The sequence below is a fragment of the Mesorhizobium sp. M0768 genome (assembly GCF_040320195.1).
Lineage (GTDB): Bacteria > Pseudomonadota > Alphaproteobacteria > Rhizobiales > Rhizobiaceae > Mesorhizobium.
Window position 1 is genome coordinate 1 of record NZ_JAMYPD010000031.1, and the last position, 54,296, is coordinate 54,296.

General features: G+C 61.7%; 60 protein-coding genes, 1 tRNA gene and 2 pseudogenes (1 of these 63 running past the window's edge). 35 read left to right on the forward strand and 28 right to left on the reverse strand.

From position 1 onward, the window contains the following. The 4 genes from NKI08_RS27690 to rimO all read left to right on the forward strand — a co-directional run. Window positions 1–257: hypothetical protein (locus NKI08_RS27690; protein ID WP_352774081.1), on the forward strand; the 257-nt coding region annotated here is incomplete at its 5' end. 119 nt (window positions 258–376) lie between these two features. Then, entirely contained in the window at window positions 377–784 is a 408-nt protein-coding gene (locus NKI08_RS27695) for a DUF930 domain-containing protein (protein WP_036238130.1), read from the forward strand. A gap of 190 nt (window positions 785–974) precedes the next feature. Continuing rightward, the gene (locus NKI08_RS27700; RefSeq protein WP_023675054.1) at window positions 975–1,634 is read left to right on the forward strand and encodes a TerC family protein; all 660 of its coding nucleotides are present in this window, start codon (window positions 975–977) and stop codon (window positions 1,632–1,634) included. 152 nt (window positions 1,635–1,786) lie between these two features. After that, entirely contained in the window at window positions 1,787–3,100 is a 1,314-nt protein-coding gene (rimO, locus tag NKI08_RS27705; protein ID WP_352448918.1) for a 30S ribosomal protein S12 methylthiotransferase RimO, read from the forward strand. A gap of 64 nt (window positions 3,101–3,164) precedes the next feature. Here the strand turns inward: rimO and NKI08_RS27710 are convergent, their stop codons facing one another. The 8 genes from NKI08_RS27710 to NKI08_RS27745 form a co-directional block, all read right to left on the reverse strand. Beyond that, complete coding sequence (locus NKI08_RS27710) at window positions 3,165–4,232, reverse strand: BMP family ABC transporter substrate-binding protein (protein ID WP_352774084.1); 1,068 nt, start codon at window positions 4,230–4,232, stop codon at window positions 3,165–3,167. A gap of 47 nt (window positions 4,233–4,279) precedes the next feature. Further along, entirely contained in the window at window positions 4,280–5,254 is a 975-nt protein-coding gene (locus NKI08_RS27715; RefSeq protein ID WP_352448916.1) for an ABC transporter permease, read from the reverse strand. Continuing rightward, complete coding sequence (locus NKI08_RS27720) at window positions 5,254–6,366, reverse strand: ABC transporter permease (RefSeq protein WP_352636755.1); 1,113 nt, start codon at window positions 6,364–6,366, stop codon at window positions 5,254–5,256. The genes NKI08_RS27715 and NKI08_RS27720 overlap by 1 nt, the downstream gene beginning before the upstream one ends. After that, on the reverse strand, window positions 6,363–7,955 hold the full coding sequence (locus NKI08_RS27725; RefSeq protein ID WP_502893792.1) for an ABC transporter ATP-binding protein: 1,593 nt from the start codon (window positions 7,953–7,955) through the stop codon (window positions 6,363–6,365). Before NKI08_RS27725 ends, NKI08_RS27720 begins: the two co-directional genes overlap by 4 nt. A gap of 152 nt (window positions 7,956–8,107) precedes the next feature. After that, a complete protein-coding gene (locus NKI08_RS27730; protein WP_352774085.1) occupies window positions 8,108–9,085 on the reverse strand; it encodes a quinone oxidoreductase family protein in 978 nt (325 codons plus the stop codon). Between the two features lie 18 nt (window positions 9,086–9,103). Further along, window positions 9,104–9,880 carry a phosphatidylcholine synthase gene (gene pcsA / locus NKI08_RS27735; RefSeq protein ID WP_502893794.1) on the reverse strand — a complete coding sequence of 259 codons (777 nt, stop codon included), beginning with the start codon at window positions 9,878–9,880 and terminating at the stop codon, window positions 9,104–9,106. Window positions 9,881–9,915: 35 nt separating this feature from the next. Next, window positions 9,916–10,530: a DUF1326 domain-containing protein gene (locus NKI08_RS27740; protein ID WP_352502444.1), complete on the reverse strand. Its 615-nt coding sequence runs from the start codon at window positions 10,528–10,530 to the stop codon at window positions 9,916–9,918. A gap of 14 nt (window positions 10,531–10,544) precedes the next feature. Then, complete coding sequence (locus tag NKI08_RS27745) at window positions 10,545–11,441, reverse strand: DUF2182 domain-containing protein (RefSeq protein ID WP_352471872.1); 897 nt, start codon at window positions 11,439–11,441, stop codon at window positions 10,545–10,547. A gap of 103 nt (window positions 11,442–11,544) precedes the next feature. Here NKI08_RS27745 and NKI08_RS27750 point away from each other — a divergent pair, with 103 nt between their 5' ends. Continuing rightward, window positions 11,545–12,753, forward strand: coding sequence for a UbiH/UbiF family hydroxylase (locus tag NKI08_RS27750; protein ID WP_352502442.1), 1,209 nt, complete (start codon window positions 11,545–11,547; stop codon window positions 12,751–12,753). 221 nt (window positions 12,754–12,974) lie between these two features. Beyond that, window positions 12,975–13,298 carry a heat shock protein HspQ gene (hspQ, locus tag NKI08_RS27755; RefSeq protein ID WP_023675043.1) on the forward strand — a complete coding sequence of 108 codons (324 nt, stop codon included), beginning with the start codon at window positions 12,975–12,977 and terminating at the stop codon, window positions 13,296–13,298. A 126-nt stretch (window positions 13,299–13,424) separates the two neighbouring features. Here the strand turns inward: hspQ and NKI08_RS27760 are convergent, their stop codons facing one another. After that, entirely contained in the window at window positions 13,425–14,054 is a 630-nt protein-coding gene (locus NKI08_RS27760) for an invasion associated locus B family protein (RefSeq protein WP_352448908.1), read from the reverse strand. A 231-nt stretch (window positions 14,055–14,285) separates the two neighbouring features. Here NKI08_RS27760 and NKI08_RS27765 point away from each other — a divergent pair, with 231 nt between their 5' ends. After that, on the forward strand, window positions 14,286–16,106 hold the full coding sequence (locus NKI08_RS27765) for an extracellular solute-binding protein (RefSeq protein ID WP_352774088.1): 1,821 nt from the start codon (window positions 14,286–14,288) through the stop codon (window positions 16,104–16,106). 23 nt (window positions 16,107–16,129) lie between these two features. Continuing rightward, window positions 16,130–16,807: a DsbA family oxidoreductase gene (locus tag NKI08_RS27770; RefSeq protein ID WP_352471875.1), complete on the forward strand. Its 678-nt coding sequence runs from the start codon at window positions 16,130–16,132 to the stop codon at window positions 16,805–16,807. Window positions 16,808–16,813: 6 nt separating this feature from the next. On the opposite strand, the gene NKI08_RS27775 is transcribed toward NKI08_RS27770, so the two are convergent. Beyond that, entirely contained in the window at window positions 16,814–17,248 is a 435-nt protein-coding gene (locus NKI08_RS27775; RefSeq protein WP_352774090.1) for a hypothetical protein, read from the reverse strand. Between the two features lie 630 nt (window positions 17,249–17,878). Between NKI08_RS27775 and NKI08_RS27780 the strand changes: the two genes are divergently transcribed. Together NKI08_RS27780 and mgtE are read left to right on the forward strand one after the other, a co-directional pair. Continuing rightward, window positions 17,879–19,768 (forward strand): ABC transporter ATP-binding protein/permease, encoded by a 1,890-nt coding sequence (locus NKI08_RS27780; RefSeq protein WP_352774092.1) that lies wholly within the window; start codon window positions 17,879–17,881, stop codon window positions 19,766–19,768. A 272-nt stretch (window positions 19,769–20,040) separates the two neighbouring features. Beyond that, window positions 20,041–21,405 carry a magnesium transporter gene (mgtE, locus tag NKI08_RS27785; RefSeq protein ID WP_352774094.1) on the forward strand — a complete coding sequence of 455 codons (1,365 nt, stop codon included), beginning with the start codon at window positions 20,041–20,043 and terminating at the stop codon, window positions 21,403–21,405. A gap of 57 nt (window positions 21,406–21,462) precedes the next feature. On the opposite strand, the gene gor is transcribed toward mgtE, so the two are convergent. The 3 genes from gor to rpiA form a co-directional block, all read right to left on the reverse strand. Continuing rightward, complete coding sequence (gene gor, locus NKI08_RS27790) at window positions 21,463–22,851, reverse strand: glutathione-disulfide reductase (protein ID WP_352774096.1); 1,389 nt, start codon at window positions 22,849–22,851, stop codon at window positions 21,463–21,465. 117 nt (window positions 22,852–22,968) lie between these two features. Then, window positions 22,969–23,547 carry a DUF2059 domain-containing protein gene (locus NKI08_RS27795; protein ID WP_352542027.1) on the reverse strand — a complete coding sequence of 193 codons (579 nt, stop codon included), beginning with the start codon at window positions 23,545–23,547 and terminating at the stop codon, window positions 22,969–22,971. Continuing rightward, window positions 23,534–24,265, reverse strand: a complete 732-nt coding sequence (gene rpiA, locus NKI08_RS27800) for a ribose-5-phosphate isomerase RpiA (RefSeq protein ID WP_352456755.1) — start codon at window positions 24,263–24,265, stop codon at window positions 23,534–23,536. The genes NKI08_RS27795 and rpiA overlap by 14 nt, the downstream gene beginning before the upstream one ends. A 144-nt stretch (window positions 24,266–24,409) precedes the next feature. Between rpiA and NKI08_RS27805 the strand changes: the two genes are divergently transcribed. Both NKI08_RS27805 and NKI08_RS27810 read left to right on the forward strand, forming a co-directional pair. Then, the gene (locus NKI08_RS27805; RefSeq protein WP_352682754.1) at window positions 24,410–25,093 is read left to right on the forward strand and encodes a phosphoglycolate phosphatase; all 684 of its coding nucleotides are present in this window, start codon (window positions 24,410–24,412) and stop codon (window positions 25,091–25,093) included. 103 nt (window positions 25,094–25,196) lie between these two features. Further along, window positions 25,197–25,271 (forward strand) — tRNA-Val (locus tag NKI08_RS27810). Window positions 25,272–25,305: 34 nt separating this feature from the next. Here the strand turns inward: NKI08_RS27810 and NKI08_RS27815 are convergent. Next, complete coding sequence (locus NKI08_RS27815; protein WP_352774098.1) at window positions 25,306–25,518, reverse strand: hypothetical protein; 213 nt, start codon at window positions 25,516–25,518, stop codon at window positions 25,306–25,308. Window positions 25,519–25,776: 258 nt separating this feature from the next. On the opposite strand from NKI08_RS27815, the gene NKI08_RS27820 reads away from it, so the two are divergent. Continuing rightward, on the forward strand, window positions 25,777–26,028 hold the full coding sequence (locus NKI08_RS27820; RefSeq protein WP_023675031.1) for a PepSY domain-containing protein: 252 nt from the start codon (window positions 25,777–25,779) through the stop codon (window positions 26,026–26,028). 127 nt (window positions 26,029–26,155) lie between these two features. Next, entirely contained in the window at window positions 26,156–26,632 is a 477-nt protein-coding gene (locus NKI08_RS27825) for a hypothetical protein (RefSeq protein WP_352774143.1), read from the forward strand. 11 nt (window positions 26,633–26,643) lie between these two features. On the opposite strand, the gene NKI08_RS27830 is transcribed toward NKI08_RS27825, so the two are convergent. Together NKI08_RS27830 and NKI08_RS27835 are read right to left on the reverse strand one after the other, a co-directional pair. Then, window positions 26,644–28,536 carry a L,D-transpeptidase family protein gene (locus NKI08_RS27830; RefSeq protein WP_352774101.1) on the reverse strand — a complete coding sequence of 631 codons (1,893 nt, stop codon included), beginning with the start codon at window positions 28,534–28,536 and terminating at the stop codon, window positions 26,644–26,646. Window positions 28,537–28,755: 219 nt separating this feature from the next. Beyond that, window positions 28,756–29,502 carry a 3-oxoacyl-ACP reductase family protein gene (locus NKI08_RS27835; protein WP_352774103.1) on the reverse strand — a complete coding sequence of 249 codons (747 nt, stop codon included), beginning with the start codon at window positions 29,500–29,502 and terminating at the stop codon, window positions 28,756–28,758. Between the two features lie 98 nt (window positions 29,503–29,600). On the opposite strand from NKI08_RS27835, the gene NKI08_RS27840 reads away from it, so the two are divergent. Then, entirely contained in the window at window positions 29,601–30,215 is a 615-nt protein-coding gene (locus NKI08_RS27840; protein WP_352471884.1) for a TetR/AcrR family transcriptional regulator, read from the forward strand. Between the two features lie 33 nt (window positions 30,216–30,248). Here the strand turns inward: NKI08_RS27840 and NKI08_RS27845 are convergent, their stop codons facing one another. Next, on the reverse strand, window positions 30,249–31,148 hold the full coding sequence (locus NKI08_RS27845; protein WP_352774105.1) for an alpha/beta hydrolase: 900 nt from the start codon (window positions 31,146–31,148) through the stop codon (window positions 30,249–30,251). 47 nt (window positions 31,149–31,195) lie between these two features. Here NKI08_RS27845 and NKI08_RS27850 point away from each other — a divergent pair, with 47 nt between their 5' ends. After that, on the forward strand, window positions 31,196–31,648 hold the full coding sequence (locus NKI08_RS27850; RefSeq protein WP_254817243.1) for a MarR family winged helix-turn-helix transcriptional regulator: 453 nt from the start codon (window positions 31,196–31,198) through the stop codon (window positions 31,646–31,648). A gap of 27 nt (window positions 31,649–31,675) precedes the next feature. Here NKI08_RS27850 and NKI08_RS27855 read toward each other — a convergent pair whose 3' ends face one another. Beyond that, the gene (locus NKI08_RS27855) at window positions 31,676–32,287 is read right to left on the reverse strand and encodes a pyridoxamine 5'-phosphate oxidase family protein (RefSeq protein WP_352774107.1); all 612 of its coding nucleotides are present in this window, start codon (window positions 32,285–32,287) and stop codon (window positions 31,676–31,678) included. Between the two features lie 159 nt (window positions 32,288–32,446). Between NKI08_RS27855 and NKI08_RS27860 the strand changes: the two genes are divergently transcribed. Beyond that, complete coding sequence (locus NKI08_RS27860; protein WP_352774109.1) at window positions 32,447–32,875, forward strand: nuclear transport factor 2 family protein; 429 nt, start codon at window positions 32,447–32,449, stop codon at window positions 32,873–32,875. 23 nt (window positions 32,876–32,898) lie between these two features. Here the strand turns inward: NKI08_RS27860 and NKI08_RS27865 are convergent, their stop codons facing one another. Next, window positions 32,899–33,252, reverse strand: coding sequence for a gamma-butyrobetaine hydroxylase family protein (locus NKI08_RS27865; RefSeq protein WP_023717628.1), 354 nt, complete (start codon window positions 33,250–33,252; stop codon window positions 32,899–32,901). A gap of 198 nt (window positions 33,253–33,450) precedes the next feature. Between NKI08_RS27865 and moaA the strand changes: the two genes are divergently transcribed. Further along, complete coding sequence (gene moaA, locus NKI08_RS27870; RefSeq protein ID WP_352774111.1) at window positions 33,451–34,446, forward strand: GTP 3',8-cyclase MoaA; 996 nt, start codon at window positions 33,451–33,453, stop codon at window positions 34,444–34,446. A gap of 107 nt (window positions 34,447–34,553) precedes the next feature. Beyond that, entirely contained in the window at window positions 34,554–34,976 is a 423-nt protein-coding gene (locus NKI08_RS27875) for a hypothetical protein (protein ID WP_352774113.1), read from the forward strand. 51 nt (window positions 34,977–35,027) lie between these two features. Here NKI08_RS27875 and NKI08_RS27880 read toward each other — a convergent pair whose 3' ends face one another. Together NKI08_RS27880 and NKI08_RS27885 are read right to left on the reverse strand one after the other, a co-directional pair. Continuing rightward, window positions 35,028–35,330 carry a hypothetical protein gene (locus NKI08_RS27880; protein WP_352774115.1) on the reverse strand — a complete coding sequence of 101 codons (303 nt, stop codon included), beginning with the start codon at window positions 35,328–35,330 and terminating at the stop codon, window positions 35,028–35,030. After that, complete coding sequence (locus tag NKI08_RS27885) at window positions 35,327–35,593, reverse strand: hypothetical protein (RefSeq protein ID WP_352774117.1); 267 nt, start codon at window positions 35,591–35,593, stop codon at window positions 35,327–35,329. The genes NKI08_RS27880 and NKI08_RS27885 overlap by 4 nt, the downstream gene beginning before the upstream one ends. A gap of 356 nt (window positions 35,594–35,949) precedes the next feature. Between NKI08_RS27885 and NKI08_RS27890 the strand changes: the two genes are divergently transcribed. The 11 genes and pseudogenes from NKI08_RS27890 to NKI08_RS27940 all read left to right on the forward strand — a co-directional run bounded on the left by NKI08_RS27890 (window position 35,950) and on the right by NKI08_RS27940 (window position 44,017). Then, on the forward strand, window positions 35,950–36,306 hold the full coding sequence (locus NKI08_RS27890; protein ID WP_352448884.1) for a hypothetical protein: 357 nt from the start codon (window positions 35,950–35,952) through the stop codon (window positions 36,304–36,306). Between the two features lie 121 nt (window positions 36,307–36,427). Continuing rightward, window positions 36,428–37,348, forward strand: a complete 921-nt coding sequence (locus NKI08_RS27895; RefSeq protein WP_352540518.1) for a DMT family transporter — start codon at window positions 36,428–36,430, stop codon at window positions 37,346–37,348. Between the two features lie 58 nt (window positions 37,349–37,406). Continuing rightward, complete coding sequence (mobA, locus tag NKI08_RS27900; protein ID WP_352774119.1) at window positions 37,407–38,036, forward strand: molybdenum cofactor guanylyltransferase MobA; 630 nt, start codon at window positions 37,407–37,409, stop codon at window positions 38,034–38,036. Beyond that, window positions 38,033–38,542 (forward strand): molybdopterin-guanine dinucleotide biosynthesis protein B, encoded by a 510-nt coding sequence (gene mobB, locus NKI08_RS27905; protein ID WP_352774121.1) that lies wholly within the window; start codon window positions 38,033–38,035, stop codon window positions 38,540–38,542. The genes mobA and mobB overlap by 4 nt, the downstream gene beginning before the upstream one ends. Before the next feature lie 212 nt (window positions 38,543–38,754). Then, on the forward strand, window positions 38,755–39,537 hold the full coding sequence (locus NKI08_RS27910; RefSeq protein WP_352471894.1) for an ABC transporter substrate-binding protein: 783 nt from the start codon (window positions 38,755–38,757) through the stop codon (window positions 39,535–39,537). Window positions 39,538–39,655: 118 nt separating this feature from the next. Continuing rightward, the gene (locus NKI08_RS27915; protein WP_023675013.1) at window positions 39,656–40,369 is read left to right on the forward strand and encodes an ABC transporter permease; all 714 of its coding nucleotides are present in this window, start codon (window positions 39,656–39,658) and stop codon (window positions 40,367–40,369) included. Beyond that, window positions 40,366–41,193 (forward strand): ABC transporter permease, encoded by an 828-nt coding sequence (locus NKI08_RS27920; RefSeq protein ID WP_352774123.1) that lies wholly within the window; start codon window positions 40,366–40,368, stop codon window positions 41,191–41,193. The genes NKI08_RS27915 and NKI08_RS27920 overlap by 4 nt, the downstream gene beginning before the upstream one ends. Window positions 41,194–41,251: 58 nt before the next feature. Next, a pseudogene (locus tag NKI08_RS27925) lies at window positions 41,252–42,127 on the forward strand (NAD(P)-dependent oxidoreductase); the annotation flags it as partial. 9 nt (window positions 42,128–42,136) lie between these two features. Further along, a complete protein-coding gene (locus NKI08_RS27930; protein ID WP_352613662.1) occupies window positions 42,137–42,841 on the forward strand; it encodes a DNA alkylation repair protein in 705 nt (234 codons plus the stop codon). Then, window positions 42,801–43,382, forward strand: coding sequence for a GNAT family N-acetyltransferase (locus NKI08_RS27935; RefSeq protein ID WP_352540522.1), 582 nt, complete (start codon window positions 42,801–42,803; stop codon window positions 43,380–43,382). Before NKI08_RS27930 ends, NKI08_RS27935 begins: the two co-directional genes overlap by 41 nt. A 62-nt stretch (window positions 43,383–43,444) precedes the next feature. Then, entirely contained in the window at window positions 43,445–44,017 is a 573-nt protein-coding gene (locus tag NKI08_RS27940) for a DUF3299 domain-containing protein (protein WP_352471902.1), read from the forward strand. Between the two features lie 11 nt (window positions 44,018–44,028). Here NKI08_RS27940 and NKI08_RS27945 read toward each other — a convergent pair whose 3' ends face one another. From NKI08_RS27945 to NKI08_RS27960, 4 genes and pseudogenes are all read right to left on the reverse strand, one after another. Further along, window positions 44,029–44,520, reverse strand: a complete 492-nt coding sequence (locus NKI08_RS27945) for an Lrp/AsnC family transcriptional regulator (RefSeq protein ID WP_023675006.1) — start codon at window positions 44,518–44,520, stop codon at window positions 44,029–44,031. Window positions 44,521–44,721: 201 nt separating this feature from the next. Then, window positions 44,722–45,339: pseudogene (locus NKI08_RS27950) on the reverse strand (uracil-DNA glycosylase family protein); the annotation flags it as partial. Between the two features lie 13 nt (window positions 45,340–45,352). Beyond that, complete coding sequence (locus NKI08_RS27955) at window positions 45,353–45,964, reverse strand: glutathione S-transferase (protein ID WP_352540524.1); 612 nt, start codon at window positions 45,962–45,964, stop codon at window positions 45,353–45,355. Window positions 45,965–46,005: 41 nt separating this feature from the next. Then, window positions 46,006–46,629 (reverse strand): thermonuclease family protein, encoded by a 624-nt coding sequence (locus tag NKI08_RS27960; protein ID WP_352774125.1) that lies wholly within the window; start codon window positions 46,627–46,629, stop codon window positions 46,006–46,008. Window positions 46,630–46,704: 75 nt separating this feature from the next. On the opposite strand from NKI08_RS27960, the gene NKI08_RS27965 reads away from it, so the two are divergent. Next, window positions 46,705–48,219 (forward strand): sensor histidine kinase, encoded by a 1,515-nt coding sequence (locus NKI08_RS27965; RefSeq protein ID WP_352774127.1) that lies wholly within the window; start codon window positions 46,705–46,707, stop codon window positions 48,217–48,219. A gap of 4 nt (window positions 48,220–48,223) precedes the next feature. Here the strand turns inward: NKI08_RS27965 and NKI08_RS27970 are convergent, their stop codons facing one another. Further along, complete coding sequence (locus NKI08_RS27970; protein ID WP_352774145.1) at window positions 48,224–49,222, reverse strand: nicotinate-nucleotide--dimethylbenzimidazole phosphoribosyltransferase; 999 nt, start codon at window positions 49,220–49,222, stop codon at window positions 48,224–48,226. 198 nt (window positions 49,223–49,420) lie between these two features. Here NKI08_RS27970 and NKI08_RS27975 point away from each other — a divergent pair, with 198 nt between their 5' ends. Both NKI08_RS27975 and NKI08_RS27980 read left to right on the forward strand, forming a co-directional pair. After that, the gene (locus tag NKI08_RS27975; protein ID WP_352766569.1) at window positions 49,421–49,654 is read left to right on the forward strand and encodes a DUF1289 domain-containing protein; all 234 of its coding nucleotides are present in this window, start codon (window positions 49,421–49,423) and stop codon (window positions 49,652–49,654) included. Between the two features lie 13 nt (window positions 49,655–49,667). Further along, window positions 49,668–50,372, forward strand: coding sequence for a TIGR02281 family clan AA aspartic protease (locus NKI08_RS27980; protein WP_352774129.1), 705 nt, complete (start codon window positions 49,668–49,670; stop codon window positions 50,370–50,372). Between the two features lie 8 nt (window positions 50,373–50,380). On the opposite strand, the gene dusA is transcribed toward NKI08_RS27980, so the two are convergent. Together dusA and NKI08_RS27990 are read right to left on the reverse strand one after the other, a co-directional pair. Next, window positions 50,381–51,373: a tRNA dihydrouridine(20/20a) synthase DusA gene (dusA, locus tag NKI08_RS27985; RefSeq protein ID WP_352774131.1), complete on the reverse strand. Its 993-nt coding sequence runs from the start codon at window positions 51,371–51,373 to the stop codon at window positions 50,381–50,383. Between the two features lie 163 nt (window positions 51,374–51,536). Further along, on the reverse strand, window positions 51,537–52,208 hold the full coding sequence (locus tag NKI08_RS27990; RefSeq protein WP_023674997.1) for a GntR family transcriptional regulator: 672 nt from the start codon (window positions 52,206–52,208) through the stop codon (window positions 51,537–51,539). Window positions 52,209–52,348: 140 nt separating this feature from the next. On the opposite strand from NKI08_RS27990, the gene NKI08_RS27995 reads away from it, so the two are divergent. Beyond that, the gene (locus tag NKI08_RS27995; protein WP_352766565.1) at window positions 52,349–52,936 is read left to right on the forward strand and encodes an amino acid synthesis family protein; all 588 of its coding nucleotides are present in this window, start codon (window positions 52,349–52,351) and stop codon (window positions 52,934–52,936) included. Then, on the forward strand, window positions 52,929–54,296 hold the 5' portion of the coding sequence (locus tag NKI08_RS28000) for an alpha/beta fold hydrolase (protein WP_352774134.1). 432 nt of this gene lie beyond the right edge of the window; 1,368 of the gene's 1,800 nt are visible here — the first part of the coding sequence; it begins with the start codon at window positions 52,929–52,931; its stop codon lies beyond the right edge, outside the window. Before NKI08_RS27995 ends, NKI08_RS28000 begins: the two co-directional genes overlap by 8 nt.

Sequence of the window (54,296 nt, forward strand, 5' to 3'; positions counted from 1 at the left end):
TCACCGAACACTCTCTCCACGGCATCAACACCTCCGGCCAAAAGCCAAAAGTGTTACCCATGTGTCCGGTACAAAACGTCACCTATGTCTCAGGCCGCGCATCCAATTTCTTCAATCTTGCAGGCATGACGTCGAGTTTCCGCTCGTCGGATTCTCGACTGCCTGGGTTTAACAGGCCGGTCCGCTTCGGGGAGAACCGCCGCTCTGCCCCATGCAGCGCACCACCTCTCGCGTCGCTGAAATGCGACAAGTGCTGATCATGGCAACGATACCAAAGTACCGGTGATACTATTGCGTAATCAACAACCTGCCACAAAGCGAAGACTGTCACCCGCCGCGCAGCCGCGCTTCGTCGGGTTGATTTCTCCGCCCGAATATGATGCTTCTCCCGCCCATGAATAAACTATTTTCTGCGGTCCTCGCATGGACGATAGTGGCTTGGCCGGCCAGCGCAATGGACAGCGCATTGCGCGCCGGCCTGCTGAAACTCGATCCGCAAACCCGGCTGGAGCAGCGATGCGACGCCGAAATTCTCGACCGGATTACCCGCGACGACCACAAATACAAAGCCGATCGTGTCGTCGCCTACGCTTTTGCGACGCCCGAAATGGGCGCCGATGCGATCAAGAGCCCGGGTGCTGCGTTTCGCAGCAAGGGACAGTGGTACCGGCTGAAATTCAAATGCGAAACAGCGCCGGACCATATGGAAGTCCTGCAGCTCCGCTATCGGATCGGTGATGAAATTCCGGAAAGCGACTGGCCCAAATACAATCTCTATAACTAGGCATTCGCGACCTGTGGCCGCATTTTGCCGGTGTTCGGGCCGATCGTCGCAAACTCTGTATATTGCCGCAATAACGGGCGGTTTGCCGACCTTGTTCCAACCAGTCCCTTGACGCGCAGGAACCATACACGTTAGGCCCTCCAGGCATTCGACGCGAACGGTCGGCCAACCAGCAAGGGACTTCCAGTCGATGGAAATTTTCACTGCCGCGGGCTTCTCTGCCCTGCTCCAGGTCATCGCCATCGACCTCGTGCTTGCAGGCGATAACGCCATCGTCATCGGCTTGGCCGCGGCGGGCTTGCCGGTCGAGCAGCGCAAGAGAGCGATTCTCATCGGCGTGGTGGCGGCGACGGTGCTGCGTATCGGTTTTGCTGCGATCACCGTCACCCTGTTACAGATTGTCGGCCTGCTGCTGGCCGGCGGCATCTTGCTGCTGTGGGTGTGCTGGAAAATGTATCGCGAGCTGCGCACGTCGTATGCCGACGAGGTGGAGGCGACCGAAGCGCTGTCCAATTCCGATATCAACAGCGATGATATGGTGGCCGGCAAGGCGCGCAAGAAGACCTTGGGTCAGGCGGCATTGCAGATCGTCATCGCCGACGTGTCGATGTCGCTCGACAACGTACTGGCGGTCGCCGGCGCGGCGCGCGATCACTTCCAGGTGCTGGTGATAGGCCTCGTCCTGTCGATCGCGCTGATGGGCCTTGCCGCGAGCTTCATCGCCAAGCTGCTGCACCGCCATCGCTGGATCGCCTATATCGGCCTTTTGATCATCTTTTATGTCGCACTCGATATGATCTACCGGGGCGCGGTGGAAGTCTTGCCGCATGTCAGCAGTGCGGTGAGCTGACACGCCGACTCGAATTCTCATCGGCCGGCCTTTCAGCTTCGGCGAGCCTTCGGCGACGCTGGCGGTTGCGTTTCGCCGCAGCCGCTGCCCATACCAATGCCGCGACAAGTGTGATACTGCGCCGCCAATCCTGAAAATCCGGAAAAGCTTAGATGTCCGCCCCTCGCGTCAGTTTCGTCAGCCTTGGATGCCCGAAAGCCCTTGTGGATTCCGAGCGCATTATCACCCGCCTGCGCGCCGAAGGCTACGAGATCGCCCGCAAGCACGACGGCGCCGACCTGGTCGTCGTCAACACCTGTGGCTTCCTCGATTCGGCTCGCGACGAATCGCTCAACGCCATCGGCTCCGCACTTTCGGAGAATGGCAAAGTTATCGTCACCGGCTGCCTCGGCGCCGAGCCGGACGTCATCCGTGAAAGACATCCGAACGTCCTCGCCATCACCGGACCACAAGCTTATGAAAGCGTGATGGCGGCGGTGCATGAGGCTGCCCCCCCGAGCCATGATCCCCACATCGACCTTTTGCCGCCGCAAGGGGTCAAGCTCACGCCGCGCCACTATGCGTATCTCAAGATTTCGGAAGGCTGCAACAACCGCTGCACCTTCTGCATCATTCCGGCGCTGCGTGGCGACCTGGTATCGCGGCCGGCCGCCGACGTGTTGCGCGAAGCCGAGAAGCTGGCCAAGGCCGGGGTCAAGGAGATCCTCGTCATCTCGCAGGACACCAGCGCCTACGGCATCGACATCAAATACCAGACCAGCATGTTCGGCGATCGCGAAGTGCGGGCGAAATTCCTCGATCTATCGGAAGAACTGGGTAAGCTCGGTGTCTGGGTGCGCATGCACTATGTCTATCCCTACCCGCATGTCGCGGACGTCATTCCACTGATGGCCGAGGGCAAGATTCTTCCCTATCTCGATATCCCATTCCAGCACGCCTCGCCGCAGGTGCTGAAGAACATGCGCCGGCCCGCTCATGGCGAAAAGACGCTCGAGCGCATTCGCGGCTGGCGCGACGTCTGCCCGGACCTTGCCATCCGCTCCACCTTCATCGTCGGCTTCCCCGGCGAGACGGACGACGATTTCGAGATGCTGCTCGACTGGCTGGACGAGGCCAAGATCGACCGCGCCGGCTGTTTCAAATACGAGCCGGTCAGAGGCGCCCGCTCCAACGAGCTCGGCCTCGAGCAAGTGCCGCAGGAGATCAAGGAAGCCCGCTGGCACCGCTTCATGCAGCGCCAACAGAAGATTTCGGCAACGCAGCTAACCAAGAAAATTGGCAAGCGCCTGCCGGTCCTGATCGACGAGGCGCATGGCAATTCGGCCAAGGGCCGGACCAAATACGACGCGCCCGAAATCGACGGCTCGGTCCATATCCAGTCGCGGCGGCCACTGCGCGCCGGCGACATCGTCACGGTCAAGATCGAGCGCGCCGACGCTTACGACCTTTACGGCTCAGCAGTCTGATATTCCGTCCAAAATGAAAAAGGGCGCCACGTGGCGCCCTTTCGTTCGATATGTTTCCGACCACCTACTGCGGCAGCTTGTCGTCGACGCCCTTCACGTAGAAATTCATGCCGAGCAACGTGGCGTCGTCGGCGACCTCGCCCTCCTTCAGCCAAGGTGTGCCGTCCTGCTTGGCGATCGGCCCGGTGAAGGGGTTCCAGCCGTCGGCGATCTTCTTAGTGGTGGCTTCGGCCATCGCCTTGACGTCGTCGGGCATGTTGGTGAACGGCGCCAGCTTGACGGCGCCGTCCTTAATGCCGAGCCAGACATTGTCTGGCTTCCAGGTGCCGTCGAGCGCCGCCTGGACGCGGCTGATGTAGTAGGGACCCCACTCGTCGGTCAGCGCGGTCAGCTGCGCGTGCGGCGCGAACTTGATCATGTCGGAGGACTGCCCGAAGCCGTGCAGCTTGCGCTCCTCCGCCACCTGCAAGGCAGCGGTCGAGTCGGTGTGCTGGACGACGATATCGGCGCCCTGGTCGAACAATGCCTTGGCAGCATCGGCCTCCTTGCCCGGATCGAACCAGGAGTTCACCCACACGATCTTCGCCTTGAAGTTCGGGTTGATCGACTGTGCGCCGAGCATAAAGGAATTTATGCCCATCACCACTTCCGGGATCGGGAAGGAAACGATGTAGCCGGCGACGCCCGACTTCGATTGCTTGGCGGCGATCTGGCCAAGCACGTAGCGGCCTTCGTAGAAACGCGCATTGTAGATGCCGAGATTTTCGGCCGTCTTGTAGCCGGTGGCGTGCTCGAACATCACCTTGGGGAATTTCTTGGCGATCTTCACTTCCGGGTCCATGAAGCCGAAGGACGTGCCGAAAATGATCTTGCATCCCTCGCGCGCCAGGCGCTCGAAGGCGCGGTCGGCATCGGGGCCTTCGGAGACGTTTTCGAGATAGGCGGTCTCGACCTTGTCGCCGAGTGCCTTTTCCACCTCGAGGCGGCCTTGGTCGTGCTGGTAGGAGTAGCCGAAATCGCCGATCGGGCCGGTGTAGACCCAGCACGCCTTCAGCTTGTCCGCCGCCTGGGCTGATGCCGCCAGCGACAATGCGGCCGTCGTCGCCATCAGGGCAATAAGCAGGTTTTTCATTGTGTTACCTCTCTGAGTTAAGCCTTGGAGCTTCCGTCTTTTTGTTGTCAACGATCCGGAACGAATGGCTGGCCCAAGGAGGCCGGCGTGTTCATCATCGTCAAACGCTTGTTGCGCGAGATTAGAACGAGAACCACGACGGTTGCCAGATAGGGCAGCGAAGAAAGCAGTTGCGAGGGAAACGATTTTAAGAACGCAATTAACTTGTAGAGCAACCAGGGCGCGTCGACGAAGTCCTGCAGATTTATGGCTTGGACGTGAAGCTGGCCAACCCAGATCGCGCCGAAAATATAGGCGCCGGCCAGCACCCGCCATGGCCGCCAGGAGGCGAAGACGACCAGAGCCAGCGCGATCCAGCCGCGGCCGGCGGTCATGTTCTCCACCCATTGCGGTGTGTAGACCAGCGATAGGTGACCGCCGGCGAGGCCGGCACAAGCGCCGCCGAAAATCACTGAGAGATAGCGGTAGCGGATGACGTGGATGCCAAGCGCATGGGCGGATGCATGGCTGTCGCCGATCGAGCGCAGCGTGAGCCCGGTGCGGGTCTTGAACAGGAACCACATGACGGCGGCGGTCAGCGCGATCGAGATGTAGAAGATTGGATCCTGGCCGAACAGCAGCCTGCCGACGACGGGGATTGCGGTCAGGCCGGGAATATCGAGGTTTGGCAGCCTTTCGCCAGGCTGGCCGACAAAATTCGTTCCCATCATGCCGGAAAGGCCGAGGCCGAGCAGTGTCAGCGATAGGCCGGTGGCCACCTGATTGGTGGCCAGCGACAGCGTCATGACGGCAAACAGAAGCGAGAACACTGCCCCCATGGTGATTGCCGCCAACAGCCCTATCCAAGGCGAGCCGGTGAGATAGCCGGCGCCGAAACCGCCGACGGCACCCATGATCATCATTCCTTCGACGCCGAGATTGAGCACACCCGAACGTTCGACCACCAGTTCGCCGATCGCCGCGATCAGAAGCGGCGTCGCCGCCGTCGCGATGGTCAAGAGGATGTTGACGGTGATGTCCATCAGCGGGCTTCCTCCAACTTCGGCGCTGCCTCGAGCTTCGGCGCGGAAAAGCCGGTCAGGCGAATGCGGTAATGGATGAGCGTGTCACAGCCGAGCACGAAGAACAAAAGCATGCCCTGGAACACGCGCGCCACCTTGTCGGAGATGCCGAGCGCGCTTTGCACTGCCTCGCCGCCCAGATAGGTCAGCGCCAGCACAAGGCCTGCGGCGACGATGCCGAGCGGATTGAGCCGGCCGAGAAATGCCACGATGATAGCGGTAAATCCGTAGCCGGGCGAGATCACCGGCTGCAATTGTCCGATGGCTCCCGAGACCTCCGAAATCCCTGCAAGTCCGGCCAGTGCGCCCGACAGCAGGAAGGCAAAGAAGACCATGCGGTTAAGGCCAAACCCGGCGAAGCGCCCTGCCCTCGGGCTTGAGCCGAGCACGCGGACCTCGAAGCCTTTCAACATACGGCTCATGAGGATCCAGATCAGTATCGCCGCGATCAGCGCGAAGACAAATCCCCAGTTTGCCCGGCCGGATTCCGGGAGGAGTTCCGGCAGTATGGCCGAGTCGTTGAACTGGATGGTCTGCGGGAAACCGTGGCCCTGCGGATCGCGCCACGGCCCGCGTACGAGCCAATCGAGGAAGAGCTGGGCGACATAGACCAGCATCAGGCTGGTCAGGATCTCGTTGGTGTTGAAGCGCGTCTTCAGCAGTGCCGGGATTGCAGCATAGGCGGCCCCACCGACCATGCCGAGCAGGAGCATCAGCGGCAGCACCAATGGGCCTTCGAACTGCGGAAACAGCACGGGGATGATCGAGCCGACAATGCCGCCCAGGATGAACTGGCCTTCGGCGCCGATGTTCCAGATGTTGGCCTTGTAGCAGACCGACAGTCCGACCGCGATCAGGATCAGGGGGGCGGCCTTGATCGCCAGCTCATGCAACTGCCACACCTGGCTGATCGGTTCGATGAAGTAGATGCGGAACGCGGTCAACGGGTTGACGCCGAGCAGCGCGAACATGATGGCACCGGCAATGATCGTCAAAACGAAAGCGATGAAAGGCGAGAGTGCCGAAAACAGCATCGAGCGCTGCGGGCGTTTTACAAGTTCGAGGCGCATCAGGCCGTCTCCAGCGTATGTTCGGCATGACCGGGTTCGGCGCCGCCCATCAGCAGCCCGATTTTCTCGAACGTCGCTTCAGCTATCGGCAGCGGCTTCGACAGTTCGCCATTGTGCATGACCGTGATCGCATCGGAAATCTCGAACAGCTCGTCGAGGTCCTGGCTGATCACCAGCACCGCCGAGCCGCTGCGCGCCAGTTCGATCAGCGCCTGGCGGATGTGGGCCGCCGCACCCGCGTCGACCCCCCAGGTCGGCTGATTGACCACCAAGACGCTCGGCCGGCGGTCGAGTTCGCGGCCGACGATGAATTTCTGCAGATTGCCGCCCGAAAGAGCCGCAGCCTCCGGATCCGGCGCGCTCTTGCGCACGTCCATTGCCTTTATGATGCGCTGGGCAGCGGTATGGATCGCATCGCCCTTGACCATTCCACCGGCGCCGACAAACATCTTGCCATCGGTGGCGTGGCGCGACAGAAGCAGGTTCTCCGAAAGCTTCATGCGCGGTGCTGCGCCATGGCCGAGCCGCTCTTCCGGGACGAAGGCAGCGCCCATCAGACGCCTGCCGGTGATGGTGAGGCCGCCGGCATCCTTGCCGCGGATGCGGACCGAGCCGGCATCCTGCTGCAGCACCTCGCCGGAAACGGATTCGAAGAATTCGCCCTGGCCGTTGCCGGCGACACCGGCAATGCCGATCACCTCGCCGGCGCGGACCTCGAGATTGATGTTCCTGAGCGGGATCGAGAACGGGGTCGCCGGCTTGCGGGTGAGTTCGCGGATTTGAAGCAGCACCGGCGCGGTCTCGATACCCTCGGCCGGCGCCCGCACCACGGCCAGCACTTCGTTGCCGACCATCATCCGCGCCAACGAAGACGCGGTTTCCTGGCGCGGATTGCAATGGCCGACCACCTTGCCGTGACGCAGCACGGTGGCGCGGTCGCAGATCCGTTTGACCTCTTCCAGCCGGTGCGAAATGTAGAGGATGGACTTTCCTTCCGAACGCAGCCGTTCGAGCGTCTCGAACAACTTATCGGCCTCCTGCGGCGTCAGCACCGAAGTTGGTTCGTCGAGGATGATAAGTTGCGGCGTCTGCAGCAGGCAGCGGATGATTTCGATGCGCTGACGCTCGCCGACCGACAGATCACCGACCAGCGATAGCGGATCGAGAGGCAGGCCGTAACTGTAGGAGAGCGCCCTCGCCTTGGCCGCGATCGTACTGATCGGCGAGCCGTCATCCAGCGACAGCGCGATGTTCTCCGCCGCCGTCAGCGCTTCGAACAGGGAAAAATGCTGGAAAACCATGCCGATGCCGAGCTTTTTTGCGGTGCCGGGGCTGGTGATCCTGACCGCCTGGCCGTTCCAGAAAATCTCGCCGGAATTCGGTTCCAGCGATCCAAACAGCATTTTCACCAGGGTCGACTTGCCAGCGCCGTTCTCGCCAAGCAACGCATGGATCTCGCCCTTGGCGATGTTGAGATCGACATGGTCGCACGCCGTCAACGTGCCGAATATCTTTGTGAGGCCGCGAACCTCAAGCAGGTTTGCGCCGTCCTGATCTGCACTCACGGTGCCTCCATCTGGTTTGCCAGACATGTTCTGTGTTCCCGCAAGCATCGTATGCGCGGGCTGCTCTCTACGGTAAGCGCCTCACGACTTGAAAGAGCTTCAAGAATTTCAGCGGAAACTCAAGCGGTAAAGAGCAGTTCGCAAGAACGCCGGCGTCGGCGGCCCGAAACGGCGGGCACCTAAGGGATAAGTATTGTTGTCCCGGTGGTCCGGCGCCCTTCGAGATCGGAATGCGCTTTGCCGGCCTCGCTGAGCGCGTAACGCTGGTTGATCTTGATCTTGACGGCGCCGCTGAGCACCACGTCGAACAAGGCGGTGGCGGAAGCCTCGAGGTCTTCGCGCCTGGCATTATAGACGAACAGCGTCGGCCGCGTTGCGAACAGCGAGCCCTTCTGCGCCAGCAACGAGATGCTGAAGGGCGGGATCGGCCCAGACGATTGACCGAAGCTGACGAAAGTGCCGAGCGGCCGCAGGCAATCGAGCGAGGCTGGAAATGTGTCGTTGCCGACTGAATCGTAGACAACGTCGCATTTCTTGCCACCGGTGATAGCGGCAACGCCGGCCACGAAATCCTGTTCGCGATAGTTGATCACGTGGTCGAAGCCATGCGCCTTGGCGAGCTCGATCTTGTCGGTGGAACTCGCCGTGCCGATCACTGTCGCGCCAAGATGCTTGGCCCATTGGCCGAGGATCAGCCCGACACCGCCCGCCGCCGCATGAAACAGGATCGTGTCGCCGGCTTTCACCTTGAATGTACGGCGCAACAGATATTCGGCGGTCATGCCCTTTAGCATCATGGCTGCGGCCTGTTCGTCACTGATGCCGTCCGGCACCTTCACCACGCGGTCGGCGGCGATCACGCGCTGCCCGGCATAGGCGCCGGTCGTCACGGCGTAGGCGATGCGATCGCCGGATTTGAGCCAGTTGACATCCGAGCCGACATCCAAGACCACGCCGGCCGCCTCGCCGCCGGGGATCAGCGGAAATCCGCCCTGCGGCGGATAAAGGCCAGAGCGATAATAGACGTCGATGAAATTGAGACCGATCGCGGTATGCTTGACCAGGATCTGTCCCGAGCCCGGCTGCCCGGGATCGGCATCCTCATAGGTCAGGACCTCCGGGCCGCCATGGGCATGGATGCGGATCGCTTTGGACATTTTCTGGCTCTCTTGGGATCAGGCTTTCTTATCCGGCTTGGCGCCGAGATTTGGGAAGAACTGCATGATAGCGCCGATGCAAGCGAGGTAAAGCCCGGTGACCGTAATCCCGATCTTGATGAAATCGCTGACCTGCTCGCCCAGCACGCCGATCTGGTCGTAGAAGGAGGCAAGTGCGGCCTGCGCCAGCGCCAGCGCGCCGAAAGCGCACCAAAGCAGCGTCATGCCGAGATTGATTGGCCGCAGCCGCTTCACCCGCACCGGATGGATGAAATTGATCGGCACGAAGGTGAGAATGCCGGCCACCACGACCACGGCGAAAGAAACCCATTGTCCGGGCTCGATGACGAACAGCGTGAACACCACCATGTTCCAGACGACCGGAAAGCCTTTGAAGAAATTTTCCTTCGTCTTCATGCCGGTATCGGCATAGTAGATTGCGCTCGACACCACGATGATCGCCGCCGACAGGAACGACAGGCGCTCGCCCATGAAGCCGCGCTGATAGAGCGCGAAGGCCGGAATCAACACGTAGGTCACGTAGTCGATGATGTTGTCGAGCAGTTCGCCCGACCAAGTCGGCAGGATTTCCTTGACATCGAGCTTCCTGGCGATCGGCCCGTCGATGCCGTCGACGAAAAGCGCCAGCCCCAGCCACCAGAACATCGCCGTCCAGCGCTGCTCGCTTGCTGCCACCAGCGACAGAAACGCCAGGAATGAGCCCGACGCGGTCAAGAGATGGACCGAGAACGCCCGCGCCTGAGGCCATGTGACTTTCTTCTTCGGCCGCGGAATCCGGTCGGCGATTTTCCTGGCCGTCGTCTTCTTGCTCACGGGCCCCGCCAGTCCAGCTTGCAGATTTCGGCCGAACGGCCAGCAAAGTTCCAGTTGCGGCCAAAGGCCCGCATTTTGCTCTTGTCGGATTTGGCGACGATGATTTCCGGCGCAATCCAGTATTCCGAATTGCTGATGACCGTATCCTTGTCGCGATCCTTGCCGGTGATTGGCGTCACCGCACCATCGATGATCTTCGGTATCTGAAAGATGCGTGTTTTCTCACGCGTCTCGTAGGTGATCGGCACCTGCTCGGCACCGAGGAACTGTCCGACCAGGATGGAGAGCAGCGATGTGGTTCCACCGGCCTTGCCGGTGAATATCTTCGTCAGTCCCTTCATAGCGTAAACCGAGGCGCGCTTGTCGATGAACAGACCCGCCGTCCAGTTGCCGCGGCTCATATAACCGGGGATTTCCATGACCAGCCCAAGATTGAGGCCGGACAGGTCGACCTCGCCGAAATGGCCGGCATCGATCCGGAACCCCGCCCAGGTTTGGCAATAGCCTTCCGTAGGCGGATGATTGCCGAGCGACAGAACGCAAGGGCAAAAAACCGTGCAATTGCAGGAAAGGATGAGCTCTCCCTTCATTGCCCAGTTTTGATCTGTCATCGAATTCTCCCCCCTCATGCCGAGACTACTAGTAGCGCGGCTGCCCAGACAAGCAGTATCGCACCGCCCAACCGCGTCGGCAGATTGCCTGCCGTCTGTTTTTCGACCAGGCTAAACAAGCCGACCAGCGCCATCCAGAACACGTTCATCACACCGACGGCAAACATTACCAGCATCAGCGCCCAGCAGCATCCAAGGCACCACAGGCCCTGCTCTATACCGAGCCGGAAAATGCGAACGGGCCTGGCGCTCCAGTTGGCGAACAGGACCGAGAACGGATTTCTGCACTTCTCCAGACAGGCTTCCTTCAGCCAGCTGAACTGATAGAGACCAGCGATCGACAGCGCGGCTGCTCCGGCAATTCCAAGCAGCGGATCGAGCATCTGCCCGGATGACACGAATGCATGGACTGCGAGCGTCAGGGCAGCGAATATTGCCGAGGCGGCAAGCCAGACGCTCAAATATCCAGCGACCAGGATCAGCGGATGGGCAACGGGTTCCCCCTTGATCCGGGCGGTATCTGCGATCTCGCAATAGGTGCGGATCATCGGCGCCGCGGAGGGCAGCATGGTCGCGATGGCCATCAACAGCCACATCGCGGTGAGTGCCCCGCCTTGCGCGCCTACGCTTGCGCGAAGCGGCGCCGGCGCAAGGCAAAGGGCGAAGAAACGCGCAAGGAAATCCGGCAGCGGCAGTTGCGGCAGGTATTCCAGCACGGCGTCGCCGGGTACATCGGCGCCCGGGAGCCGGCTCACCGCCCCCCGAACTGCCATTGCGCCGAGAAGGAGCCAGGCAAGGGCGATGCCCATGCCGGCAACGACGCCCACCGTCAGTCGAGGGCTGCATGCAACGCTCGCCATCGCGCGGCCGGTGCCGTCGAGGTGGCTGAAATCGTCTTGTTGGCCGGTCATGGCAACCGAATGGGCCGAATCGCCGCGTTGATCAAGCCGCATCACCTGACCTATATGGACCAGCAGGTCGGACGGGCCTCACCTCGCAATCCGGAAGCCGAATTTGAACCATCGGGAAACAGCACGGATACTGGTCGCCGGCAGCGGCCCTGCGGGGCTGATCGCGGCGCTTGGCTTTGCCGAGGCGGGTTTTCCCGTGACGCTCGTCGGACCCGACGCCGCCGGCCCCGACGGCCGGACGACAGCCTTGATGAACCCTGCCCTGAAGATGTTCGAACGGCTAGGGATCTTCGACGGAATCAGGCCGCACGCAGCGCCGCTCAAGGTGATGCGTATCGTTGACGCAACCAACCGGCTGATCCGCAGCCCGACAGTGACCTTTCGCGCCAGCGAGATCAACGAAGAGCAATTCGGGCTGAACTTGCCCAACAGCGTTCTCAACCGCATGCTAGCCGAGGCTGTCGCGCATTCGGGCATCGAATGGCGAAAGTCGATGGTGGAGGCATGGCGCCTCGATGCCGACCATGCCCATGCCGTTCTCGCCGACGGCAGCGAGGTTGAGGCATCGTTGGCAGTTGCCGCCGATGGCCGTCAGTCGCCGGCCCGCGAGGCAGCCGGCATCCGCACCTCGATCCGATCCTATCCGCAGGCGGCGTTGGTGCTCAATTTCGGTCACCGCAGCGACCATGCCTTCACCTCGACCGAATTCCACACCGAGACCGGTCCGTTCACACAGGTTCCCCTGCCCGGCAACCGGTCCAGCCTTGTCTGGGTGCTCGAACCCGATATCGCCAAGGACCTTGCAGCACTCGACGACGCCGAGCTTTCGACGCGGGTCGAACAGCGAATGCAATCGATGTTGGGCCGCGTGTCGGTTGAGCCCGGCCGGCAGGTCTACCCACTTTCAGCGGTGAGCCCGTGGCGGTTTGCGCATCGCCGCGTGGCACTTGTCGGTGAAGCCGCCCACGTGTTTCCCCCAATTGGCGCGCAAGGCCTCAATCTCGGCATCCGGGACATCGACGACCTGATTGGTGCCGCAAGCAGAAACCGCTCGGACCCGGGCGCCCCCAAGGCGCTTGCAGCCTATGATTTCAAGCGGCGGCCGGACATTCTGGCGCGCAGCAGCGCGGTCAACCTGCTCAACATGTCGTTGCTTTCCGACATGCTGCCGGCTCAGATGGTGCGCAGCGCTGGCCTTGGCGCGCTTGAGCGGTTTGCGCCGTTACGGGCGTTTTTCATGCGCGAGGGTCTTCGACCCGGCAGCGGTTTTGCGGCGTTTTTTGGCGGATTGCGAAAACCGGCTGAGCGATAGCGATCTTGGCCACCGCCCTTGATCCGCATCTCGCGATGCTCAACCCGGCATCAAGGGGATCGGGATTGAATTGACGCGGCGTCTGCGCCAAATAATGACGATGTCGACCTTAAGGTCTGGGCCAATCTTTGCCGGACCGGTGCGTAAGAATCTAAAGTCCTGGAGCGTTCCTTGCGTGTTCCAGGATGCGTGGCGTTCAAGAAGTTCAAGTGGTGAGTGCGATGAAGACAGCCAAATTCTCGATCGGACAGGTGGTTCGGCACCGGCTGTTTCCGTTCCGCGGCGTCATTTTCGACGTCGATCCGCAATTCGCCAATACTGACGAATGGTACGAGGCGATCCCCGCTGACGTGCGGCCGCGCAAGGACCAGCCTTTCTATCATCTGCTCGCCGAGAATTCCGAAACGGAATACATCGCCTATGTGTCCGAGCAGAATTTACTCGAGGACCGGTCGGGCGAACCGGTCCGGCATCCGCAGATTGGTGAAATGTTCGACAAGAAGCCGGACGGGCGCTACGAGCCGAAGCACCAATTGAGACATTGACTTAGCCGGGATCTGGCTGGGCTGGGACTGGCTTGAGACTTGGCTGAACGCGACAAATGGCGGGTCCAAACGAAAAAAGCGGGGTATAAGGCCCCCGCTTTTTTTGTTGGTTCGAAAACCCGTCGATCAGTTGGCGGCCTTCGCCTTTTCCTGCTCTTCCTTGAGCTTCTTGGCAAAGTCCTGATTGTTCTTGGCGACGAACTCCTGGAGCTTCTTCTGCCGGTCCTCGATGTCCGACTGCTGCAGCGGCGGGCCGTCGAAGGCGCCGCTGAAGCCGGTCAGCGCAATCTTGATCGGGTTCGGCTGGTTCTGGAAATTGACCGAGGTGAGCGTCAGCGCCGATCCCTTCTTGAAGGATGCGACAAGCTGATCGCTCAGCGGCACTTCCGCCACGCAGCGATCCGGAAAACAGATCACATAGTCGAGCTTCTGCGCCTTGCCGCCGTCGATCTGGAGGCCGATGCCGGGAGGAACGAGACGGCCGGTCGGAACCGTCACCTGGAACACCTTGCGGTTCACCTTGCCCTTCAATTCGATCAGGCTGACGCCAGTGATGAGCTGGCCGTTGCCGGCGGTGGTTATGTTCTGGACATTGCAGATGTCGACGTCTTCCTGCTTGGTGCAGGCCTTGAACCAGCCTTGCGGAATCTGCTGTTGCTGCTGCGCGGAAGCAGCGGGAATCCCGGCGCCCAGAATGCCGACCACGCCAGCGGCCATGACCGACAGGCGGTACGCGTTGCTGTTCAGGCTCGTCATGTCGTGCATTCCTCTCAAATGATCCCGGAACCGGCTTTTTTCATGCCGTGTGGTCCAGCTACCTGTTGCCGAAATGAGGCAACAGAATGACTTCGGACGGCGTGTTACACTGCAAGCGGTGCCGAATCCAGCCCGGGTCTCGCGAATCTTGGCCAAGGGATAGGCTCAAGGGGTTGGCCGGTGCACGACCGGCTCATGTATGCTGCGCATCGAATCGGGAAGGAGACGGTCATGGGCCGCGTTGTCGTTTGGCTGATCGCCGCAATCTTGTTTGTCGGCCTTTCCCTGCAGCCGGCCCTGTCGGAACCGGTGCACGCGCTTGACATGCAGGGCGTGCCGGCTCTGCCGGCCGAATACAAGCAATTCAATTACGTCAAAACCGAAGCTCCGAAACGCGTGAGCATTACATTTTGCGTCGTCGGCAGCTTCGACAATCTCAATCCGTTCATCCTGAGAAGCCTGCGCACCACCGCGCGCGGCATGATGGATCAAGCCTATGGCAATCTCGTCTTTGAGCCCCTGATGCAGCGCAACTACGACGAGGCCTTCAGTCTCTACGGCCTGCTCGCCGATACCGCCGACATGGACCCCGAGCGCAAGAGCATCGAATTCCACCTCGATCCCAGGGCCAAATGGTCGGACGGCGAGCCGGTGACGCCGGAAGACGTGTTGTTTACCTATGACGTCTTCACCGAGAAGGGCCGCCCACCTTACAGCCTGCGAATGAAAGCGATTGCCAAGCTCGAAAAGACCGGCGACCGCAGTGTGCGTTTCACCTTCAACGACAAGGCCGACCGCGAATTTCCGCTGATCATTGCGCTGACGCCGATCATCCCGAAACACGCCTTCAACAAGGACACCTTCGACAGGACGACGCTAAAGCCGGTGATCGGCAGCGGGCCTTACACCGTGGCGCAAGTCGTGCCCGGTCAGCGCATCGTGTTCAAGCGCAATCCGGACTATTGGGGCAAGGACGTGCCGTCCAAGCGCGGCTTCGACAATTACGACCAGATCACCATCGAATATTTCCTCAACGCCAACGCCAAGCAGGAAGCGTTCAAGAAAGGCATCTGCGCCATCGACGACGACAGCGACCCGGTCAAGCGCGAGCGCGATCTCGATTTTCCGGCCTTCCACAGGGGCGAGGTCATCGCCGAAACTTTCGATACCGGCATTCCGCCGGTGGTCAACGGTTTCCTGTTCAACACGCGGCTGCCGAAATTTTCCAATCCGGTCGTGCGGCGCGCGCTCGGCATGCTCTACGATTTCGAATGGGCCAACAAGAATCTGTTCGGCGGCAAATACACGCGCACGATGAGCTTTTGGCAGAATTCCGAGCTGTCCGCGCTCGGCCACCCCGCCAGCGAAAAGGAAAAGGCCCTGCTGGTCCCCTACCCCGGCCGAGTGCCCGCAGATGTCATGGACGGCACCTACAGGCCGCCCGCTACCGACGGCTCCGGCCAGGACCGCAAGGTGCTGAAGGCGGCATTCGAGCTGCTGAAGAGCGCGGGCTATACGGTGCAGGACGGCGCGATGCTCGATCCCGAGGGAAAGCCGTTCGGTTTCGAGATCCTGACCGCCTCGCAGGACGAAGAGCGACTTGCCGCTATCTATCAGCGCACCCTTGAGAAGCTCGGCATCGATGTCGGCATCCGCAGCCTCGACGGTGATCAGATCCAGTCGCGCAAGCAGCGTTTCGATTTCGAGGTGCTGGTCGGCTCGACCGGTTTCAACAACTCGCTGTCGCCCGGTATCGAGCAAACCGGGCGCTGGGGATCCGCTGCCGCCAAGGCCGAAGGCTCGTTCAACCTGGCGGGTGTCGCCGACCCCGCAGTGGATGCGGCGATCGAGGCGATGCTGAGAGCTCGTTCGAAGGAGGACTATGTAGCGGCCGTCCGCGTTCTCGACCGGCTGCTGATCTCCGGCAATTACATGGTGCCGACGCAGCACAACAACCAGCAATGGCTCGCTTATTGGAACTATCTAGAACATCCGCAAAAGACGCCCATATACGGTTATCAGTTGCCGACCTGGTGGCGCAAACCGAAGTGACCTCTTCACAACAGGAGATCAAGATGAACGACGAGAGCTCGATTACCGTCGATGTGGTCTCCGACGTCGTGTGTCCCTGGTGCTTTATCGGCCAGAAACGGCTCGACAAGGCGATTGCCGCCGTCGATATCGACGTTCACATACGCTGGCGGCCCTTCCAACTCGACCCAACAATCCCGCCCGAAGGCAAGAACCGCCGCGACTATATGGTGGCGAAATTCGGCAGCGAGCAACGCATCCGCGAAATCCATGCCCGGATCGAACCGCTGGGCGAGGCTGAAGGCATCTCCTTCGCATTCGACGCCATCAAGGTCGCGCCCAATACGCTGGATGCGCACCGTCTCATTCGCTGGGCCGGCACGGCCGGCGAGGCCATTCAGAACCGGCTGGTGCGCCGGCTGTTCCAGCTGAATTTCGAGGAAGGCGCCAATCTCGGCGATCATGCCGTGCTGATCGAAGCCGCCCGCGAGGCCGGCATGGATGCGTCCGTGGTCGAAACGCTTCTGCCGACCGACGCCGATGTAGAGGCCGTGCGCACCGAAATCGCCACCGCTTCGCGCATGGGCATATCGGGTGTGCCGTGCTTTCTGCTTGAAGGCAAATATGCGGTGATGGGTGCCCAGGACGCCGATACGCTCGCCGATGCACTCCGCCAGGTCGCCGCGGCCAAGGCACGCGGCGAACTGGAAACAGCGAACTGAGTCGGACTATTTCACGGTCACCTTGGCCTTGCTGACGAAAAAGCCATGGCCATGCTTGCCGGTGCAGGTCAATCCCTTGGTGGATGACTGGCAGGAAAACGGCCCCTTGCTCCAGCTGTTGCCGTACGCCAGCCTGGTGACGTCGCCGCAGCAGCCTTGCTCGCCCGGATTCTTGATCAGCGTCGCCGGACCTTTCGGGCCGAGGATGACGGTGACGTAGCTGGGCTCGACGCGCGAACAGCTCAGTTCTGGTCCGCCATCCTGTGGCTCGTAGGTGCTGGTGCCGCCCTTCGGCGTATAGATGCAGCCGATATTGCCGGAGGGAGTGTTGAACTCGACCTGCCCCTCGGCGTTTGCGGGAAAGGTCTGGCTGCCGGCATATGTTTGCGGCAGCCAGGCAAACATCGCGAGCATCGCCGCAAACAATGTCCGTGCAAGCATGAAGAACTTCCCCCCGGTTCAAACCTGGATGCGTCCGGCAGGTTCGATCCGAAGCGCGTGTTTGTCAAACGCGGTTTGTGCGCGCTCTTAAAAAGGCACGGGCCAATTGATATTGATCTTCATCCTGGACTGTGTCGGCAAAGTCATTGCTTGGCCGACTACGGGGTCCTGACAAGGCGGCTTCAACCACGAATCATACGGTCACTTTCTGGTCGCCGACGAGGTCGGAGCTGACCGTGAAGGCGGTTCAGGCTGTGAAGATCGATCGCTGGACGGCGCTTCTATGTTCACAAAGCTGTGTGAAGACCTTCCCCAGGGGAAGGTCTCTACTTGCTCCGGCGCGAGCAAGTAACTATTTGAAATTGCATCAGTATTCCGCCCCCAGAAACGTAACGGCATAGCGCCATGATCATTCATCCTGTTGCTCCACTGCAACGGCCGGCGAGCTAAAGCCACCTGCGACTGGTGAAAAGCTAATGGAAAATGATCAATTGGTGTTACTGTCCGTAACAAAAGAAAAATCGTTTGGGCGGGATAGTGATTCGGGTCGACAGACCAACGCGACATTCAATATCGGAAAAATGGCTCCGCGGTGCCGCAAGGCCGTCGCCCCTGACGCCCGTATCGTCGATGCGCAGCTTCTGGGGACTGATGCGGGGCTACTGGTTCTCGGACAAGTGGGTCGAAGCCTGGACGCTCACCTTGGTAATAGGCTTGCTGACAGGGCTCTCCAGCAAAGCCGACGTCTGGTTTACCGTGGCGGCGGCTGAACTATATACCTCAATCGCTTTTTTTCACGACGCCGCGAATACCACGCCGCTCAAAACGTTGCTGACCAATGCCGGCCTGCTCGTGCTGCTGGTCGTGCTCAAGGACATGGGCATTACCAGTACATGCAAGTTTGTATCGGCGACATTGCATCGCAAATGGCGCGGCTGGCTAGATAGCCGCTTCAATGCGGCGCTACTCGACCCCAACCATTCACACTACCACGCCCAGCATGGCTCGTCCGGCACGGCAGCGCCCGACAACATCGACCAGCGCGTGCAGGAATCGATCAAGGACATGACAGGCGGCGCTATTGGGCTTGCCATGGGAGTATTCAGTGTCTTTACCTCGCTCTACTTTGTCGGTGGAGCTTTGTTGGCAAATTCTGTGGAGGTAAAAGGACTCGAGTTCCTCGGCAGCTACGGGAGTGTCGTGCTTGCTCTGCTGGCGGTCGCTCTCTACGTGCCGTTCAACACCTGGATCGCAGTCAAAATCGGCGGAATGCTGGAGTGGCTCAACATCAGGATGCAGAAGGCTGAAGGCAGCTATCGGGGCGAACTGATCACGTTATTGCGCCGCAGCTTTCATGTGGCGGCCTCGCAAGGCGAAGTCGTGCAGAAGACGATACATAGCCGGCTCTATCTCGACATCGATAGGACTTGGTCGAAGTTCAACATCGTCAACACCATCTATTCGGGATTCGAATCGGTCTATAACTTTGTCGGTGCCAAAATTGTCGCCTTCGGGCCTGGCCTTGTGCCGTTCATCCATAACGGCCTCGACCTCAAGGGTTACATAACAGGTTCCGAACAGGTCAACGCGCTGATCAGCAAATGTTCGTGGTTCATCCATGTCATGCCAAGTCTTGCCACGTTGCGCGCCAACAGCTTGCGCGTCATTGAATTGGCGCAGGCGATCGAAGACGTCCAGCACCCGCAGGAATTTTATCAGCAGACCGGCCGCTCCGATTTTCGCTACGACCGCCAAAACCCGGTTTTCGGCCTGACCATCCAGAAGCTCGAACTGGCGCATCAGGGCGAGGACGCAACGCCCTTCCTGAGTGCTGCAAATTTGCGCTTCCGGCGTGGCGAGTGGACTTTCCTCAAGGGCGAATCCGGCTGCGGCAAGACCTCGCTGATCAAGGCGATCAACGGGCTGTGGCCTTATGGCCGCGGTACCATCGTCTTCCCGGAAGGGGTCAGGAGTTTCTACGCCGCCCAGGAGGTGAAGCTGCAGCAGGTCTCGTTGAAGCAACTGGTCTGCCTGCCCGGTTCCGAGCATGATTACGCCGACCTGCAGGTCGCATCCGCCCTGCACAAGGCCGGCCTCGGCGATTTCATCGAGCATTTGGCCGATGAGAGTCGTGAAGGAAAGATCTGGGATCAGGTTCTCTCGGGCGGGCAGAAACAGAAGCTTGTTGTCGCCCGTATCGTGCTGCAGCAGCCGGGATTGCTGTTCCTCGATGAAGCCACCGGCGCGCTCGACCCCGATGGACGGATCGCCTTCCACCAGGCGATCAAGGACAATTGCCCTGATGCAACTGTGATCTCGATCATGCATGAGGCGACGCCGCCGAGATCGCTCGCGGGCACCGAATTCTACCACAGCGTGGTTGCGATCGCCGACGGCGTCGCCACCAAGAAGCCGCTGGTTCCGAGCTTGCCGGTAGAGCTCACCACCATCCTCACGCAGCCGACGCGGCCGGCCGAGGACAAGTGGCTGCGCTTTCCCCGCCGGCTGAAGCAGAGATAGCCGCGGGCACCACTGCCGGCATCCAGCCAGCCTGCCACGTCGCCCGATCACAGTCTCGCGATCCAGTCGGTTTGCCGCCGCTTTAACCCGCTCTCGCGATTGACTCGGCAAGGCGCGCTCCTATGTTGCGCCGGCTTGCAGAATCTCAACTCGAACCCGCGAGCAGAAAGGTCACCGCGCCATGCCTGGCGACAGTCACAGTCGAACGCAACCGCCGTCCGCTTGACGTGACCTGACAGGCTCACGTCCTGCCGGACGGCAAGGAGTGAGCCATGAACGAGTTTTCCCCTGTCGCGGGCGGCGATGCCATCGCCATCGCTCGCGTACTTGCCAACGACCACGTCGCCGACATCGTCGAGGCCTTGAACCAGGAGCCCCGCGAGACGGCATCGGAGCTGCTTTGCGAAGTGCCGTTCGGGCGGCTGGTCGAGATCTTCGACCAGCCTGAACTCGACGGCGCATTCGAACTGGTCGAGGCGCTGCCCCGCATCAAGGCAGGCAGACTGCTTGCCGCCATGTCGGTCGACCGCGCCGCCGACATACTGCGCGATCTGAACGAGCCGGCTCGTTCCGAACTGCTTGGTGGCCTGGCGCCACCGCTGCGCGCGACGCTGCTTGCTATTCTCGGCTACCCCGAGGGCAGCGCCGCCTCGCTCATGACGACCGAATATGTCAGCGTGCCGCCGGACTGGAGCGTAGCCCGCACGCTGGATTATATCCGCAAGGTGGAGCGGACGCGCGAAACCGTCTACGCGATCTACATCGTTGATCCGCAAACGCATGTCCTGTTGCGCTCGACCAGCCTGCGCCGGCTGATCGCTGGCGGGCCCGACGAGCTGATCATGGCAATCGCGCCGGATCGTGCGCCTATCACCGTCTCACCGCTGACCGATAGTGAAAAGGTTGCTCAGCTGATCTCGAAATATGATCTGCTCGCCGTTCCGGTAGTGGACAACGGCAAGCTCCTCGGCATCGTTACCATCGACGATATTATCGACACGATGATCGAGGAAACGACGGAGGATGTGCATCGTTTCGGCGGCATGGAGGCTCTCGACGAGCCCTATATGAAGATGGGCTTTCTGGCGATGATCCAGAAACGCGCCGGCTGGCTGTGCGCGCTGTTTGTCAGCGAGATGCTGACCGCAAACGCTATGCAGAGTTACGAGGGCGAGCTGGAAAAGGCGATCGTGCTGACGCTATTTATTCCATTGATCATGAGCTCCGGCGGCAATTCCGGCTCGCAGGCGACCTCGCTCGTCATCCGGGCGCTGGCGCTGCGCGAGATCGGCCTTGGCGACTGGTGGCGGGTGGCATTGCGCGAGCTGCCCACCGGCCTGGTGCTTGGCTCGATCCTTGGCGTAGTCGGCGTCTGCCGCATCGCGCTCTGGCAGTATCTCGGCTTCTACGACTACGGCCCGCACTGGCCGCTGATCGCAATGACGATCGGCGCCACGCTGGTTGGCATCGTCACCTTCGGCTCGCTGTCTGGATCGATGCTGCCGTTCGCCCTGAAGCGCATCGGCTTCGACCCGGCCAGCGCATCGGCCCCGTTCGTCGCCACGCTGGTCGACGTTACCGGGCTGGTGATCTATTTTTCTGTGGCGCTGGTGATCCTGCGCGGAACGTTGCTGTAAGAAAACGCACGCACTTCCATCGCGGCAATTTCGTTGCCGCGATGGGTTGTCGTCGCGTCAGACGCGCTCACCATCTCTCACCCGGTAAGTCGGCTTGTACATGGTGACGAGTTCTTCCGCGGCGGTCGGATGCACCGCCATGGTGCGATCGAAATCATCCTTGGTCAGGCCGGCCTTCAGCGGTATGCCGAGAAGCTGCGCCATTTCGCCGGCATCCGGCCCGAGGATGTGGGCGCCGAGGACCTTTTTCGAGGCGCCGTCGACGACCAGCTTCATCAGCATCTTTTCGTCGCGGCCGGAAAGTGTGTGCCGCATCGGCCGGAAGGTGGCGCGGTAGATTTCGACATCCGAAAAGCGCTTTGCCGCCTCATCCTCCGACAGGCCGACCGTACCGATCTCGGGCTGCGAAAAGACTGCGGTAGCGATCGTGTCATGGTCGGGCGCCGTCGGCTTGTCCTTGAAGGCGGTCTCGACGAAGCACATCGCCTCGTGGATTGCCACCGGCGTCAATTGCACGCGATGGGTGACGTCACCGATTGCCCAGATGTTGTCGATGTTGGTGCGGGAGTATTCGTCGACGTGGATTGCCCCGGTTTTGGTCATCTCGATGCCGACGCCTTCCAGGCCCATGTTCTCGGTATTGGGAATGCGGCCGATGGCGAGCATGACCTGGTCGACCGTCAGCACGGTGCCGCCGGTGACAAGCGCGTCGAGCCGGCCGTCAGGCCGCTTCCTGACCCACTCGGACACGGCGTGGCAGAGGATTTTTATCCCCTTCTTTTCCATCGTTTCGTGCAGCACACGTCTGAGGTCCATGTCGAAACGGCTGAGGATCTCCTTGCCGCGGTAGACCAGCGTCGTGTCGACGCCGAGGCCGTGAAAGATGTTGGCGAATTCGACGGCGATATAGCCGCCGCCCTCGATCATGATTGCCTTCGGCAGTTCCTTGAGGTCGAAGGCCTCGTTGGAAAAGATGCAGTGCTCATGGCCGGGCAATGCCGGATGCGGCGCCGGTCGCCCGCCGGTAGCGATCAGGATCTGGTCGGCGGTAACGGTGCGATCCTCACCAAGAAGATGCACCACATGCCGATCGACCAGGATGGCGCGCGAATGAATGACCTCGCCGCCGGCGCCCTGCACGTTCTTCTTGTAGATGGCCTCCAGCCGGCTGATTTCGCGGTCCTTGTTGGCGACCAGCGTCTGCCAGTCGAAACGCGCCTCAGGCACCGTCCAGCCATAACCGGCGGCGTCGGCGAAATGCTCGGGGAATTGCGAGGCGTAGACGTAGAGCTTCTTCGGCACGCAGCCACGGATCACGCATGTGCCGCCATAGCGGTATTCCTCGGCGATGCCGACCCGCTTGCCGAGTGCGGCCGCAACGCGCGCCGCCCTCACCCCACCGGAGCCGCCGCCGATGACGAAAAGATCGTAGTCGTAACCGGCCATGGCTGAACTCCTTGCCCCTCAAACCCCGAGACAGGTAGGCTGCCGACTATCAAAAGAAAAGCCCGGATTTGCCGGGCTTTTGGTCCAGTGGCGGTCAGGCGGCCCGGAAGTCCGCAATCAATTCGGCGTAGCGTCCGCGGGAGCTGCGCCATCGGCCGGAGCGGTACCGTCGGCAGGCGCAGCCGGCGCCTTGGCATTCGCCGCTGCACCCAGGGTCTCGCCGACCTGCTGGGCGAGATCGCGAGCCAGGCCGTTCTGCCAGATCTCGGCAGCCTTCACCAGTTCGCGCGTCACGATCGGGCCGTTGTCGAGCAGCTTCTTGCCGGAATCGGAATTGTAGAAGGCGGCAATTTCATTGAGTTCCTTTTCCGAGAACACCTTTGCATAGGCGAGCGCCGCTTCCTTTTCCAGGTCGGCGCGGCGCGATGCCAAGGCCATCGCCTTCTCGTTGATCGTCTTGGCGATCAGTTCCTGCATGTCCGGGTTCTTCTGGATCATCTGCTGCTCCAGTGCCGCGGCTGCTTGCGGCAGGATGCTGTCGAACGTATCCGTCGCATGGATCGCCGCGACGGCGGCGCGCGCCGCCTTCAAATGCGCATCGGTGACGTCCTGCGAAAACGCAGGCGACGAAAACGCGAAAACGGCCGAGGCCGCCAGAATGGCAAAAAAGCGGCCAACCCGGTTATGCAACATCATGATCGGTAAAACTCCCTGATTTTCGGGCGGCATGGACGGTTTGAATGCCGTCGCCGCCGGCTATGATGGCCGTTGATGCCAGCCCGATGAAAAGACCATGCTCGACCACGCCCGGAATGGCGTGGAGAGCATTCGAAAGCGCTCTTGTATCCGGAATGCGGCCAAAAGATGCATCGAGGATAAAATGGCCGCCGTCTGTAACAAATGGCTGGCTCCCCGTCATCCTCAATGTAACAGGGCCGGAAAGGCCAAGGTTTGCAGCCGCCGCGCCGACCGCAATTTCGGTGGCGCGCAGGCCAAATCGGTTGACTTCGATGGGCAGCGGAAAACGGCCGATCATCTCGACCATCTTGGAGCTGTCGGCGATGACGATCATGCGGGCGGAGGCCGCCGCGACGATCTTTTCGCGCAGCAGCGCACCGCCGCCGCCCTTGACCAACGTCAGCGCCGGATCGATCTCGTCGGCGCCGTCGATGGTGAGGTCGAGCTCGGGGGTTTCCTCGAGGGTGGACAGCGGCACACCAAGCTCGGTGCAAAGGACGGCGGTGCGCTCCGAGGTCGGCACGCCGATGACAGTCAGGCCGGTGGCGACCTTGTCTGCGAGCAGCCGCACGAACTCGTCCGCCGTCGTGCCGGTGCCGATGCCGAGCCGCATGCCATCCGTGACATGGGCAAGCGCTGCCCGCGCGGCCTCAACCTTCAATTGCCTCGCATCCATGCCGGGTCCCGAGATTTGTTTCGGCGCTCGTAGCATTTTTGCCGGGCTGGTCAAAGGACCTTGCCCGCGGTGGATAAGCCGTCTTGCCTGAACGGGCCGCAGCGGTTATCGCCTGCCGGCAGTCAAATCGTCATAGGACAGGCCATGACCCGACCGATCATCGTGTTCGACCTCGACGGGACGCTGATCGACACGGCGCCGGACCTGCTCGACAGTCTCAACCACAGCCTTGCCGCCAGCCAGCTCGCGGCCGTCGACGAAGCCGGCTTCAGGCGCTTCGTCGGCCATGGCGGCCGGGTGATGATCGAGCGCGCCCACGCAGCGCAGCACAGGTCGCTGGCAGTGGAGGAGCACGACCGCCTGCTCAAGCTGTTTCTGGACCATTACACCGTTAACATCCCCGGCAAATCGCGCCCCTACCCCGGCGTCCCCGAGGCGATCGCACGGTTCGAGGCAGCCGGTTACCTGCTGGCCATCTGCACCAATAAATACGAGGCCAATTCGGTGGCGCTGATCGAGGCGCTCGGTATGACCAGGCATTTCGCGGCGATCTGCGGTCAGGATAGTTTTCCGTTCCGCAAGCCCGACCCGCGCCATCTCACGCAGACCATCGCGCGCGCCGGCGGCGATCCGCACCGCGCACTGATGGTCGGTGATTCGCAGACCGACATCGACACGGCGAAAGCCGCCGGGATTCCGGTGGTGGCAGTCGATTTCGGCTACACAGACCGCCATGTGCGAGAGTTCGAGCCGTCGGCGGTAATCTCGCATTTCGATTCGTTGACGCTCGATCTGGTACAAGGGCTGATGGCCGCGGCAGAGGGCTGAAAGCCGCCCATCGGGCGGACCGCCAAATGCCGACCGACAAGTGGTTGACTTAGCAGGCCGGCCTCCCTTATATCGCGGCGCGCTTGGCCTTCGGGCAACGAGCGGGCGATTAGCTCAGCGGGAGAGCACACCCTTCACACGGGTGGGGTCGCAGGTTCAATCCCTGCATCGCCCACCATTTGCTTTCCTGAATCAATTCCAAGCCAGAACGGCTAGCAGCTGCAGGTAGCGCCCTCGCCGCCAAAATTCTTTTGGGCGAAATTCAAGGCGCTGCTGTAGCTCGTATAGCTCTGGAACTGGCAAACGTTGGAGCCGGCCCGCACCTTCATCTGCTCGATATCCCAGAACGAAACCTGGATACGGTCGTCGGCGCAATAGACCGTATAGCGTTCAGGTTCCAGCGCCTCGGCCTTCTGCACGGGCATCGAAACGGCCGAGATGGAAAGTATGAAAAGTACAAATATGATGGCATGACGCATTTGCATGTAGACCCCCGAATGACCACCGGCAGTATTATGGCCGCGATGTTGAGGCGACGCATCATGATTTTAAGCAGTCGCCGTGTTCTTTCGGCAGCCATAAGTCAGGTGCGGACGGCGCCTCCTTGTAGCGCAACGGTCCGCTATCCCGGAACAAACCTGCATGGAAACGAGTTTCTGCTCATCGAAATGTGAGGGAAAGCCATGTCCAGACTTGTTTTGGCGGCCGCCGTGCTGCTTGTCGGCGGATCGGCCTTTGCCGCGGACGAAAATCCGGTACCGCCGCAGAATGCCAAGAAGCTGTCGGAAATCATCGCCAAGGTCGAGCAGCGCGACGACTTCCGCTACATCAAGGAAATCGATTGGGACAGCGATGGCTACACCGTCATTTATTACACGAGCGACAAGGCCAAAGTTGAAATCACCTATGATCCGGTGACAGCCGCGCCGAAATGAAGCTGGCCGCCAACGGTCCAGATTCTAAAAAATGGCGCGCCTCGAAGGCCCCCGGCCTTCGGCACACGCTTGCGTAGACATGACTTTGATGGCTGACTGGGTGCTATCATTGCGCGCGGGGGTGGGCATGGCGACGGTAAAGCACGTATTGAAACGCTTTCTGATGATGCTCGCGGGTTATTTCATAGCGGTACTGGTTGGGCTGATCGCGGTGGCGGCGATCTATGGCGGGCTGAGTTCGCTGCCAAATGCGCCGAATTATTTCGACGTCATGGGTGTCACCCCCATTGCGGTGCTGCTGTTGCCGCCGCTCGGCATGTTCATCTATTTTCTGACGATCGTGCTGACCGGCCTGCAGACGCTGATCTTCGCACTGATTGCCGAGTTTTTCTCGCTGCGCAGTTTTTGGCTGCACATGGTCTTCGGCGCGGCGGCCGCTGTTGGCGGCTTCGCCTTGATCTGGCCCAGTGTACCGGATGACACGAACCCGGAGCGCTGGGCCGATATCGGCATCATTGCCGCCGCAGGCATTGTCGCGGGCCTGGTCTATTGGCTCATCGCCGGACGCGATGCCGGTTTCCGGCGCCCACTGTTTCAGCGCTAGAACCGCATTCGTCAGCTTGCCGGCGAACGCACCGCTTCCGTGCTGTCGAGCGCCTGCTGCAGCCTTGTATCGCGGCCGTAGACGTCGTTGAAATATTCGACCTTGCCGGACAGGTCCGGCCACGCGGTGAAATAGGCGACATAGACCGGGATCTTGCGTGTCACGTCCTCGGTCGAATGTCCGTGTTTCAGTTTGTCCTCGATGTAGTCGACCGAGGTGCCGAGCACGGCAGCGGCCATGCCGCGCGGATCCTGCAAGCGAACGCAGCCATGGCTGAGCGCACGCATGTCGCGCTGGAAAAACGACTTCTGCGGCGTATCGTGCATGTAGATTGCATGCTTGTTGGGGAACAGTATCTTCAGCTCGCCCAGCGCATTGGCCTCGCTTGGCAGCTGGCGCACGCCGTAGGGTATCTTTGCGCCGTAGGCGCCCCAATTGACCGAGGACGAGGGAATGCGCTTGCCGCGGGCATCGACCACCTCGTAGCCGGCGCGGTCGAGATAGCCAGGATCCCGGCGCAGCCGCGGCAGCATCTCGTTGACCAGGATCGATTGCGGCACGCCCCAATAGGGATGGAAGTCGACCTGCTCTATCTGGTCATAGAAGAAAGCAGTCTGGTTGGTGGGCCTGCCAACCACGGCGCGGGTCTTCAGCTTCTCCTCGCCATCATCGATATAGCTCGCGGTGAAAGCCGGCTGGTTGATGAAGACGCGCGGGCTGCCAAGGTCGGAAGGCAACCAGCGCAATTCTTCGAGCGCAACCCGAACCTTCTGAACTTTGTCGGCCTTGGACGTTCCGGCCAACGATGCAACGGTACGCGGGCCGATGACGCCGTCGCCTTTCATGCCGGCCCGTTTCTGCACCGCCTTGATCACCGGCACCAGCTCCGGATCGTAGACCTCGCTGGTAGCGAGCCTCGCCAGGACCTCGCCATAGGCGCCGCCCATCTCGTCATCGAGATTGCGCGCGATCTTTGTCAAAAGCTTCGGCAGCTCGGGGCTGGTCTGCCCCGGCTTCAACAGCAGATCGGGATCGATGGTGATTTCGTCTTCGGCGCTGGCCTGGAGCGCTTCCAGTTCGACGCGCAGCGCCTGATACTCGGAATTCTGTGGATGCCGTGACTCGAGATAAGTGCGCACTTGCTGGGTATGGGCCAGCGTCTTCAGCACCCCTTCCATGTCGAGCGGCTTCGGCGGAAAATCGTAGTAGCCGGTCATGCGGTTGGGATCGACGCGGCCGCTTTGTGCGTCACGGGCGTAGCGCAGGACACGCGCCGACAGCGCCATCTCGAAGCGGACCAGCTCTTTCAGGCGTTCATCGACATTGCCCGCCGATGTGCCTGCTGCCGGAACTTCGACGGTGTAGTCGGCGGGCGTCAGGCCGTAGCTCGCGCCCTCGCCCAGCACCCGCACGGCATCCTGGGCACGGCTGCTGGGACTGGTTCCCGCCACCCAGATGAAATCCGGATTGGCCGAGTAATAGGCGATCAGCGCCTTGGCGATGTCCTTCTCGGCGTAGAGGTCATAGCCGTCGAGGCCGGCAATGGCTTCGCGGAATGCAGCCCCGGTGGCCGCCGGCTCGAAAGCAGCGTCCTGAGGCGTTGCTGGTTCAGGCGCTGCCGACAGTGCCGAAAAATCGACGCGCACCAGCGGATCGCTCTTGTAGGTATAATAGGACGGGCTGCTGATTTGCGCACCACCACCGGAAGCGGCCGGCGCCTTGGGCTTCGGCTTGTATTTTGACGGTGGCGGCGGAAAGTCACCTTTCGGCGGTGCGTGTTTGACGCCGCCGCCGAAAAGCATGTCGAAGAACCCTTGCGCTTCAGCCTTCGGCGCCCCGAAGGCCAGCATTGCCGCGGCCACCGCAAACGGCAGCACGGTTGCTTTGTTTCCAAGGACTTTCATGGATCACCCGCTCCGGTTGAACCGGATCCCGTTCCGCACCGCTTTCACGGTCTCGCCCACCGCATGGCGGATGTAAGGCGTGACTACACTGATTCATACTGATTTCGTTAAGCTTTCATAAATTTCGGAACGTCTGTTGCAGAACGGTTTCACAAGATCGTGACGGGTCGAGTCAATCCGTCATCGCCCCCGTTAATGATAGCGCCCGTGAGCCAAGCCTCAAGCGTTGGCGCCGCCGTCGATGGTCAATGCCGTGCCTGTCACGAAGCGCCCTTCGGGACCGGCAAGCCAGGCGACCATGCCGGCGATCTCGTCGGCCGTGCCGAAGCGAGGCATCGCCATCTTCTGGCGCTGATGCTCGGCGTGCGGGCCGGCTGCCGGATTCATGTCAGTATCGGTCGACCCCGGATGGACGACATTGGCGGTGATGCCGCGCGGACCGAGATCGCGTGCAAAGGCCTTGGTCAGGCCAACCAAGGCAGCCTTGCTGGCCGAGTAGGCGCTCAGGCCGGCGTCCGTGGCACGCTCGGCCAGATTGCTGCCGATCGAGATGATCCGGCCACCCTCGCCCATATGCGCTGCTGCCGCCTTGGCGGCGACGAACGGGGCTCTGAGGTTGACCTCCATCGTCTCGTCGAAATCGGCAAGCGACAGGGCATCGATCGGCGCAGCGCGCCAGATGCCGGCGCTATTGACCAGGATGTCGAGCCGTCCGAAGGCTGTTGCTGCCTCATCGACTGCCGCCTCGATCGCCCCAGCATCGCGATTGTCGGCCTTGATGGCAAAGGCCCGGCCGCCGGCCGCCTCGATTTCCCTGACCACCGCACGCGCCCCTTCCTCGCCATTCACATAGGTGATCGCCACGCCTGCGCCGTCGGCCGCGAGCCTTCTTGCGATCGCCGCACCAATGCCGCGGCTGCCGCCGGTGACGAGGGCGGCCTTGCCGTTCAAGCTTCTGGATGACATCTGCTTCTCCATTTTGTAGTGATTGATACATAAATATCTGCCAGCCTTGCTGAACCACGTCAACGGAATTATGTATCGATCAATACAGAAAGAATGCCATGCCGGAACGAGGCCGCCCCCGCACCTTCGATCGAGCCGCCGCCTTGCGGCGCGCAATGGAAGTGTTTTGGGCCAAGGGTTATGAGGGCGCGTCGATAAGTGACCTGACCGCTGCAATGGGCATCAACTCACCCAGCCTCTATGCCGCCTTCGCCAGCAAGGAAGCACTGTTTCTCGAGGCAACCGAGCTTTACACGCGGGTCGAGGGAACCGAGATCTGGTCCGCGCTGGAAAAGGCGCCGACCGCGCGCGAGGCCGTCGAACGGTTCCTGCGGCAGACTGCCAGGGCCTATTCACAGACCGGTCGTCCGCAAGGCTGCCTTATCACGCTCGGCGCATTGCACCAGGATTCAAGCCGCGGCGCCATCTGCGATGATCTGCGCCGTCGCCGCGCCGAAAACCGCGAAGCCTTGCTGAGACGCCTCGAGCGTGGCGTCGCCGAGGGAGAGTTGCCGGCCGATTTCGACTGCGGTACGGCCGCGACCTTCTACGCGACCGTGCAGCACGGCATGTCGATCCAGGCGCGCGACGGCGCGTCGCGCTCGGCTCTTCTGGCGACGGTGGCCGGGGCAATGGCGGCTTGGATAGCAATGGCCAGCACCGGGGCAGCGTGACGTCGAACCCGGCTGACAAGAACGATATTCAGGTCACTGCAGAGACGGCTCGAGCCTGCCGGCAACGAAGCCAACGGCACGCTCCGCCACACCCCTGTCGGCGAGAATGCGGCGGTGGCCGAGCCCGTCGGCCCAGTAAAGCCGCACATGGTCGCCGGCGCGCGTGTAGAGCCTTGCATGCTCGGCGGACACTTCGCGGTCGTCCGGCGCGTGGATCACCAGCGTCGGCAGCGGCGTGCTTGCGAGCTGGCGGTCACCGGTGAACGGCCGGCCGGCGATGCGCTCGACCCGGTCGGCCATGGCGGCCTGCGAGCGCGAGCCGACATTCAGCATGCGGCTGAAATCAGCGAAGATCGCCGGCAGCGAGCTCGGCGCGGCGATAAGCACCAGCCGCCCGGCCGCCAATCGCGGGATGTTCCTGATCGAACCGGCGACGGCGTTGGCGGCAACGGCACCACCAAAGGAATGGCCGACAATGGCGGCAAACGGCCCGAACCATTCGCCGGCAACCCGTGCCGCATCGACCGCGCTGACCAGGGTAAGCCGGCGGCCCTGCGACTGGCCGTGGCCCGGCAGGTCGAGCGAGACCACCTTGTAGCCGGCATCGCGATAGGCTTCGATCAGCGTGCGCATGTATTCGGTGCGCGAACGCCAACCATGGATGACGAGCACGGTGCCGGCAGCCGCCCTGCCCGGCTCGGGCCGGAACTCATGCACCATGACGCAGCCGGTTCTGGTCTTTAGCCGATGATGGCGTGCCTGGGTCATGAAATCGGCGGCGCGGTCGATTGCGCGGCGCTCGCCTTCGCTCAGGCTTTTCTCGTGCGGCGTGCGGCAGAACAGCTCGAATGCAGCACGCCCGGTGAGTCGCGGTGCCACATGCTCAGCCACGCCGAACGTGCCGCGGATGACCTTCAGTCCAAATGATGCCATAGTGGCGATCCATTCATTGGTTCAAGCATGAACATAATAGTTCAAACATGAACATTAAGCAAGACCTGCCCTGGGACAACCCGCGTTTTCGCAACTGGGTCGCGGTGGCGCGCGCCTGCCATGTGCTGGAACGCACCCTGGCGGTGAAGCTTGCACCGCTCGACCTGAAGCCGGCGCAGCTCGACGTGCTGATGAACCTCTACCGTCATCCCGGCATGTCGCAGCACGACCTCGCTCGCCGGCTGCTGGTCGGCCGCTCCAACATCACCATGCTTTTGCCGCAGCTGGAGACGCGCGGCCTGCTGCGCCGCGAGGGCGATGAGAAGGACAAGCGCGTGCTGCGGCTGACGTTGACCGAGGCCGGCGAGGCACTGCTGATGCAGGCACTGAAGGTCCATATGGCGCTTATCGAGAAGGCGATGAGCCAGTCGACACCGGAACAATGCGACATGATCGGCGAACAGATGCGTAGGGTTGCCGAGGTTTTGAAGACCGCCTGACAGCCCAGTGCTCCACCACCAAATGCTTCACCACATCGATTTTTTCGCGCGCTCGGGCCATTCCTTGTCGTAGACCTCGCCGTCAATGTTCTTGCGGCTGGTGATTTCCAGGATTTGGCCGGGAGTCGGCATCGTTCTCGGGTCGACATGCCTTGCCGGATTCCACAGTTCCGATCGGTGGATGGCGCGGGCGCACTGGAAATAAACCGCATCGATCTCGATGATCGTTACCGAGCGCGCCGGCTTGCCCTCGACCGCGAACGAGGCGCAGAGCGCGGTATCGGTGGTGATGTGGGCGCGGCCATTGACGCGCAGTGTCGTGCCGGAACCCGGCACGAGGAACAGAAGCGCGACGCGCGGATCGCGAAGGATGTTCCTTAGCGAATCGGCACGGTTGTTGCCGCGCCGGTCCGGCATCATCAGCGTTTTCGGATCGTGGATGCGGACGAAGCCGGCGAGATCGCCGCGCGGCGAGCAGTCCAGCCCTTCTGGCCCGCAGGTTGCGAGCGCGGCAAACGGCGAAGCCTCGATGATAGCTGCGTATTCGCGAATCAGCTGGTCGAGTTCCTTGACCACCGACGCCTCGCCGGGCAGGCCATAGAGCGCTTCAAGCTGTTCGATGCTGGTGATCATGGACATGTTTTCGTCTCCAAAGCTTTGCCGGCGCTACTCCAGATGGATGACGTTTTCACGACAAGTGCCCGTTTGCCGATCATCAGGAAACGGGTGTCGAGGCAACGCAAACAAGGGCAAACCGCTTTACCTGCATGATCGTGCCAACGGATACGGAGGTCAAAAATGGATAAACCGCTCGACCGGCGACGCACCGCCATGGAACTTATTGAAAACATGTTCAATGTTGAAATGCGTTTCCTGCAATCAGGGTCGGAGAGCCTCGATGTGCTTGCCGGCGCATTTCATGCCGAGATTGTCGTGCATGAGCCGCGCTCCCTGCCCTATGCCGGTGACTGGAACGGCCTCGACGGCGTTGGCGCCCTTTTCCGCAAAATGCGGGAAATCTGGAGCGACATGGCGGTGGAGGACCTTCAGGTCGCCCAAAACGATGACACGGTGTTCATGAGCTGCTCGCTTTCGCTGACGTCGCGGGCCAATGGTGCAACCATCAAACAGCCGTTTGCCGAAGTCTTGCGCTTCAAGGATGACCGGCTGATCGAAGGCACGCCGTTTTATTACGACACCAGCGAAATACTGGCGATCCTGCGTTGACCGGAGAGTCCTGCGGGATCCATTCAACGGTCGCGGCTCAGCCCCTTCTCTTCCAGTTCGGCGAGATAGGCGGCCCAGCGTGCATCCTTCTCATGACCCAGCGTATGCAGGTAGTTCCAGGTGAAGATACCGGTGTCGTGGAAATCGTCGAAGGTGATGCGCACGGCATAATTGCCGACTGGCTCGATCTTCAGGATCGCCACGTTGCGCTTGCCGGGAACGGTGACGCGCTGTTCGGGCGAATGGCCCTGCACCTCGGCCGATGGCGAGGCGACGCGCAGAAGCTCAGCCGGCAACTCGAACGGCTGATGTCCCGGAAAGGTGACGGAAAGCAGCTTGCGGTCCTTCGAGACCCTGAGTTCCTTTGGCGCTGTCATGGTGGTGGATCCTGCGGAGAACTGCCCTTCCTACGCCGCTTCGCGTCGAGGGAAAAGGCCGCATGGAAAGTTCCGACATGATCTGTCGGCTGGGGAATGTTGCCGAAGATTCCGAGCTTCTATCTTGAATGGCAAGTTGGCTCGTATCACATAGCCATATATAACGAAGCCGTTCACGGCCACGGAAAGCGCATACGCATGGATATGATCGATCCTTTCGGTCGCACGATTACCTACCTGCGCGTGTCGGTTACCGACCGCTGCGATTTCCGCTGCACCTATTGCATGGCCGAGGACATGACGTTCCTGCCGAAGAAGGACCTGCTGTCGCTGGAAGAGCTCGACCGGCTCTGCACGGTCTTCATCGAAAAGGGTGTGCGCAAGCTCCGCCTCACCGGCGGTGAGCCGCTTGTGCGCAAGAACATCATGCACCTGGTACGCCAGCTTTCGCGGCATCTCGAGAGTGGTGCACTGGAAGAGCTGACGCTGACCACCAACGGATCGCAGCTTTCCCGCTTTGCCGCCGAGCTCGCCGACTGCGGCGTCAAGCGCATTAACGTCTCGCTCGATACCCTCGATGCCGACAAATTCCGCCAGATCACCCGCTGGGGCAATCTGGACAAGGTCATGGACGGCATCGACGCCGCGCAGGCGGCCGGGCTGAAGGTAAAGCTCAATGCCGTGGCGTTGAAGGACTTCAATGACGCCGAATTGCCTGAAATGCTGCGCTGGGCGCATGGCCGCGGCATGGATCTGACGATCATCGAAACCATGCCGATGGGCGAGATCGATGCCGACCGCACCGACCAGTATTTGCCGCTGTCGCTGCTGCGCGCGGCTCTCGAACGCCAGTTCACGCTAAGCGACATTCCCTACAAGACCGGTGGCCCGGCCCGCTATGTCCAAGTCGCCGAGACCGGCGGGCGGCTGGGCTTCATCACACCGATGACGCATAATTTCTGCGAAAGCTGCAACCGGGTCCGGCTGACCTGCACCGGCACCCTTTACATGTGCCTCGGCCAGGAAGATGCGGCCGACCTGCGCGCGCCGCTGCGTGCGTCGGAAGGCAACGAGCTGGTCGCCGGTGCCATCGACGAAGCAATCGGCCGCAAGCCCAAAGGCCACGACTTCATCATCGATCGCCGCACCAACCGTCCGTCGGTGTCGCGGCATATGAGCGTCACCGGCGGCTGATTTTTGGCCGATTTCGTGCAAGAATAATCGCCTTGGCACCGGCTTCGAGGCAAGGCGTGCAGCGGTTTTTTGCAATCCCGACGTTTTTCGGAGTGATGGCGGCCACCATGGCATTTGCCGCGCCATTTACCTATACGAACGAGCGCTTCGGCACCATCTGCACCTTTCCGGATGAAATCTTCACTCTTCGCCAGCCTGAGCCGGACAATGGCGATGGACAACAATGGCTCACTGCCGATGGCGCCAGCCTGATCTGTTCGGGTATCCTCAACATCGATGATGACACCCCGACAGCCTTCGCCTCCGCCGAGAGGGCCAGCAAGGAACCTGGCTACAGGATCACCTACAGCAAGACCGGCAAGGACTGGGCGGTGCTGTCGGGCATCAAAGGCGAGAACATCTTCTACGAACGCCGCCTGTTCGGAAAAGACGGTGTCATCCGCACGGTCTGGATCGAATATCCGCCTACCCTGAAATCGAAATACGACCCGCTCGTCGATGCGATCGCCGGCAGCCTCAGGGGACCGTGAGCATCCGGCGACGTCAGAACTTATTGGCAGCCTATTGTTTTTGCTAGCGAGTCACGGTTGTTGGCGCGTGTAGTCATATCGTACGGCAAGCCATTTTTTGCCGCTGCCATTGGCCTGGAGAAAATGTTGCTCGGCCACTTCGTGATTGTCGCCGTCCCTGGAAATGACGAAATCGGAGGCCGTGAACCGCCCTTCGACCTCGGGGCCGAAGCCGACGAAACCAAGCGGCTGGAACAGGAGTGAAATCTTGCCGTCCTCCTCACCACCAAAACTCCAGGCGGGCATGATCCCTGCCGGGAAACGGGTTTCCATGGAGACATACTTCCAGCGGCCCTCCACTCGGTCATAGCTCAATAGGCTATCCGCTGGAAGTCCGGCATTTTCGACCCGGGCGCCGGGCGCATCACCTCCTGCATGAAGGGACCGATCATCGTGCGCTCGGCCACCAGCCCGGTCATGACGATCGGCTGCGCACCGGGCGTTGGCCAGATCGTGTTGACGACGGACCATTTCCCGACGCGGCGAGCGAGCTCATCCGCTTCGTGACCCGGCGTGGACATCCGTTCGACTGCCGACGCCGAAGCGCCGTTCTCGGCGAACGCAGGCGCTATCGCCATGAGGATAGCCGCCAGGGCAGAAGAGAACCGGAAAGCCGACGAAACATGCCGCCTGCTGCCTGTGCCAAGCCAGTCCGCATTGCCTCGTGCACATCATGGACCATCTCCCCAACACGATCAGAAGTTTACAATGACCAATTTGGTGAATCTTGCCGAGCAAATTTGATCTCGTCGAAAATTTTCCTCGAGCCGCAGTGTGATAAATTTGCCCTCCGGACCCATCCTTTAGAACGGCACCTTTTTTGGGTCACACCCAGAAAAGGTCTCGTCCGCAAACGGTCACCGGATTTACCGCAAGCCCATTCGGGCCTAGCCTCTGCTCTGGAGCGGTTCTTCGCCCAGTGGGGGAATACGATATGCGCAAACTCATTCTTTCTCTTGCATTGCTCAGCCTCGCGGCCCTGCCCGCGGCGGCTCAGTCGATCGGCGGCACCTATGCCGTGGCCGGCACCAATTTCGATGGGTCGTCCTATGGTGGCGACGCGACGATCACGCTGACCAGCGAGACGACCTGCACGATCCATTGGGAGACAGGCGGCTCGTCCTCGGACGGTATCTGCATGCGCAACGATGATGCCTTCTCCGCCGGTTATGTCATGGGCAAGGCGGTCGGTCTTGTCGTCTACAAGGTGCAGGACGACGGCTCGCTGCGTGGCCTGTGGACGATCGCCGGCAAGGAAGGCAACGGCACCGAGGTACTGACGCCCAAATAAGCCCTGCCGCTCTTGCGCGACAGATGTTACGGGCCATAGAATGGCTGTGGCCCAGCCCTTTGACGTTGCTGTTTTGCGGGTGCCTGCTAGACGCTTGCTGCAGGACTCACCGGTAATCGCCTTGCCTCTTTCGCCAAACCTGCGCGGCGCGTTGTTCATGATGGTGGCCATGGCTGGTTTCACCCTCAACGACGCTATCACCAAATTCTCGTCGGAATCGATGAACATGGCGCAGGTCATGCTGATCCGCGGCGCCTTCGCTTCGCTTTTCGTTGGCCTGCTTGCGTGGCAACGCGGCGCGCTTGCCCGGCCAGGTTCGATGCTGCAGCCGACCGTTGCGCTGCGCGTTGCCAGCGAGGCCGGCGCCACGGTGTCCTTCCTGGTTGCTCTGGCGCATCTTCCGATCGCCAATGTCTCCGCCGTGCTGCAGGCGCTGCCGCTGGCGGTGACGATGGGCGCAGCACTTGTGTTCAACGAGGGCGTCGGCTGGCGGCGCTGGCTGGCTATTGCCGTCGGTTTTGCCGGCGTGCTGATCATCGTGCGGCCGGGCTTCGAAGGGTTCAGCGTCTTTTCTCTGCTGGCGCTGGCCAGCGTGGCATGCTGTGCGGTGCGCGATCTCGCCACCAAGCGGATACCGCAGGCAATTCCGACATTGCTGGTGTCGAGCGCCACCGCCCTTGCCATGACGTTTCTGGGCGCGGCATTGCTTTCACCGATGGGCGGCTGGACACCGATGACGGGACAAAGCACGGCGTTCCTGGCGCTGGCGGCGGTGCTCGTGCTCATCGGCTACCACTTCATCATCACGGCGATGCGGGTGGGCGATATCTCCTTCATCGCGCCGTTCCGCTACACCGCCCTGCTCTGGTCGATCCTGCTTGGCTTCACGATCTTCGGCGATGTCCCGGATCTGCCGATGATCGTCGGTGCTACGATCATCATCGCGTCGGGCCTCTATGCACTCTACCGCGAACGGATCGTCGGCCGGCGAAAGACAGCCGCCGAAAGCACTGGACCGGACATGGCGCCGGACGGCATATAGAGTGACTGTCGACGACTGTCTGATTTGAAAACTGGATTTTGGGTCTAGGCAGCAAACGATGGGCCGAGATATCGCAGGGATCATTCTGGCCGGCGGCCGGTCGAGCCGGATGGGCGGCGGCGACAAGACGCTGCTTGCGCTTGGCGACGGTACCCTGCTCGACCGTGTCGTTTCGCGCCTTGGCCCGCAGGTCGGACCGCTCGCGCTAAACGCCAATGGCGATCCGACACGGTTCGCCGCGACGGGGCTTCCGGTGCTTGCCGACACTGTCAAAGGTTATGCCGGGCCGCTTGCCGGGATCCTGACCGGCCTCGAATGGGCTTCCGACACGACCTGCCAGGCGCTGGTCACGGCTGCCGGCGATACGCCTTTCCTGCCGAGGGATATGGTCGAGCGGCTGCTCGCGGCAGCCTATGCGCGCTCTGGCTCGATCGCCGTTGCTTGTTCCGGCGGCAAACGGCATCCGACCTTTGCACTCTGGCCGCTAGGGTTAGATCAGGCCTTGCGACAATTTCTCGTCGAGGAAGACAACCGGCGCGTCGCGGCGTTCATCGACCGGCACGGTTTTGTCGAGGTGGAATTTCCCATCCTGAAATCGGGCGGGGCCGAGGTCGATCCGTTCTTCAACATCAACACTCCCGACGACCTTGCCCAGGCCGCGCATCTGTTGCAGAGCATCGAACCATGAAAAGACGTATCTTCGGCATCACCGGCTGGAAGAACTCCGGCAAGACGACATTGACCGAAAAGCTGGTGGCCGAGTTCGTCCGGCGCGGCTGGAAAGTGTCGACGGTAAAACACGCCCATCATGATTTCGACATCGACAAACCCGGAGCGGACAGCTTTCGCCACCGGCAGGCGGGAGCAGTGGAGGTCGCGGTCGTGTCGGGCAGGCGCTGGGCGCTGATGCACGAATTGCGCGGCGAGGACGAGCCGACGCTGGACGCGATCCTGTCACGGCTGGCACCCTCCGATATCGTGCTGGTCGAGGGTTACAAGCGCGAGGCGCACAAGAAAATCGAGACGCGACGGCTCGAGGCCAAGGACCGGACACCGCTCTCGGCAGGCGATCCACACATTGTCGCCATCGCGTCCGACTTCCACATTGTCGGCGAAGACCTGCCGGCCTTCGATCTCGACGACACGAATTCGATAGCTGACTTCATCGAGCGCGCCACCGGCCTGACGCGCTGAGATCGCGGCCGCAGGGGGCTTCCGGCCACTTTCTCTCCATTCAGGCGTTTGACCCAGCGTCACCGTTTTCTGAACATGACCTTCCCTCAAGCGACGGTTTTGCAGTTGCTTTTTCTTGGGAAAGAATGGGAGTATCGCGCCAGCGGGCGGTCAAAAGCACCGCCCACAGAGCCGTTCGGGAACGACGGCCGGGACCAACAGAGAGGACCATTATGCGTATTGCACTGCGTATCGCGCTCGCCGCTTCGGCTGCGCTGCTGACGCTTGGCGTTGCCCAGGCGCAGGAAAAAACCTTGAGGATCGGCACCGAGGGAGCGTATCCGCCATTCAACAACCTCACCGCCGACGGCCAACTCGTGGGCTTCGATATCGACATCGCCAAGGCGCTTTGCGACGAGATGAAGGTGAAGTGCACCTTCGTCGCGCAGGACTGGGACGGCATCATTCCAGCCCTTCAGGCAGGCAAGTTCGACGCCATCGTCGCGTCGATGTCGATCACGCCGGAACGCGCCGAGAAGGTCGACTTCACCCACAAATATTACAATACGCCGCCGGCGATCGCCGCGCCCAAGGACACCGACATCAAGGGTGTCACCAAGGAAGATTTGGCCGGCAAAACGATCGGCGTGCAGGCGTCCACCACGCATTTCAACTATTCGACCAAGACTTATACCGACAGCACCGTCAAGCCGTACCCGACCGCACAGGAATACCAGCTCGATCTGGCCAATGGCCGGCTCGATGCCGCCAACGACGACGTCGTCGTGCTGCAGCAATGGCTGGATTCGCCGGACGGCGCCTGCTGCAAGCTGGTCGGCACAATCAAGCCGGTTATCGAAATCCACGGTCCGGGCGCCGGCATTGCCGTGCGCAAGGGCGAGACCGATCTGGTCAACCAGTTCAATGCGGCGATCGACGCCATCCGCGCAAACGGAAAGTACAAGGAAATCAACGACAAATACTTCAAATATGACGTTTATGGCGGCGAGTCCTGATCGACCGACATAGGAGCACGTGAACGGCGGGAGATTCCCGCCGTTCTTATAAGGACGCCGCGCACGAGGGGTGATGCGGTACGGGTCTCGAAGAGCCTCAAGGAGAACAGGCAGGCGGATGCAGAGCGCACTGACGCTTCTCAGTTGGGGACCCGAAGGCTGGCTCGACGACATCGCCGCGGGTGTATTTGTCACGGTATGTCTTGCGCTGGCCACTCTGCCCTTCGGGCTGACGCTCGGCTTTTTCGTGGCGCTGGCCAAACAATCGGAAGAGCCGTCGCTGAGACTGGCCGGGAACATCTACACTACGATTTTTCGCGGAATACCCGAGCTGCTCACCCTATTTCTCATCTTCTTCGGCATCCCATTGATCCTGCAGTACATTGTCCGGCTGGTGAGCCCTGGCACCTCCGCCGACGTCAACAGCTTCGTCGCCGGCATGATCGCGCTGTGCTTCATTTTCTCCTCTTATTCCAGCGAGGTGTTTTTATCCGCATTCCGCGCCATTCCAAAAGGGCAATATGAGGGAGGCTATTCGGTTGGCCTGTCCAGCGGCCAGACGATGCGGCTGATCGTGTTGCCGCAGTTGATCCGCATCGCGTTGCCCGGACTTGCCAATCTCTGGCTTATCCTGCTCAAGGACACCGCGCTCGTCTCGGCCGTCGGGCTCAACGAGATCCTCCGGCAGAGCGGGGTTGCCGCTCGCGTCACCAAGCATGCCTTCCTGTTTTACGGTTTTGCCGGCCTGATCTATCTCCTGCTGGCGATCGTCTCCTCCTTCGGCATCAATGCGATCGAACGAGCGGTCGGCGGCAGCGAGGTCAAGAGATGAGCCTGGCCACCGACACGCTGAAGGTCGACCGGCCGCCGCCGCCCGCACGCGGCTGGTCGCGCCAACGCATCCTCGGCCATGTCCTGGTCGGCCTGTGGATCGCTCTCGGCATCGGCATGGTCGTCTACCTGGTCGCTGCGTGGAACCCGGAGTTCTTCCAGAAATATGCACCCGGCTACATATCCGGCCTCGGCATCACCCTGTTGCTGGTTGCCATCTCGATTGTGCTTGGCGCGATCCTGTCGGTGCCGATCGCCTATGCACGTATGTCGAAGAACCCGATCCTCTCGGGGTTTGCCTATGCCTATGTCTATTTTTTTCGCGGCACGCCGCTGTTGGCGCAGACCTTCCTGGTCTACTACGGGGTCGGCTCCTTCCGGCCGGAACTCGAGATGATCGGCCTGTGGGGTTTCTTCCGCGAGGCGTTCAACTGCGCGATCTTCGCCTTTTCGCTGAATACGGCCGCGTACCAGGCCGAGATTTTGCGTGGCGCGATCGAGAGCGTGCCGAGGGGCCAGTGGGAAGGTGCCGCCTCGCTCGGCCTGCATAAACTACAGACGATGTGGAAAATCATCCTGCCGCAGGCGCTGATTGTGGCGCTACGCCCCTATGGCAACGAGATCATCCTGATGATCAAGGGCTCGGCAATCGTCGCCATTATCACGGTCTACGATTTGATGGGCATCACCCGGCTCACCTATGCGCGCACCTTCGACTTTCAGTCGTATATCTGGGCGGCGATCATCTATCTGATCATCGTGGAAACATTGCGCCACGGCGTCGAGTGGATCGAACGGCGCATCACCATCCACCTGCACCGCTGACTCCCATCACCTTGCCTGATCCGGTAAGAAGACCGCAAAGCAGGCTTCTAAGGGATTCGAAAACATGGCTTCGGTGGCATTTCTTGGTCTTGGCGTCATGGGTTATCCGATGGCCGGACATCTCAAGAACAAGGGCGGTTACGATGTCACCGTCTACAATCGTACCAGCGCCAAGGCCGAGCAGTGGGTTGCCCAGCACGGCGGCAGCTTCGCTGCGACGCCAGCGGAGGCGGCGGAGGGCAAGGACTTCGTCTTTTCCTGCGTCGGCAATGACGACGATCTGCGCTCGGTGACGACCGGCGCCGGAGGCGCCTTCAATTCCATGAAGAAAGGCGCCATCTTCATCGACAATACCACCGCATCGGCGGAGGTCGCGCGCGAACTGGCGCAGCAGTCGCAAGCGCTCGGGTTTGCGTTCCTCGACGCCCCGGTCTCCGGCGGCCAGGCAGGCGCCGAGAACGGCATGCTGACCGTGATGGTCGGCGGCGAGCCCGACGCCTTCGACAGGGCCAAGCCAGTCATAGATGCTTATGCCCGCATGGTCGGATTGATGGGACCGGCCGGGGCTGGCCAGCTCACCAAGATGATCAACCAGATCTGCATCGCCGGCCTCGTTCAGGGCTTGGCCGAGGGCATCCATTTCGGCAAGACGGCAGGGCTCGACATCGAAAAGGTCATCGAGGTGATTTCCAAGGGTGCGGCCGGTTCCTGGCAGATGGAGAACCGGCACAAGACGATGAATGCCGGCAAATATGATTTCGGCTTCGCCGTCGACTGGATGCGCAAGGATCTTGGCATCTGCCTCGCCGAGGCCGACCGCAACGGCGCCAAACTGCCGGTGACGGCACTTGTCGACCAGTTCTACAAGGACGTGCAGGCGATGGGCGGCAAGCGCTGGGACACGTCCTCGCTGCTGGCGCGGCTGGAGAAATAGGACTTCACCGTGGCCGAGCTTTCGCCTCAATCCAGCGCCGATGAAATCGTTGCTCATCTGCGCTCGATCGCCTCGGAGGAAAATCGGCTTGGCATGCTGCGCTACGGCATCAAGATCGAACGTGCGCTCGGTATCTCGCATGGCGTGCAGCGGCAGATTGCCAAGAAAATCAAGCGCAACCATGAGCGTGCCTTTGAGCTTTGGCAGACAGGCATCATGGAGGCGCAGTTCATCGCTTCCGTGACAGCCGATCCGGAGCGGTTCTCCGCCGCGGATGCAAGACGATGGGCGGCGACTTTCGACTCGTGGGATATCGTCGACGGGGTCTCCGATCTCTTTGTCGACACGGATTGCTGGAAGGAATTGATCGCCGAATTCGCGGTCGACGAACGGGAATTCGTTCGACGCACGGCTTTTGCGATGATGGCCTGGTCGGTAGTCCACCGGAAGAAGGAACCCGAGACGACCTTCCTCGAATTCTTGCCGATCATCGAAGCGCATGCGACCGACGCCCGCAATTTTGTGAAGAAGGCCGTGAGCTGGGCGCTTCGTTCGATCGGCAAGCGATCGATGAATTTGCACGGCCCTGCCCTTGCCGTGGCGCTAAAACTGGCGGCCTCGACAGACAGGACCGCACGCTGGATCGGCAAGGACGCCGTGAAGGAACTTTCCGATGCCAAGACGCTCGAGCGGCTCGCCGCCAGAAAAGCTTGACCTGAGCGAAGTGCGCTTCACTGAGGTGAAGCAATCGACGCGCGCCGATTTCGAAAACCTGTTCGAGCAACCCGGCGGGCCGAAATACTGCTGGTGTATGGCTTGGCGCAATCTCGACCGCCGCGAGCATGTCGAGAACGACGAGACGAAACGCGCGATGATGACGCTGATAGACGCCGGCACGCCGGTCGGCATTGTCGCCCAGATCGATGGCCGGACCGTCGGCTGGTGCTCGATTGCGCCGCGCGAGACCTACCGCAAGCTGTCACGGCAGCAGGACGATAGCGAGATGGGCATCTGGTCGATCGTCTGCTTCTTTGTGCCGAGAGCGTTGCGCGGCGGCGGGCTGGCAAGCGCATTGCTCGACGCGGCCATCGATCACGCCTTTGCCAAAGGCGCCAGGACGATCGAAGCCTATCCCGTCGACCAGGCTTCGCCGAGCTACAGCTTCATGGGTTTTCGCGACATGTTCGTCGCCCGCGGCTTTCGCGAGATCGGCATGACCGGCTCACGCCGGCATGTGATGCGGCTTGAGCGTTGACCTGTGAGGCAGCGGCAGGTTTACTTGATGTCCGCAGATCAAGGCTCAACGGCGGAGCAGCGATGAGCAACCGTTTTAAATCAGGCACGATCATGGCAACTGCCTTGTTGGCGTCCGCGATCGCGGCAAGCGCTTCCACTGGGACCACGCACATTTTCTGGAAGGATCTGCGCCCGGCTACCCAGGCAGCCGCCGAAAGCGTCGGACTGCCGATGATCGCGGCCAAAATGCCGGATCGTGGCGAGACGCTCTCACTCGACTTGCAGGACAAGACGGTGCAACTCGCAGGCTATGCGCTGCCGGTCGACCGCGATGGTGATCTCGTCTACCAATTCCTGCTGGTGCCGTGGACGGGAGCCTGCAGCCACATGCCGACGCCGCCGCCCAACCAGATCGTCCTCGTCACGCCTGCACAGCCTTACAGGATGTCCGAGGCCTACCAGCCGGTTTCGGTGACCGGCGCATTACGGCCGGGCATGGAGAAGAGCCAGCTTTTCATCCTCGACGGCGTCAGTGTCATCCAGTCGGGCTACACCGTGCGCAAGGCCGAGGTGGTTAACGTCGACGCCGTGCCGGACACGATCACGCTGCCGGTCAACTCGCCCTGGAGTTTCCTCAACAAAAAGAAGAACTAAACAGAAGAATCTCAGGCCGCGTTGGCGCCGGACTCCTTGTCGAGCATCATGTAATCGAGCGGCATCTCGGTCGTGTATTTGATCTGCTCCATAGCGAAGGAAGACGACACGTCGCGGATCTCGATCTTGGCGATCAGCCGCTTGTAGAAGGCGTCGTAGGCGGCGATATCGGGCACCACGACGCGCAAGAGATAGTCGACGTCGCCGCTCATGCGATAGAATTCGACCACTTCCGGGAATTCCTGGATGACCTCCGAAAAGCGCCGCAGCCATTCATGGCTGTGCGAATTGGTGCGGATCGAGACGAACACCGTGACCCGCACATTGACCTTTTCATGATCGAGGATAGCGACGCGCCGCTTGATGACGCCCTCTTCCTCGAGCTTCTGGATGCGCCGCCAGCACGGCGTCGTCGACAGGCCGACCTTCTTGGCGACGTCGGCGACTGCAAGCGTCGCATCCTCCTGCAGGAGGCGGAGAATTTTTCTATCAAGTCGGTCCATTGGATGCTCCCCTGATGCAAGTCGTCCAAGTGCGCAGCGGCCTTGGCACAACGACATGCATAAAAACAAGAATTTAACGCGCGTCCCCTCATGCGCGGCGCGCTTCGAGGAATGGATTACCATAATCCCTCTTGCTCGAGCCTATTACAAGAAAGAAATTCTGCCGCATAGTGCGAAAGCGAGTGATTTCTTGCTGAATGCCTAGCCGAGGCGATAGCGGATTTCCGATCTCAGAAAGGGCAGCAAATCCATTTCAAACCATGGATTGCGCTTCAGCCAGCCGGTGTTGCGCCAAGACGGGTGCGGCAGCGGCAGGACTTTCGGGTCGGTTGCCGCCGCCCAGATGGCACGCCAATCCATGACCGTTTCCGTCAGCGAGGGACGGCGCGCCGCGCCCATATGCCAGCTTTGCGCGTAGATGCCGATCGTCAGCACCATATCGACTTGCGGCATCAGCGCCATCAGCGATGTGCGCCAGGCCGGCGCACATTCGCGGCGCGGCGGCAGGTCGGCGCCCCTGGCGTCCTGACCGGGAAAGCAAAAGCCCATCGGCACGATGGCGAATTTGTCCGTGTCGTAAAATTCCTCGCTGCCGACGCCCAGCCAGCTTCGCAGCCGGTCGCCGGAGGCGTCGGTGAACGGCATCCCTGTAATGTGAACCTTGGTACCCGGCGCCTGGCTGGCGATCAGGATACGCGCACTCGACGATGGCCTGAGCACCGGACGCGGCTGGTGCGGCAACGGCCTGCCGGCCGGGTTATCGACGCAGGTGCGGCAGGCGCGTACCCTCGCCGCCAAGGCTTCCAGCTCTTCGCTCATTCGGAACTCGTTGTCAGGCGGCGGCACTCGGCCGGCTGGAGATTTCCCGATGCCAGCGCAGCACGTTCGTGCACTCTTCGGGTACCTTGATGCGAGCCGGCTTCATGAAGTCGATGGCGACCAGCCCGGTGATGTCGGCGATCGAATAGGCATCGCCGGCGACGAATTCCCTGCCGGCGAGCTCAGTGTCCAGAAATCTCAGGAATTCGATCGCCTTCGGCTTGTTGGCCTCGCCCCATTCGGGGATTTGCGGGATCTCCCATTCCCTCATTGCGGGGTGGATGTGCCGGAACGCCGCAGCGACGCAGCCGAACAGATTGAACTCCACACGTCTTTGCCACATCTCGACGATCGCCTTGCCGAGCGCGCCACGCCCGAACAAAGCCGGCTCGGGGTGCAGTTCCTCGAAGTAACGACAGATTGCGACGGATTCGGTGATGACTGTGCCGTCGTCGAGCTCGAGCACCGGCAGACGCTTCAGCGGATTGCGCGAGCTGACCGGCTGCTCTTTGTGCTCCAGCGCGCCCATGTCGACGGGCACCAGCGGAACCTGAAGTCCCTTTTCGGCCAGAAAAATCCGAACCCGGCGTGGATTGGGCGCGCGCCCGCCGTCGAACAGCTTCATCTCTATCCTCCTCGTCCGTCTCGACGAACTATAGGCACAGCTCACCAGAAGCGAAAAATTTCGCGCAAGGCGTCGCCGATCGACGCCAAGGTACCGTGCTTTCTTTCAACCAGCTCGTGGCCGTGGCTCTCGCGCCAGTTCTCCGGCTCGTCGAAAGTTCCGCCCCAGATGCCGGCTTTGCCCGCGCGCGCAGCAGCTTCCTCGGTCTCGAAATCGCCAAAGGCGACCGCCCAGCCGGCCTCGACCTGTGCGCGGTTGAGATCCTTGCCGCCGGCCTTGCAGTCGCCGAGCAGCCTGCCGTAGCGGTCCCGCTGCCAGCCGCTGCAGGAGACGGCTTTGCCGGCGATCAACCGCACCAGGGACTGCCGCGCGAGCTTGCCGCAAGGATAGTCGGCACCGTCCTTGCGACAGATCTGCGAATATTCCGGCGCGTCGATGCCACGCATGCGGATGCGCTCGCCGCCGAGCGTGATGCTATCGCCGTCATTGACAATGGCCGCGCCCTCCGTCTTGCGCATCTCGATCCGGTCGAGGCGCGCCGCCAGGAGGATCAGCAGGCCGAGCACGATGAGTGTCAGCCCATAGTCCATCAGTCGGCGCCACAGGCTTCGCGGACGCGGCGCATAGTATCGCTGGCGCGGCCATCGCGACCACGAACGGCTCATATGGCAAACCGTTGGTTAATCATTCGAACGTAGCTTAACGATTTGAAATTGCTGCCCGCGTAAATTGAAGACTTCATGCCCCTGCAACGCTCGACCATGGCAGACAAGTTTATTGTGGACCGCAGAAAACGCCATCGCAACAGCGATGTCGCGCGCGCGGTGCGCAAGACGCGCGACCGTCTTTCGCAGCAAGCCGGAAATCCCGACTTCGACCGCGAGCTGTTGAAGCTCCACGCGCTTTCGATGACCGGCGGCGTGATCGTCATTCCGCTGCTCATCCTGGCAACGGCCGCGGCAGGCTTGTTCGCGGGCATCGGCAAGGAGATCGGCGTCTGGGCGCTGTTCACATTCATCTGCTATACCATCGTTGCATTCATGGCCAGACGCGTCACTCAAGCGTCCGAGCTCAACCCGCTGGAAACGCATAGGGATTTCCTGATCGGCCATTTTCTGTGCGGGCTTGGCTGGGCCTGGTTCGCATGGCTCGGCTGCGAAGCTTGCCAAATGGATCAGTTCCAGGTCGCCAAGGCGGTGGTGCTGCTGCTCGCCATGTCGGCAACCGCGATCCTGGCCTCGTCCCTGCGCGGTGCGCTGTTGGCGACCTTCGCCCTCCCGGTCGCCATCTATGCTTATGCCAGTGCGAAATTATGGATGCCGGTCGAGGCGATCATGGCAGGCTTGCTGATCTCCTCGTTGCCTTTCTTCGCCTATGTAGCGCGCCAGCTCAACCGTTCCTCGCTGATGCTGCTGTCGTTCCGCTCCGAAAAGGATGCGCTGATCGCCGAACTGGAGACGGCGAAATCGATGTCGGACGAGGCACGGCGGCGGGCGGAAGACGCCAATCTGGCGAAATCGCGTTTCCTGGCCTCGATGAGCCACGAACTGCGCACACCGCTCAACGCCATTCTCGGCTTTTCCGAAGTGATGGCCAACGAGGTGCTCGGCCCGATGAGCAACCCGACCTATCGCGACTATGCCCGTGACGTGCACGACTCCGGACAGCATCTGCTCGACCTGATCAACGAAATCCTCGATTTGTCGCGCATCGAAGCGGGCCGCTACCAGCTCAACGAGGAGCCGATGATGCTGCTCTCCGTCGTCGAGGATTGCTGCCACATGATGGAGCTGAAGGCGCGCAACAAGGACATCCGCATCGTCCAGGATTTCGAAAACGCCTTGCCGCGCTTGTTCGCCGACGAACGCGCGGTGCGGCAGATTGCGCTCAACCTGTTGTCCAATGCCATAAAGTTCACCGCCACCGGCGGCGAAATCCGTGTGCGCGTCGGCTGGACGGCGGGCGGCGGGCAATATCTCTCCGTCAAGGACAATGGGCCGGGCATACCAGAAGACGAGATTCCGATCGTGCTTTCGGCCTTCGGCCAGGGCTCGATCGCCATCAAGAGCGCCGAACAGGGCACCGGGCTTGGCCTGCCGATCGTGCAAGGCTTGCTGGCCATGCATGGCGGCGAATTCCAGCTCCATTCCAGGCTGCGCGAAGGCACCGAGGCGATCGCCATCTTCCCGCTGAGCCGGGTGATGGAGGAACTGCCGGCGCTGCCGACCAAGGCGGTTGCCTCGCGCCGGCGCTGAATGCTTAACCGCGGACCGCCGCTGCCATGCCGGAGCTGGTCAGCGCGGCCGCCTTGACCAGGCCGGCGGCAAGAGCCGCCCCTACCGCCTCGCCTTGACTGACGCCCAGATCGAGCAGCGGGCGAAGGCCGAGGCGCTCGGCGGCCTTGGCGTGACCAGGCTCCGGCGACAGGCTTGCGAGGAGACAATGATCGAGCGCGGCGGGGTTGGCGGCATGTAGGACACCAGCGGCGGCAGTCACCGCAAACCCATCGAGCAGCACCGGGATCTTCTGCATCCGCGCCGCCAGAATGGCGCCGCAGATCGCGGCGAATTCCCGCCCGCCGACCCGGCGCAGCGCTTCCAGCGGGTCCTTGAGGCTCGCGCCGTGAAACGCGACCGCGGCATCGACCACCTCCGCCTTGCGCCTCTGCATCGCCGCGTCTGCCCCTGATCCAGGGCCGATCCAGTCGGCGCCGGTGCCGCCGAACAGTGCCGTGCAAAGGGCCGCGGCGACAGTCGAATTGCCGACGCCGAGGTCGCCAAGGCAAAGCAGGTCGGTGCCGCCGGCAATCGCTTCCATGCCGAAGGCCATGGTAGCGGCACAACCGCGCTCGTCCAGTGCCGCATCCTCGGTAATGTCGGTTGTCGGGATGTGCAGAGCCAGATCGAACACCTTCAAGCCGAGATCGTTGGCGATGCAGATCTGGTTGATTGCTGCACCGCCGGCGGCGCAGAGCTCGACTGCATTTGCCGTGGCGGCGGCCGGGCGCGGCGAAATGCCGTGGCGGGTGACGCCATGATTGCCGGCAAAGATCGCCACCAATGGCCGCGTCACCGCCGGCGGCGCGCGGCCGCTCCACCCGGCAAGCCAGGCGGCGATGTCCTCGATGCGGCCAAGCGAGCCTTTGGGCTTGTCTGCCTTGGCAAACAACTGGCGCACGCGGGCCTTGGCCGCCATATCTCCCGGCGGCAGGCTCACCAGGAGGTCGCGAAAATCGTCGAAAGGCAGCGCGCTGGTCATGTCGATGGCGATCGTCCGTGTGAATTGGTGAGCGGCATAGCCGCCTTGGCCAGCCGGCACAACCTCAAGCCGGCACAAGCTCCAGGCCTGGTACAACTTCGAGGTATTGACGCGAAAGCACCCCGTTGGCGGCGCTTCCCGGAGGGCTTGTATTGACTTTGTCGTTGCACCATGTGGAGGCTAGCCAAGGAAATCCTTATGACGGCCATTGAATCCCCGTGCATCCTGGTCTGCTCGATCGATATGAAAACCGGCTTCTGTTTCGGTTGCGGGCGCACGCGCGCGGAAATCGCTGCCTGGATCGACATGACCCCGCAAACCCGCCGCAGCGTCATGGCCGAGCTGCCGGCAAGGCTGGAAACGATCGAGCGACGCCCCCGCCGGGAAACCCGTCGCAGCCGCATGGCACGCGAACGCGACGCCCTCTCGTGAACCGGCCGCAGAGATGAACCGACTGCTGTGGATTCTGATCGTCGCGATCGGGGCGGGTGTACTGCTGCTCATGCTCAACGATTCCGCCGGCAGTACATTCGGCATTGAGAATTACGATTTCAGCCAGCTGATCTGGCTTAGCGCTTTAGCGGCGCTCGTCGGCGCCGGCCTGCTCAGATCGGGCAGACCGTTAGGCACCATGGCCCGCAGCCTCGGCGCCTGGGGTGCCATCGTGCTGGCGTTGATTGCCGGCTATCAGTACCGCTATGAGTTGCAGGATTTCGCCAGCCGCGTCACCGCCGGCCTTGTTCCCGGCAGTCCGCTGGCGCTGGGCGTGGAAGAAGGCCATGCCACCGTCACCCTGGACAAGGCCGGCAGCGGCCATTTCGAAGCGCGCGTCACGATCGACGGCACGCCGATCCTGACGGTTGTCGATACCGGCGCGACCAGCACCGTTCTGACCGCCGAGGACGCGCTGGCGGTCGGGTTCAATTCGGCGGCTCTCCGCTTCACCATACCGATCTCTACCGCCAACGGCATGACACGCGCGGCGGCGGTGCGAACCGACGAACTGTCGATCGGCGGCATCGTGCGCAAGGACATGCCCATCATGATCGCCGCACCCGGCACGCTCGGCCAGAGCCTGCTCGGCATGAATTTCATCGGCTCGCTATCGGGCTTCGACGTACGTGGCGATCGCATGATTTTGCGGGATTGAGTTTTTCCTCAGGCCGCCTCTGCGGTCCGGCCGAAATCGACCTCTGCAAAAGCCGCCTTGAGCACCTGCGGTCCGGCACCCGGCCTTGTCGCATCGGTGGACAGGATCTGCCGATAGCGGCGTGCACCGGGCAGGCCGTGAAACAGCCCGACCATGTGCCGGGTGACATGCCCGAGGCGTCCGCCCTGCTCGATATGGCGTGACGCGTAATCCGCCATGGCATCGATCAGTGCGACAAAATCGAACGACTCAGCTGTGCTGCCGTAAAACGCGGCATCGATGCCGGTGAGTATCCCTGGCGTGTGATAGGCGGCGCGGCCGAGCATGGCGCCATCGACATGGTCGAGATGCGTCAGCGCCTCTGCGAGAGATTGAATACCGCCATTGATGCCGATGAATTTGTTTTGTTTTCTGGCTTTCAGCCGATAGACGCAGCCATAGTCGAGCGGCGGGATGTCGCGATTTTCCTTTGGGCTCAGTCCTTCCAGCCAGGCCTTGCGGGCGTGCACCCACAGCGCGTCGGCGCCGGCCGCGAAAACACCATCGGCCAACGCATCGAGTGCCGGTTCCGGATCCTGCTCATCGACGCCGATGCGGCACTTGACGGTGACCGGTATTTTCACCGCCGCCTTCATTGCGGCGACGCAATCCGCGACGAGCACGGGCGTCTTCATCAGGCACGCGCCGAAGGTGCCCGACTGGACGCGGTCGGACGGGCAGCCGACATTGAGGTTGATTTCATCATAGCCGAAGGCTTCGCCGATGCGCGCCGCCTCGGCCAGCTTTCCCGGATCGGCGCCGCCGAGTTGCAGCGCCAACGGATGTTCGTTGTCGTCGAAGCCAAGCAGCCGCTCGCGTGCGCCGTGGATGACCGCATCGGCCACCACCATCTCGGTATAGAGCAGCGCCTCGCGCGTCAGCTGGCGATGGAAGAACCGGCAGTGCCGGTCCGTCCAATCCATCATCGGCGCCACGGCAACTTTGTGGCGTAACATGTTCATTTTACTACTTTTCTGTCTCAGTCCGTTCGAAAGATGCACACCTAACTGACCCGATATACGATTTTGCCGCCGCAACTGAAAGCAAATTGGCATGTCACACATGTCACTGTACGCACCAGTTAGATGCCTGCCGTGGAACGATGGACCGCCGGCGGCATACCAGTCAGCCAAGGCGAAGCGTGTTGCGGGCGATCTGCCACGCGGATTCGACATGCCGCCGCGCCGCCTCCTCCGCCTCGTCCGGCTTGCGCGAGCGGATTGCATCCATGATTTCGGTCATTTCGGCGATCGCCGGCTCGCGGCGGTTCTCCGACGCGATCGTCATTGAGCGGAGCTGGTTGATGCGGACATTCAGCCCCGTCACGATTTCCCAGGCAATGCGCTTGTCCGCCGCCTCGAACAGCGTTTCGTAGAACTTGGTCGTTGCCCGCATCACCTCGACAGGCGCACCGGACGCCCACGCCTCAAGCAGGTTCGTCAAGGCGGCATCGAGCGAGGCGATCTGCGCGTCCGTGGCTGTCAGGGCGCAAGCCCGCGCCGCGATGCCCTCGAGCAGCGCCCGCAATTCATAGATTTCGTCGGTGCGGCCGAGATCCGGCTTGGCCACGGCGGGTCCGTGGCCCGGTATCATCTGCACCAGGCCTTCCGCCTCCAGCTGCCGCAGCACCTCGCGCACGACGGAACGGCTTACCCCGAGCTGATCGCATAGCGGCCGCTCGACCAGCCTTTCGCCAGGCTGGAAATGGAAGCCCATGATCGCCTCACGCATGCGCTCCAGCGCCAGCGTCCTCAGCGTCTTGGCAGAGCGGTCGATCCGCAGCGTATCGCCTGACATTTTCTCTCCCTACCCCGATCCGGCCACAAAACAGATTCCATAGCCGATTGACAAGGCTTCTGGTGCTCCATACTATGGTATACCATAAGATGATGTAAAGATTTCGGCGTTGCACAGCGCCGCGGCGACCGAGGACTTTCATGAAACCAGCCATTCGAAAGATCGTCACCTACATCGAGAACACGCTAATCGAGGGCGGCAAGGAAGCCCCAAAACCGCTGCGCCTGATCGGTGTCGCCGCTGTGCTGACAAATCCTTGGGCCGGCCGCGGTTTCACCGACGACCTGTCGCCGGAGATCCGCGCCATTGCTCCCGTCCTCGGTGAACTGCTGACCCGCGAGATTATCGCGGTTGCCGGTTCCGGCGAGGCGATAGAGGGCTACGGCAAGGCCGCGGTCTGCGGCACGGAGGGCGAGATCGAGCATGCATCGGCGCTGATCCATACGCTGCATTTCGGCAACCATTACCGTCGCGCGGTCGGCGCCAAGACCTATCTCGCCTTCACCAATCTGCGCGGAGGGCCGAACACCCCGATCATGATCCCGCTGATGGACAAGAACGACGAAGGCCGCCGCTCCCACTATCTGACCGTACATTTCCAGATCGGCGACGCGCCCGCGCCCGACGAGCTGGTGGTGGCGCTTGGCGCTTCGATTGGCGGCCGCCCGCACCATCGTATCGGCGACCGCTATCAGGACCTCAAGGAGGTCGGAGACCTGCATGGCTGACGTCGCTGCCACCGCATGGGTCCGGGACACGGCTCCGGACGGCACCGGCTTCATCCGCGCCGGCTCCGGCGCGCCGGTTCTGCTCATTCACGGTGTCGGCATGAACGCCGCAATCTGGCACGATCAGATCGTGGCGATGAAACACCATCATGACCTGATCGCCATCGACATGCTCGGCCACGGCGTTTCACCGCTGCCGCCGGAAGAAGCCAGCCTGTCGGATTTCGCCGATCAGGCGGTTCGCCTTCTCGACCATCTCGGCGTGGCGTCGGTGTCGATCGTTGGCCATTCGATGGGCGCGCTGGTCGCTCTGGAGATCGCCCTTCGCACCCCATCGCGCGTTCGCTCCATCGTCTGTCTCAATGCGGTATTCCGCCGCCCCGCGGCCTTGGCGCAGGCCGTACGCGAGCGTGCGGCCGCGCTCGGCACCCATGGCAACCCTTCCGCCATTGCGGCTACGCTTGCCCGCTGGTTCGGCGACCCGCTGCCGGCGAATCTTATCGGGGCGGCCTCTACCGCGCGCGCCGCCCTTGAAAGGGTCGACCCCGAAGGCTACGCGCGCACCTATCGCCTCTTTGCCCATGCCGATGCCGAGCATGCTGATGCTCTCCCCGGTCTTGCCGCGCCGGCCCTGTTCATGACCGGGTCGCAGGACAGCAATTCGACCCCGGCCATGTCGGCGGCGATGGCGAGGCTTGCGCCGCACGGCCAATGCCTCGTGCTCAATGGAGAAAGGCATATGATGGCAATGGCTTCACCTGAAAAAGTGACCAAACACATCATGGATTTTCTCGACACGGCAGGAGACGCTGGCGTGAAGCCGGAGACGGATGCAGTCTTTGACAGCGGCGAATTCCGGCGCGCGCTCGGCTCGTTCCTGACCGGTGTCACCATCGTCACAACGATCGGAGCGGAAGGCGAACCGCGCGGCTTCACCGCCAACTCCTTCACCTCGGTCTCGCTCGAGCCGCCGCTGGTGCTTGTCTGCATCGCCAAGAGGGCCCTGGGGCACAGTGCTTTTTCGACATCGAGAGGTTTCGCCATCAACATCCTGTCGGAGGACCAGAAGGCCCATTCCGGCATCTTCGCTTCCAAAGCAGCGGACAAGTTCGCGGCCGTGGCCTGGCAGCCGGGCCGGACCGGCAATCCGCTGATCGACGGCTCCGTTGCGGTGTTCGATTGCGGCATGGAGCAGCTGGTCGATGCTGGCGATCACTCGATCCTCATCGGCCGCGTCCACGACTTCAGCCACAACGGAGCCCAGCCCCTCGGTTATTGCAGAGGCACCTACGTCACGCCCGGCCTCAGCCAGGAGGCGCTGGCGGCGGCGCCCCCCAATACGGAGGTCGGCGCCATTCTC

Bases quoted from the DNA above. Each gene is read 5' to 3' on its own strand.
- NKI08_RS27775 (WP_352774090.1), bottom strand. From the start codon at position 17,248: ATGCTTGCACGGACATTGTTTGCGGCGATGCTCGCGATGTTTGCCTGG.
- NKI08_RS27980 (WP_352774129.1), top strand. From the start codon at position 49,668: ATGAACCGACTGCTGTGGATTCTGATCGTCGCGATCGGGGCGGGTGTA.
- NKI08_RS27765 (WP_352774088.1), top strand. From the start codon at position 14,286: ATGGGCCGCGTTGTCGTTTGGCTGATCGCCGCAATCTTGTTTGTCGGC.
- NKI08_RS27715 (WP_352448916.1), bottom strand. From the start codon at position 5,254: ATGGACATCACCGTCAACATCCTCTTGACCATCGCGACGGCGGCGACG.
- NKI08_RS27695 (WP_036238130.1), top strand. From the start codon at position 377: ATGATGCTTCTCCCGCCCATGAATAAACTATTTTCTGCGGTCCTCGCA.
- NKI08_RS27910 (WP_352471894.1), top strand. From the start codon at position 38,755: ATGCGTATTGCACTGCGTATCGCGCTCGCCGCTTCGGCTGCGCTGCTG.
- mobB (WP_352774121.1), top strand. From the start codon at position 38,033: ATGAAAAGACGTATCTTCGGCATCACCGGCTGGAAGAACTCCGGCAAG.
- NKI08_RS27855 (WP_352774107.1), bottom strand. From the start codon at position 32,287: ATGTCCATGATCACCAGCATCGAACAGCTTGAAGCGCTCTATGGCCTG.
- NKI08_RS27970 (WP_352774145.1), bottom strand. From the start codon at position 49,222: ATGACCAGCGCGCTGCCTTTCGACGATTTTCGCGACCTCCTGGTGAGC.
- NKI08_RS27940 (WP_352471902.1), top strand. From the start codon at position 43,445: ATGAGCAACCGTTTTAAATCAGGCACGATCATGGCAACTGCCTTGTTG.
- NKI08_RS27975 (WP_352766569.1), top strand. From the start codon at position 49,421: ATGACGGCCATTGAATCCCCGTGCATCCTGGTCTGCTCGATCGATATG.
- NKI08_RS27865 (WP_023717628.1), bottom strand. From the start codon at position 33,252: ATGACAGCGCCAAAGGAACTCAGGGTCTCGAAGGACCGCAAGCTGCTT.
- NKI08_RS27955 (WP_352540524.1), bottom strand. From the start codon at position 45,964: ATGAAGCTGTTCGACGGCGGGCGCGCGCCCAATCCACGCCGGGTTCGG.
- dusA (WP_352774131.1), bottom strand. From the start codon at position 51,373: ATGAACATGTTACGCCACAAAGTTGCCGTGGCGCCGATGATGGATTGG.
- NKI08_RS27725 (WP_502893792.1), bottom strand. From the start codon at position 7,955: ATGTCTGGCAAACCAGATGGAGGCACCGTGAGTGCAGATCAGGACGGC.
- NKI08_RS27710 (WP_352774084.1), bottom strand. From the start codon at position 4,232: ATGAAAAACCTGCTTATTGCCCTGATGGCGACGACGGCCGCATTGTCG.
- NKI08_RS27780 (WP_352774092.1), top strand. From the start codon at position 17,879: ATGCGCAGCTTCTGGGGACTGATGCGGGGCTACTGGTTCTCGGACAAG.
- mobA (WP_352774119.1), top strand. From the start codon at position 37,407: ATGGGCCGAGATATCGCAGGGATCATTCTGGCCGGCGGCCGGTCGAGC.
- rimO (WP_352448918.1), top strand. From the start codon at position 1,787: ATGTCCGCCCCTCGCGTCAGTTTCGTCAGCCTTGGATGCCCGAAAGCC.
- NKI08_RS27795 (WP_352542027.1), bottom strand. From the start codon at position 23,547: ATGATGTTGCATAACCGGGTTGGCCGCTTTTTTGCCATTCTGGCGGCC.
- NKI08_RS27700 (WP_023675054.1), top strand. From the start codon at position 975: ATGGAAATTTTCACTGCCGCGGGCTTCTCTGCCCTGCTCCAGGTCATC.
- NKI08_RS27885 (WP_352774117.1), bottom strand. From the start codon at position 35,593: ATGGCGATAGCGCCTGCGTTCGCCGAGAACGGCGCTTCGGCGTCGGCA.
- NKI08_RS27915 (WP_023675013.1), top strand. From the start codon at position 39,656: ATGCAGAGCGCACTGACGCTTCTCAGTTGGGGACCCGAAGGCTGGCTC.
- NKI08_RS27835 (WP_352774103.1), bottom strand. From the start codon at position 29,502: ATGTCATCCAGAAGCTTGAACGGCAAGGCCGCCCTCGTCACCGGCGGC.
- NKI08_RS27995 (WP_352766565.1), top strand. From the start codon at position 52,349: ATGAAACCAGCCATTCGAAAGATCGTCACCTACATCGAGAACACGCTA.
- NKI08_RS27990 (WP_023674997.1), bottom strand. From the start codon at position 52,208: ATGTCAGGCGATACGCTGCGGATCGACCGCTCTGCCAAGACGCTGAGG.
- NKI08_RS27815 (WP_352774098.1), bottom strand. From the start codon at position 25,518: ATGCCCGTGCAGAAGGCCGAGGCGCTGGAACCTGAACGCTATACGGTC.
- NKI08_RS27745 (WP_352471872.1), bottom strand. From the start codon at position 11,441: ATGACCGGCCAACAAGACGATTTCAGCCACCTCGACGGCACCGGCCGC.
- NKI08_RS27875 (WP_352774113.1), top strand. From the start codon at position 34,554: ATGGCATTTGCCGCGCCATTTACCTATACGAACGAGCGCTTCGGCACC.
- NKI08_RS27890 (WP_352448884.1), top strand. From the start codon at position 35,950: ATGCGCAAACTCATTCTTTCTCTTGCATTGCTCAGCCTCGCGGCCCTG.
- NKI08_RS27820 (WP_023675031.1), top strand. From the start codon at position 25,777: ATGTCCAGACTTGTTTTGGCGGCCGCCGTGCTGCTTGTCGGCGGATCG.
- NKI08_RS27830 (WP_352774101.1), bottom strand. From the start codon at position 28,536: ATGAAAGTCCTTGGAAACAAAGCAACCGTGCTGCCGTTTGCGGTGGCC.
- NKI08_RS27825 (WP_352774143.1), top strand. From the start codon at position 26,156: ATGGCGACGGTAAAGCACGTATTGAAACGCTTTCTGATGATGCTCGCG.
- NKI08_RS27935 (WP_352540522.1), top strand. From the start codon at position 42,801: ATGCCAAGACGCTCGAGCGGCTCGCCGCCAGAAAAGCTTGACCTGAGC.
- NKI08_RS27860 (WP_352774109.1), top strand. From the start codon at position 32,447: ATGGATAAACCGCTCGACCGGCGACGCACCGCCATGGAACTTATTGAA.
- rpiA (WP_352456755.1), bottom strand. From the start codon at position 24,265: ATGGATGCGAGGCAATTGAAGGTTGAGGCCGCGCGGGCAGCGCTTGCC.
- NKI08_RS27965 (WP_352774127.1), top strand. From the start codon at position 46,705: ATGCCCCTGCAACGCTCGACCATGGCAGACAAGTTTATTGTGGACCGC.
- NKI08_RS27840 (WP_352471884.1), top strand. From the start codon at position 29,601: ATGCCGGAACGAGGCCGCCCCCGCACCTTCGATCGAGCCGCCGCCTTG.
- NKI08_RS27730 (WP_352774085.1), bottom strand. From the start codon at position 9,085: ATGTCCAAAGCGATCCGCATCCATGCCCATGGCGGCCCGGAGGTCCTG.
- NKI08_RS27920 (WP_352774123.1), top strand. From the start codon at position 40,366: ATGAGCCTGGCCACCGACACGCTGAAGGTCGACCGGCCGCCGCCGCCC.
- NKI08_RS27960 (WP_352774125.1), bottom strand. From the start codon at position 46,629: ATGAGCCGTTCGTGGTCGCGATGGCCGCGCCAGCGATACTATGCGCCG.
- moaA (WP_352774111.1), top strand. From the start codon at position 33,451: ATGGATATGATCGATCCTTTCGGTCGCACGATTACCTACCTGCGCGTG.
- NKI08_RS27770 (WP_352471875.1), top strand. From the start codon at position 16,130: ATGAACGACGAGAGCTCGATTACCGTCGATGTGGTCTCCGACGTCGTG.
- NKI08_RS27760 (WP_352448908.1), bottom strand. From the start codon at position 14,054: ATGACGAGCCTGAACAGCAACGCGTACCGCCTGTCGGTCATGGCCGCT.
- NKI08_RS27845 (WP_352774105.1), bottom strand. From the start codon at position 31,148: ATGGCATCATTTGGACTGAAGGTCATCCGCGGCACGTTCGGCGTGGCT.
- gor (WP_352774096.1), bottom strand. From the start codon at position 22,851: ATGGCCGGTTACGACTACGATCTTTTCGTCATCGGCGGCGGCTCCGGT.
- NKI08_RS27850 (WP_254817243.1), top strand. From the start codon at position 31,196: ATGAACATTAAGCAAGACCTGCCCTGGGACAACCCGCGTTTTCGCAAC.
- NKI08_RS27740 (WP_352502444.1), bottom strand. From the start codon at position 10,530: ATGACAGATCAAAACTGGGCAATGAAGGGAGAGCTCATCCTTTCCTGC.
- hspQ (WP_023675043.1), top strand. From the start codon at position 12,975: ATGAAGACAGCCAAATTCTCGATCGGACAGGTGGTTCGGCACCGGCTG.
- mgtE (WP_352774094.1), top strand. From the start codon at position 20,041: ATGAACGAGTTTTCCCCTGTCGCGGGCGGCGATGCCATCGCCATCGCT.
- NKI08_RS27805 (WP_352682754.1), top strand. From the start codon at position 24,410: ATGACCCGACCGATCATCGTGTTCGACCTCGACGGGACGCTGATCGAC.
- NKI08_RS27945 (WP_023675006.1), bottom strand. From the start codon at position 44,520: ATGGACCGACTTGATAGAAAAATTCTCCGCCTCCTGCAGGAGGATGCG.